Origin of the sequence: Thalassospira sp. MCCC 1A02898, from assembly GCF_001618185.1 — a bacterium.
Lineage (GTDB): Bacteria > Pseudomonadota > Alphaproteobacteria > Rhodospirillales > Thalassospiraceae > Thalassospira > Thalassospira tepidiphila.
In genome coordinates, this window is record NZ_LPXK01000014.1 from 172,464 (window position 1) to 230,134 (window position 57,671).

Consider the following 57,671-nt stretch of genomic DNA (forward strand, 5'->3'; position numbering starts at 1 on the left):
CGACGGGTCGGAAATTTCTGATCCAGCCGATACCGCCGAAAAGCCTTGCTATGACCAACAGGCTGTCATGCGCCGTTATGACGTGATTGCCGAGATTTGCGACTACATGCTTGAACTCGGCTGGGGTGCGTATCAGAACGACCACGAAGACGCCAATGGCCAGTTTGAAATGAACTGGGAATTCGATGACGCACTTAAAACTGCCGACAAGCATTCCTTTTTCAAGTTCATGGTCAAATCAATCGCCGAAAAGCACGGCCTGCGCGCGACCTTTATGCCCAAGCCCTTCCCGGGCCTGACCGGCAATGGCTGCCACTGCCACGTGTCGGTTTGGGATAATGACGGCGCCAATGCCTTTGCCGATAATGACATGCCATTTGGTCTGTCGGCCAAGGGCAAGCATTTCCTTGGCGGCATCATGAAGCATGCCTCTGCCATGGCGGTGATCACCAACCCGACGGTCAATTCCTATAAGCGTATCAATGCGCCGCGCACCATGTCAGGCGCGACCTGGGCCCCGAACACCGTGACCTGGACGGGCAACAACCGCACCCACATGGTCCGCGTTCCGGGGCCGGGGCGCTTTGAACTGCGTCTGCCCGACGGGGCAACCAACCCCTATCTTCTTCAGGCCGTGATCATTGCGGCCGGTCTTGATGGCATGGCAACCAATGCCGATCCGGGACCGCATTACGATATCGACATGTACAAGGAAGGGCATTCGATCAAGGATGCTCCGCGTCTGCCACTGAACCTGCTCGATGCCCTGCGTGAAATGGGCTCTAACGAAGAGCTCCAGCTTGCGATGGGCAAGGAATTCTCAAGTGCCTATCTCAAACTCAAACAAACCGAGTGGAATTCTTACGTTTCTCACTTTTCCCGCTGGGAACGTGAGAACACACTTGATATTTAATGCTTCTGCCCGGCCTTATCTCATTCCCCGATGGACGGGGCCGGGCAATTTTTGATTATTCCAAACGAGAAAGCCAGACGCGATGAAAAGCTACGTTCTGACTGTTTCCTGCGATTCTCAGCGCGGGGTGGTTGCTGCTATTTCGACTTATTTGGCAGATAACGGCTGCAACATTACCGATAGCTCCCAGTTTGACGACCAAGAAACCGGCTTGTTCTTTATGCGGGTTGCCTTCGTCAGCGAAGAAGGTGTTGATCAGGAAACCCTGATTGCAGGCTTTGAGGGTCCGGCAGCAGAACTTGGCATGAAGTACGAAATCCATGACAGCTCCGAGAAGATGAAGGTTCTTCTGATGGTGTCGCGGTTTGGTCACTGCCTGAACGATCTGCTGTATCGTTGGAAAATCGGCGCGCTTCCGATTGATATCGTTGGCGTGGTGTCAAACCACCTTGACTATCAGAAGGTTGTCGTTAATCACGACATTCCCTTCCACCACATCCCGGTCACCAAGGAAAACAAGCCCGAAGCCGAGAAAAAGCTTCTTGATGTTGTTTCTGACTATAACGTCGAACTGATCGTTCTGGCCCGCTACATGCAGGTCCTGTCTGACAGCCTGTGCAAGAAAATGAGTGGCAAGATCATCAATATCCACCATTCCTTCCTGCCAAGCTTCAAGGGGGCCAACCCGTATCAACAGGCCTATGTGCGCGGGGTCAAACTGATTGGCGCAACAGCGCACTATGTCACCGCCGACCTTGATGAAGGTCCGATCATCGAACAGGACATTGCGCGCATTACCCACGCCCAGAACTCGGCCGATTATGTGTCGATTGGCCGCGATGTCGAAAGTCAGGTGCTGGCGCGTGCGGTCCACGCCCATATCCACCACCGTTCGTTCATCAACGGCAACCGCACCATTGTCTTCCCGCCAAGCCCGGGAAGCTACGCATCGGAACGCATGGGCTAAGCCCAAAACACCTGCGACAATCAAAAACGCCCCGGCCAGATATGGCACGGGGCGTTTTGCATTTTGGTGTGTGAAACCCTTGCGGATTAGCGCCAGGATTTAGTTGCGCGACGATCAACAGCCCGGGGCACAATACCGCGTGCGGCATTGCCAATCCCGTCAAGCACGTTGCTTGCGGCGATATCACATTGGCGATCGGCCATGCGTTTGAACCGTGCATCAAAGACCGGCTTGCGATCTGCAATGTCGCGGGGATCGGATGCGACCTCTTCCCCACGTTTGAATGCCTCGGGGTCGAGCCAATCCAGCGTTAACCCGGTCAGATCAAGACGCAGCACATCGCCATCCTTAAGATAGCCGATTGCACCACCTGTAAAGGCCTCCGGCACCATATGACCGATACAGGCGCCCTTGGTCACCCCGGAATAACGTCCATCGGTGATCAACATTGATGATGCTTCGAGAATGCGGTGATGGCGCAAGTTCTGCGACGGCGAAAACATTTCCGGCATGCCATAGGCTTCCGGCCCCTGCCCGCCGATGACAAACGCAAAGGACAGATGGCCCTGTTCGAACATGTCCTTTGGCGCATCCATATCAACACGGTTTCCGCCATTGCGCCGCACGACTGCGGCAATCAATTCTTCATCAACGCCATCGGTTTCAATCAGACGTGTGATCAAATCGGGCGAAGCAAAGTCGGCATTACAGACATGTTCGTTCTCATAATAGCGCACGATGAAGACATGATCATCAAAGTGCGACAATAACCGGTCGCTCATGCCCGATGTCTTGACCGCACAGTTTTCAAAGAAACTGCCGGTAATGACGTCAACGCCTGAACGCTGTCTGACCGGGCTGGCACGAATGACCGACGCATCGCCCAACGACAGATCAACCGGGTTTTCCAGATTGGCGATGCGTTCCGCCCAGGTTTTTCCAAGGATGGTCGGCGCATCAAGATCCATCGCCACGCCAAGGTCGGCCAGAATGCGATAGATGCTTTCCATACCGCGGTTTTTGCCTTCGGCCATTTGCTGGGCCAAAACAAAAGTGTCGCGGTTTTCCGTCAGGCTGTGGGCGAAAATTTCCGGCACCGGGGTTTTGGTGCGCACATCCTGATAATCATCAATCGAGATATCAAAACCGGCATAGCGCATCATGAATGGCAGATGCAAAAGCATGTTGCTGCTCGATCCCGTGGCATTATGAACACGCACGAAATTGGCGAAGTTGGCCTTCAGCAAATTGCCAATCGCATATTCCGGCTTGTTGAAAACGCCAAACAGGGCATCGATCCCGGCTGCCACGGCTTCGAACGGCGGGACATCGGTCAGCAATTCCAGTTCCGGCGGGGTCAGGCCGAAGGCCGCCAACATGGTACGCGATGAATTGCCCGTGCCGTTAAAGGCACAAATGCCACCTTTGGAATCACAGGTTGCCGTTGCAAGTTCGTCCAGAACCCGACGTTCCATCGCCCCGTCGATAATCCCCAGAAGCCGGGCACGTTCGAGCAACCCGGCAAACGCCTCGTCCGACGTGCATTGCAGGATATAGCGCATGTTTTCGCGGATATCGGCACCAAGGTCATCATGGCCCGCGGCATCGGAGTCAGCGGCGATCTTATCCAGCAAACGACGCGTGCCTTCGGGAATTTCACCACCTTTAAGAACATGGGACGGTGCAAACACCGCCCAGACCGGTGCCTGATCGCCGCGCCAGGCGCGTGCATGATCGGCCGCGGCCAGACCGGCCACCACAGCCGCAGGTGACTTGTCACAGCCGGCAATCACATAGGCCGCGTGATAACTGTGGCCTTCAAAGGTGATATTGACCGCCGCCGCCGTATGGTTGCGCGATGCCAGTGAATAGCTTTGCCCGATATTGTTTTGCGCCGTGCCATCACAGATCACCGGCACATGGAACAGGAACGGAACCCCGCCCATTTCCCAAATGCGCAGTGCCGCCATCAGCGCCTGCGGACGATCCAGAAGATGGGCCGGATGATCCGGCGCGCCGGCAATGATCGCGATGCGCGGGCGGTTTTCCACCAGACGCCCGACCACGTCCTTGATTTCGGGAACGGCAAACTTGCGACCACTGGCAACAACCGGGTTTTCGTTCACAGCATCGCGCAGCAACCGGACGACTGTGATCGGCTGGTTGGCGAGACCCTGAATGCAGTCGCGATACGGGTTGGCTTTTTCATCGATGATGATTGGCTGATCAGAGAGATTTGCAAGCGACATAAACTGTTTTTTCCAAGTTCAAGCAGTGGTCTCGGGGCGAGCAGCGGTCTTGGCGCCCGTCGAAACACACGATCAGACGATGCCGCCATCCACGATGAAGTTCTGTGATGAACAGGCCGACGAAACATCAGATGCCAGGAAAAGAACCATCTGTGCAACATCATCCCCCACCAGCCGGCGTTTGACGCATTGCTGCTCCTGAATGCGTTCTTCATCCTCGGGAGAAATCCAAAGATCAAGCTGGCGCTGTGTCATGATGCAGCCCGGCGTCACCGCGTTGACGCGAATGCCATATTCACCCCAGTCCCTGGCAAGCGCGCGCGTCAGTCCGATAATACCGGCCTTTGCGGTCTCGTACGTTACCAGATCCGGCAGGCCCATCATATAACTCACAGAACTGAAATTGATAATACTTCCGCACCGTTTTTCCTTCATCCCCGGTGCGACTGCCTGGGCACAAAAGAAATGATGGTTCAGGTTCACATCCAGGCCATCACGCCACTTGTCAGGACTGATATCTTCGGGCGAATGCCGATCATCGCGCGCTGCATTGTTCACCAGAACGTCAATCGGGCCAATCGCAACCGACATGTCGCGGACCGCATCGGAAATGGATGATTGATTGCGCAAATCAAGCGATTTGTAGACTGGGGTTACGCCGTGCTCTTCCTTTATGGAGGCGATCAGTTTTTGCGCGGCGGCATCATCGATATCGAAGAACCCGACCCGCGCCCCCTGCGCACAGAATGCGCGCACAATCGAGGCGCCAATCCCGGATGCACCGCCGGTTACAAGCACGGATTTACCGTCAATGTCGTGATAACTCGCTGTCATAACGTTCCCTGTCTCTTTTCATATTATTTTAGGTGAACAAATTAATTGCTGCAGCGCACCACACTATAAACACCGCCAATTCAACCCTTAATCGCAAACTGCGATATAAAAATGCGTGAAAAGCGATGAATTTAATTTATTCACTAAAAAATATTTGACAGGACGCCTTCTTCACGTCAACATTTTTTCGATAACAAAAATAAATGTCACCAGAAGACACATTTATTCAGGGAAGAAACCGATGAAAAAACTCCTATCAACGGCCATGTTGGCCGGAACCGTTCTGCTGTCTGCAAATGCCTTTGCTGCTGATCTGACTGTTGGTGTCAGCTGGTCGAACTTCCAGGAAGAACGCTGGAAAACCGATGAAGCCGCAATCAAGGCTGCTCTGGATGCTGCGGGGGCTGAATACATCAGCGCAGATGCCCAAAGCAATCCGTCCAAACAGCTTTCCGATATCGAAAGCCTGATCGCACGTGGTGCCGATGCCCTGATCGTCCTGGCACAGGACTCAGCGTCAATTGGCCCTGCTGTCGAAAAGGCCCTGAACGAAGGCATTCCGGTCGTTGGCTATGACCGCCTGATCGAAGACTCGAACGCCTATTACATTACGTTCAACAACAAGGAAGTCGGCCGCCTTCAGGCCGAGGCCGTTTTTGCCGAGCAACCGAAAGGCAACTACGTCTTCATCAAAGGCGCACCGACCGACCCGAACGCCAACATTCTGCACGAAGGACAGCTTGAAATCCTGCAGAATGCAATTGACGCGGGCGACATCAAAATTGTTGGCGAAGCTTATACCGACAGCTGGCAGCCAGCGATTGCGCAGCGGAACATGGAACAGTTCCTGACGGCTGCGGACAACAAGGTTGATGCCGTTGTCGCATCCAACGATGGCACGGCCGGTGGTGTTGTTGCAGCCCTGTCCGCACAGGGCATGCAGGGCATTCCTGTATCGGGTCAGGACGGCGATCACGCTGCACTGAACCGTGTGGCACTTGGCACCCAGACGGTTTCGGTCTGGAAAGATGCCCGTCTTCTCGGCAAGCGTGCGGCTGAGATCGCCGTTGAACTTGCCAAGGGCACCAAGCTTGGCGAGGTTGACGGTACCGAAGATTGGCAGAGCCCGAATGGTGTGACCATGAAGTCTTACTTCCTTGATCCGGTTGCGATCACCCAGAACAAACTTGATCTGGTGATTGATGCTGGCTGGGTATCGAAAGACGTGGTTTGCCAGGGCGTAACCAACAGCAAGGTTGCGGCCTGCAACTAGGCCAACCTGTTTCCTCCGACCTTGCATAAACCCGGGGCCGACTGCATTCCACATATCGTGCAGATATCGCAGTTCGGCCCCGCTGCTTTACGAGCTTTTTCATGTCACGACTACTTTCGAAAATGGAAGTCGACCGTCGCCTGGTTGGCCTCGCCGTTGTCCTGCTGATTATCTGGGTGGGTTTTGACATTGCCTCGGGCGGTCGCTTTATCACGCCCCGAAACATCTTTAACCTGTCGGTTCAGACTGCCTCCGTGGCGGTGATGGCGTGCGGCATGGTCCTGATCATTGTCACCCGTCATATCGACCTTTCGGTCGGGGCGGTCTTGGGTGTTCTGGCCATGATCATGGGGGTCGTTCAGACCGATGTCCTGCCACAGTTTCTTGATTACAACCATCCCCTGACCTGGGTGCTGACGCTGTTGGTTGGCATTGTTGTCGGCGGCCTGATCGGTTCCATTCAAGGTGTTGCCGTCGGTTATCTTGGCGTCCCGGCATTTATCGTGACACTTGGCGGGCTTTTGGTCTGGCGCGGATCCGCATGGTGGGTCACGCAAGGACGCACGGTTGCCCCGCTTGATCAGAATTACATTCTTCTGGGCGGCGGCATCGAAGGAACGATTGGCGCCACCTGGAGCTGGATCGTCGCCCTGATTGCCATTCTTGCGATCATTTACGCCGCGATCATGGAACGCCGTCGTCGCCTGTCCTTCGAATTTCCGGTCAAACCAATCTGGGCTGAATACACCAACACGATCATCAAGGCCGGTTTGGTCCTGATTGTTGTCGCGACACTGAATGCCTACCACCTGCCAACGCGCGCGGCAGAACGCCTTTTGGAAAACAAGGGCATTCCGGTCACGCCAGAAAACCTTGAAATTTCGCACGGCATTCCGATCCCGCTTCTGATTGTTGCGCTTGTCGCGATCATCCTGACAATTGCGGTTAAACGCACCCGTTTCGGGCGCTATGTCTTTGCGATTGGCGGCAACCCGCAGGCGGCCGAACTGGCCGGGATCAACGTCAAACGCATGACCGTGGCGGTCTTTGCCCTGATGGGTGTGCTTTGCGCGATCAGTGCGGCGATTTCATCCGCCCGCCTGCAATCAGCGGGCAACGATCTGGGCACGCTTGACGAACTTCGCGTGATTGCAGCCGTGGTCATTGGCGGCACGTCACTTGCCGGTGGGCTTGGGACGATATATGGCGCGCTGATCGGTGCGCTGGTGATGCAAAGCCTGCAAAGCGGCATGGCGCTTTTGGGCGTCGATACCTCATTGCAAAGCATCGTCATCGGCCTGGTTCTTGTCGTCGCCGTCTTTAGCGACAAGTATTTCCATCGCCGTTACAGCGACCCGACCGCGTAAGGAGACCCGTGATGACTGATCCAAACATGACCAAAGATCCGCTGATCGAAATGCAAGATATCCATATCAGCTTTGGCGGGGTGAAGGCTGTTGATGGCGTATCCATTGATCTTTATCCCGGCGAAGTGGTTGGCGTTCTGGGCCATAACGGTGCGGGCAAATCAACGCTGATCAAAATTCTTTCCGGTGCCTATCAGGCCGATAGCGGCCAGATCATTGTTGATGGCAAGGAAGCCAAGATCGAGAACGCGCGTGACGCACGCGACAACAATATCGAAACGATCTATCAGAATCTGGCACTTGCCGACAATCTGGATGCCGCCCAGAACCTGTTTCTCGGACGTGAAATCACCGACAAGTTCGGGTTTCTTGATGATGCGGCCATGGAACACAAGGCGCGCGAAGTCCTGCATCGCCTGAACCCGAATTTCAAAAAGTTTACCTCCCCCGTGTCGGCCCTTTCGGGCGGGCAGCGCCAGTCGGTCGCGATTGCACGTGCCTTGTTGTTTGAAGCACGCGTGCTGATCATGGATGAACCCTGTGCGGCCCTTGGCGTTCATGAAACAAAGATGGTCGGCGAACTGATTGACCAATTAAAGCGTGACGGTTTGGGTATTTTGTTGATTAGCCACGATCTTCATGATGTGTTTGACCTTTCTGACCGGTTGCATGTCATGAAGAACGGAAAACTGGTTGGCAGCGTTAGAACCGAAGATGTCACACATGACGACGTACTTGGGATGATCATTCTGGGCAAAATGCCCGAGCACCTTCTGCATCTGGCTGGCCCCGGCGCAACCAATGCAACGGGTGCCGCGAATGGCACCACCCACAGATAAACAAGCGAGACACCGAGATGACCACAGGCTTCCCCATCAACGCCCAAGACATCCTGCCCGATGACGCAAGTAATGCCGTCCTGATCGGGCGCATCTGGGACCCGCGCGTTTCCGGACCAACACCGGTGCTTCTTGATGGTGAAACGCTGCGCGATATCAGCAGTGTCGCACCAACCGTCAGCGAAATCCTTGAACTTGATGACGTTCTGGCAAAGCTTTCAAATCCGGCAAGCTTCCCGACTGTCGCCACACTCAGTGATATTCTGGACCAGTCCCGTCCGGGGGCCGATGAAAACACCCCGCATCTCCTGTCCCCCAATGATCTGCAGGCGATCAAGGCAAGCGGGGTGACGTTTGTTGCAAGCCTTCTTGAACGGGTGATCGAGGAACAGGCGCGCGGCGACTCAAGCAAAGCCGATCAGATCCGCACCGAAATCACCGGCATTATCGGTGATGACCTCTCACAGATCGAACCGGGGTCGCAAAAGGCCGCCGATATCAAAACCGTGCTGCTCGAAAAGGGCGCGTGGTCGCAATATCTTGAAGTCGGCATTGGTCCGGATGCGGAAATCTTTACCAAGGCGCCGGTCATGTCGGCTGTCGGGCATGGCGCGCATGTCGGCCTGCACCCGATTTCAACCTGGAACAACCCGGAACCGGAAGTGGTTCTGACCGTGACATCAAAAGGTAAGATCGTTGGTGCCACACTTGGCAACGACGTCAACCTTCGCGATGTCGAGGGGCGCTCTGCCCTGTTGCTCGGCAAGGCAAAGGACAATAACGCATCCTGCGCCATTGGCCCGTTCATCCGCCTGTTTGACGGCAAGTTCACGCTGGAAACTGTCAAATCGGCCGATATCGCCATGGCCGTCGACGGGCCCGAGGGCTATCACCTTGATGCGGTCAGCTCCATGAGCCAGATCAGCCGCACACCCGAAAGCCTTGTTTCACAGGCGATCGGCAAACATCATCAATATCCGGACGGCATCATGCTGTTTCTGGGAACGATGTTTGCCCCGACCGATGACCGGGGTGGTGCCGGCAAGGGCTTTACCCACGAAATGGGCGACCTTGTCAGCATCTCGACGCCAAGCCTTGGCAAACTGGTCAATCAGGTCGACCGATCAGATGCCATTAAACCCTGGACGTTCGGGATCAGCGCCTTGATGAACAACCTTGCGCGTCGCGGATTGCTCTGACCGCTGGCACATATAAATTGCCCGAACGGGCATGGTAACAAGGATACTGATCAACCACATGATGCGCCGTACAGAAAGCGAAACACCGCGCCAGCCCTCCCAGACGGCGATCTTGCGCTATCTACGCATGCATGGCCCCGCTGCGCGCATTGATATCGGTACGGCAACCGGACTAAGCCCTGCGACTGTCACGTCGCTAACCGCCGACTTGATGGCGCAGGGTTTGGTGAAGGAAAGCGAAGGCAGTAACAATAACGGCACCGCGAACGGAAATGGGAATGGCACCACGCGTGGCCGTCCCAAGGTCTTGCTGGATCTGGTGCCGAATGCGGCCTGCGTCATCGGGGTCAAAATCACCATCAATCTGATCGAAATTGCGCTGGGCAATTTCAAGGGTGAAATTGAACGCAGCATCGAACACTGCATCAATACCCGCGATCTTGGCGCAGACGAGTTGACCAGAACCCTGATTGCGTTGATTGACCGGTTTCTCGAACGCAATCGTGATTTCTGCATCCATCCGCCCGCAGGCATCAGCATCGCCATACAAGGGGTAACCGACAGCAACAGCGGCGAGATCATCTGGTCGCCAGCGCTCCGCCACCGCCATATTCCCCTGGTCAAATCACTCAGCGAACGATATGGCAGCGCTGTTCAGATGTCGAACGATGCAAACTGCATCGCAACGGCGATCTCGCAAAATACCAACCTGCATAATGATGGCGACTTTGCCGTGATCATGCTGGGCTACGGGATCGGTATGGGACTGGTTCTGAATGGCAAGGTCTATAACGGTGATTTCGGGACTGCTGCGGAGTTTGGCCACACCAAATACCAACCTGACGGTCCGCTGTGCAACTGCGGTCGACGTGGGTGTCTTGAGGCCTATATCGGGGACTATGCCATTCTGCGTGATGCACGCGGCGTGATTGACCTGCCCGATACCAACAACCTGCACCCCAGCGAAGAACAGATGATGGATCTGGTTGCCCGGGCCCGCCGCGGCGATACCGGTCTTGCCGAACTGTTCCGCCATGCTGGTAAGGTATTGGGATATGGCATCGCCAACCTGATCGCCCTGCTGGGCCCCAAGCAGATTTTCATTACCGGATCGGGTGCGCGGGCATTCGACATGATGGAACCGGAACTCAGGCGCGGTCTGGACGAGGCACAGGTACCAGAACTCAGCCGAAACCCGACTATCACCTATCTTCCTTGGGACAAGGATCTGGCCCTTCAAGGGGCGATTGGTCAAAGCCTGCTCAGGCATGATGAAAACATGTTTCAGGCCACCGCAACGGTCCGGGACTAACAAATCCGAGACCAACAAATCCGCGACTAACAAAAAAAGCCGCCCAAATGGGCGGCTCTTTCTTCTCAGCAAAACTGTCGCGAAGATATCGCTTATGCGATGTCTTTCGGCAGAACATCGGTCGGAATGTTCTGATAGCAAACCGGACGCAGGAAGCGACGGATCGCCATAGTCCCGACAGAGGTCGCACCGAAGTTGGTCGATGCCGGGTAAGGTCCGCCGTGAACCATGGTGTCGGATACTTCCACACCGGTCGGGAAACCGTTGGCCAGAACGCGGCCTGCCTTGTGTTCAAGGATCGGCAGAAGCGAACGGGCATCTGCCGCATCGGCAGCATCAAGATGCAGCGTGCAGGTCAACTGGCCTTCAAGCGATTTGGCAATCTTGCGCATTTCGGCAACGTCCTTGACGCGAACGACGAGGCCGAGCGGGCCAAAGACTTCTTCGCCAAGCTCATGGTTGGCAAGCCAGTTTTCACCGGTGGTCTCAAACAGATACGGCGTCGCATTGCGCAGATCACAAGACGTGGTCAGAACTTCTTTGACACCCGAAGTCCCCGCCACACGCTTTGCACCGGCGCGATAGGTTTCTGCCATGCCATCGGTCAGCATGGTTTGCGGACCGACACCCGAAAGACCTTCCTTGGCGGCGGCAACGAATGCATCCGCATCAGGACCTTCGATCACAACCGCGATCCCCGGATTGGTGCAGAACTGGCCGGCACCCATGGTCAGCGACCCAGCCCAACCTTTACCGATTTCCGCACCGCGTGCCTTAACTGCAGCCGGCAGCAGGAACATCGGGTTGACCGAACCAAGTTCGCCAAAGAACGGGATCGGCTCCGGACGGGCAGCACACAGATCATAAAGCGCACGGCCACCGCCAAGCGATCCGGTAAAGCCAACCGCCTTGATCAGCGGATGCTGCACCAGGCTTTGGCCGACATCACGTTTGCCGCCCTGGATCAGGCTGAACACACCCGGATGAACACCACATTTCTTGATCGCGGCGTCAATCGCCTGGGCAACGATTTCACCCGTACCCGGATGGGCCGAGTGGCCCTTGACCACGACCGGGCAACCAGCAGCCAGTGCCGATGCGGTATCACCACCCGCGACCGAGAAGGCCAGCGGGAAGTTGGACGCACCAAATACGGCAACCGGACCAATCGGACGCTGCATCAAACGCAGATCCGGACGCGGCAACGGCGCACGATCCGGAAGAGCTTCGTCATAACGACGATCCAGATATTCGCCATCAAGGATGTGGCTGGCAAACAGGCGAAGCTGACCGACGGTACGGCCGCGCTCACCCTGAAGGCGTGCTTCGGGCAGGCCGGTTTCCTGGGTACCGATTTCGGTGATTTCATCGCCACGCGCATCGATTTCATCCGCAATGGTGTTGATGAATTTCGCGCGCTCTTCGCGGGTTGAATAGCCGTAAGTCCAAAAGGCTTCTTCGGCGGCCTTTGCGGCCTGATCAACCAGGGCAGGCGTGCCAACCGGGAAGGTGTTGGCCGGGCCATGGGCCGGCTCGGACTGGAAGGTCGTCTCGCCAGCGACCCATTCACCGGCAATCAGATGTTTTCCTGTCAGGGTATAAGACATTTCAATCGATCCTCTGGAATGCGTGGATAGGGGTAAATTGATTACATGAAGGTCAACGTAACCGCGATTTTACTGACTTGCCAGCCATTCCTCATACTTTTTCTGATTCTCTTCTTTGGTGCAGGGATAAAGTCCGATAATTGACGCCCCGTTGGCCACCTGTTCGATCACAAAGGCCTCGTAACTTTCCATGCCTGCACAGGCATCGGCGATCTCGTCTGCCAGATGTGCGGGGATCACCATGACCCCGTCCGTATCGCCAACAAGAACATCACCCGGGAAGACGGCAACATCGCCACACGCGATCGGCACGTTGATATCAAGTGCTTCGTGCTTGGTCAGGTTGGTCGGCGCTGACGGACCGGCACAATAGGCTGGCATGTCAAGCTCACCAATCCCCTCGGCATCGCGGAAACCGGCGTCTGACACGATCCCGGCACCACCACGAACAGCCAGACGGGTCACTAGGATCGACCCGGCCGATGCCGCAGACGCATCCTTGCGACCATCCATCACCAGAACATGGCCCGGCGGGCAGGTTTCAATCGCAACACGTTGCGGATGGTCTTCGTTGCGGAATACCTCGATCGGGTTGCGGTCTTCACGTGCGGGGATATAGCGCAGCGTAAAGGCCTGCCCGACCATGTTTTTCTTTTTCGGTGCCACCGGTCGGACACCCTGAATGAACTGGTTGCGCAGGCCCCGCTTGTAAAGCTGGGTGGCAACAGACGCCGTCGAGGTGCGCATCAGTTTTTCGCGCGTGGCATCAGACAATACATATTCCGTCATGGTCGGTGTCCTTAGAAAATGTCAGGTTCGCCGGCAGTTTTGCCGAAATCGGTTTCAAGGAAGTCAAAATCGCAGCCCTGATCGGCCTGGGTCACATGGCGCGAGAACATGTAGCCATACCCGCGTTCGAAACGCGGTTCCGGCGGTGTCAGGGCCTTGCGCCGCGCTTCAAGCTCTTCCTCTGGGACAAGCATATCAAGCGAGCGATTTGGCAGATCAAGGCGGACCGTATCACCATTTTTCAGAAGTGCGAGTGGCCCGCCGATATAGCTTTCCGGGCTGACATGCAAAACACACGCGCCGTAAGACGTGCCCGACATGCGGGCATCGGAAATCCGCAACATGTCACGATGGCCCTGTTTGATCAGCGCCTTGGGGATCGGCAGCATGCCCCATTCCGGGAAGCCGGGACCGCCTTGTGGACCAGCATTGCGCAGAACCATCACATGATCAGGCGTGATATCGAGGTTCTCGTCATCAACCGCCTTTTTCATTTCCGGATAGCTGTCAAACACCAGTGCCGGGCCTTCATGCACGTGGTATTTCGGATCACAGGCAGCCGGCTTGATCACCGCACCGTTCGGGCACAGATTGCCTTTCAGAACGGCAAGAGAGCCTTCCTTATAGACCGGATTATCAAGCGGTCGGATGACATCGTCATTATAAACCACCGCGCCTTCAAGGTTTTCACCAAGGGTCTTGCCGGTCACCGTCATACAACTGGTATCGAGACGATCTTCCATCTGCTTCATCAGGGCGCGCAGGCCCCCGGCATAGAAGAAGTCCTCCATCAGGTAATCCTTGCCCGATGGCCGGACATTGGCGATCAGCGGTGTGGTGCGGCCAAGTTCATCAAGGTCTTCAAGCTTAAGTCCCACACCGGCACGTTTGGCCATTGCAATCAGATGGACCACGGCGTTGGTTGAACAACCAGTTGCCATGGCGACAATCGCAGCGTTTCGGCAGGATGCATCGGTGATGATCTGGTCGGGTGTCAGGTCTTCCCAGACCATCTCAACAATGCGGCGTCCGCAATCGGCCGACATGCGCTGATGACCACTATCAACCGCCGGGATCGAAGAGGCACCGGGCAAGGTCAGCCCCATTGAGTCGGCAATCGCCGTCATGGTCGATGCGGTGCCCATGGTCATGCAGGTCCCGGCAGACCGGGCGATCCCGCCCTGAATGCCAAGCCATTCTTCATCGCTGATGTTACCCGCGCGGCGTTCATCCCAATATTTCCAGGCATCAGAGCCCGAACCAAGGATTTTGCCGGCATAGTTACCGCGCAACATCGGACCAGCCGGCAGATAGATCATCGGCACACCGGCCGAAATCGCCCCCATGACCAGACCGGGTGTTGTCTTGTCGCAGCCGCCCATCAGAACAACACCATCAAGCGGGTGGGACCGGATCATTTCCTCGGTCTCCATGGCAAGCAGGTTGCGATACAGCATCGAGGTCGGCTTGGTGAAGCTTTCATCAACGGAAAGCGACGGCAGCTCGACGGCAAAGCCACCCGCCTGTGCAACACCGCGTTTCACATCAACAACACGTTCGCGGAAATGCGAATGACAGGTATTGAGTTCCGACCAGGTATTCAGGACACCGATGATTGGCTTGTCGCGAAAATCGTCTTCGGAATAGCCAAGCTGCATCATCCGTGATCGATGGCCAAATGTCCGCAGATCGTCGGGGGCGAACCAGCGTGCCGATCTCAGGTCCTGAGGCTGTTTCTTACTCATTGTCTTATCCTCGGAATGTAAAACGCGACCATGCTTGCAACGGGCGGCACTCAGAAAGGCGATCTCCGGTCTTGGACGCAAACGCCGTGGCCTGAGGATTTCCGCCGCCGCTGACAGGCACAGAAAGATATTCACTTTTGACTGTTTGATATAGTAATATATTAGTGCATGTCGAGCAAGACGCCTGTATACAAATTGTGTGACCAGAAATGAATTGCGGGAACATCATGGTCGATAACCTGTTGAAAGACGCACCGATCGCCAAAAAGCGCCTGCCCAAACTCAAGCGGGGCTCGGCAAGTACGCAGCTCCATGATTCTTTGCGCAAGCGCATCATCGATCTGGAACTTGCGCCGGGCCAATACCTGTCACGGGCCGAAATCGCCGAAGAATACGGTGTCAGCCAGACACCCGTGCGTGATGCGTTGCTCAAGCTTGAAGAAGAAGGCCTTGTTGACACCTTCCCGCAGTCCAAGACAGAGGTCTCGCGCATTGATGTCGAGCAAGCGCTGGAAACCCAGTTCCTGCGTCTGTCGGTCGAGCTGGAGGTCACCCGCCGTCTTGCCAACGCCAAAGACCCTGCCCTGACTGTCAAAGCGCACTCCATCCTTGCTCAGCAAAATGCGGTCAGTGCCGCGAACGATCTAGATACCTTTGGCAAACTTGATCGCGATTTCCATTACGCGCTCTATGAGGCTGCCGGTGTCGCCCAACTCTATGGCGTGGTTGAAGCCAGGTCAGGCCACATTGACCGCCTGCGTAAGCTTAACCTGCCTGACCCGGGAAAATCGGCATCCATCCTTGATTGTCATGCGCGTATTCTGGCCGCGATTGACAAGGGTGATGCCGATACCGCCTGCGACGTCGTTCGCGAACATCTGATGGGAACCCTTGCCACCGTCGATGCCATCCGCGAACGCCATCCGTCCTTCTTCTAGGACTGCACAGTTACCACCAGGCTACCTAACTGATCAGGCCGTTTCCTTTCATGAAGCTTGAAAGCTTTTTCTGCTGGGCCTCGGTCAACGGCCAGGCAGACGGCGGGCGCGTAGGACCGCAATCATCACCTAGTAATTTCAGGGCTGCCTTCACACCGGTCACGTTGGTGCCGTTCATTTCCTCGGCCCGGACTTCTTCAAAGGCCTTCATTTCTCCGATCAACTGGCGGGCCTTGGCATAGTCGCTGGCCTCAAGGGCGGCGTGAATGGCCATGGAGCGTTCCGGCCAGACATTGACCAGGCCCGAGGTAAATCCACGGGCGCCAACGGCATAGAATGCCGGTGCCCATGTTTCGGCAAGGCCACCCACCCAAACGATATCCGGATCGCAGGCATGGATTGCCTCGGCCAGTTTCATCGGATTTGGCGTTGCCCATTTAACGCCAGCAACACCTTCGACCGCACACAGTTCCGTAATAGCCTTGGTGCCAATGGCGTCGTTACGCAGATACAGCATCATCGGCAAACCACCGGACGCATCGGCAATCCGTTTTATGTAGTCAACAACACCGCGCGGGGCGACAAACGGGTCTGGCGGCTGATGGATCATCAATGCCGCTGCCCCGGCCTCGGCCGATGCCTTGGCCAGCGCACAGGCATCACGCACACCGCGACCAATCCCGGCCAGCATTGGCGCACGACCATCGAGCATTTCGGCAACCGACTTCGCCATCGTGATCGCCTCGTCGGTGGTCAGGGCATAAAATTCGCCGGTATTGCCATTCACAACCGGAAAATGCACCCCTGCGGCCAGCGCACGATCAATCACCGGCACGAGCTTCTTGGGCGCGACATCGCCATTGTCATCATAGGGCGTGACAAGAATGCCCGAAATCCCCGACAAAACGGCGCGCAATTCAGTTTTTGAAAGTGCCATGGTTTCCTTATCCCCGTGCCGTGGCCCGCGTGCCGCGGATCAAATATCCGACTGACCGGCGGGACCATCTTGTAATATTTAATTACATCTTGAATAACAAGTATGCGGGGATATGGCAATTCCAATTATGCACCAAACATGCGGGGATGCGCGCCAGAGGCGTGCTTGCGCAAACAAACCCGTTTTGCAAACAGGCGATCATCAGAAAATTACAAGTTGGAAAAAGCCGCTTACAGGTCAGGCAAAACGGCGAAACAGACCACGCCGTTCGCGACATATCATCGTCAAGCCGGCCTTGCGCGCAAGGTTCACCGCCGTCAATGTCGGGCCCGAAAGGGTTACAAGCCCGCCCACCCCAAATTGCACGGTCTTGGTGACAATTTCATAGGAGCAACGACTGGTCATCAGAATGAACCCACCGGTTGGATCGATCCCCTGTCGCGCCAAAGCACCAAGCACCTTATCAAGCGCGTTGTGGCGGCCGATATCTTCGCGGACCAGAACGATGTTACCGCTACCATCGACAAAGGCGCTGGCATGTAGCAACCCACCGCCTTCGCGATTGCGGGTCTGATATTCCGGAAGCGCATCAATCGCCCGCAAGACAACATCCTGCGTCATGTTGGATGGCGTGACCGTCCCGATCTTGTCCATGGCGACGGCTTCAAGCGACTGGACGCCGCACAATCCGCAACCGGATCGGCCTTCGAGTGTCCGTTGACGATCGGCAAGACGATCAAAGACATCTTCATGCAGATCAGCCTCGATCACATAACCCTGCAGGGTCTTACGCACGTCGCGCAGCGTGATCTGGGAAATGTCATCGGCAATGCCTTCGGACAGGGCAAAGCCGACCATGAAGTCTTCAAGGTCATGGGGGGATACCATCATCACCGCATGGGAATGACCATTAAACGTCAAAGCAGCCGGGACTTCCGGCTGCAACATGATCGGTGCGTCATCATTACCATCATCGCCTGATACGGCCCGCGCAAGATCGACGTCACGCCCGTCCAGAATGCGATTTTCCGATGGCTTGGCCATCATGCGGTTTCCTTGACCTTCCGGATTTTCGGCGCGGCCTTGATCACCAAAGGATGGAAGTCGGCCTTGCCTTCGGCGATCATGTCAAACAGCTGCTTGCGCATGCGCGGTTCCCAGAAATCGCTGATATGGTTGGCAACACCATCAACGCCCTCGCCCTCGGGCTGGGATTTAAAGAAGGTCGCGATCTGATTGGCCATATAGACAAGTTTGTCGGGTGCCATTGCGGTTCACTCTTTGACTGTAAACTTTGTATTCAAGCAGGAGAGCCAGACATCATGCCAAGGGAGTATAGCACAATGTCTGGCTCGCTATCCTATTCGGCGGCATCGACGCGCGGTTTGATCCGGCGGGACTGTTCGGCCTGACGATCATATTCGACCTGCCATTCGGTCGGGCCATTGGATGGCGAAACCTGAACCGCGGTAACCTTGTATTCCGGGCAGTTTGTCGCCCAGTCGGTATAGTCGGTGGTGATCACGTTGGCCTGTGTGCCCGGATGGTGGAAGGTTGTGTAAACCACACCCGGTGCGACACGGTCGGTAATGGTGGCACGAAGGGATGTCTCACCCGACCGGGATGCCAGACGGATCCAGTCGCCTTCGCGAATGCCACGCTGTTCGGCATCGTGCGGATGGATTTCCAGCAAGTCTTCCTTATGCCAGGTGGTGTTTTCCGTGCGGCGGGTTTGTGCCCCGACATTATACTGGCTGAGAATTCGTCCCGTCGTCAGCAGAAGTGGGAAGCGCGGACCGGTACGTTCGTCGGTTGCGACATATTCTGTGACAACAAACTTGCCCTTGCCGCGAACAAAGCCATCGATATGCATGACCGGGGTCCCTTCGGGGGCCTTGTCATTACACGGCCACTGGACCGAGCCCTTTTCTTCCAGCAGGTCATAGCTGACTTTGGCAAAGCTTGGCGTCGTCTTGGCAATTTCGTCCATGACCTGCGACGGATGGGTGTAGTTCCAGTCAAGCCCCATCGCACGGGCCAGGTTCTGGGTAACTTCCCAGTCGGCAAAGCCATTAAGCGGTGTCATCACCTTGCGCACGCGGTTAATGCGGCGTTCGGCATTGGTGAAGGTCCCGTCCTTTTCAAGGAAGGTCGACCCGGGCAGGAACACATGCGCGTAGTTGGCGGTTTCATTAAGGAACAGGTCATGGACGACCACACATTCCATTGCCGCCAGACCGGCCGCGACATGCTTGGTGTCCGGGTCAGATTGAAGGATATCTTCACCCTGAATATAGATGCCCTTGAATGTGCCTTCGACAGCCGCGTCGAGCATATTGGGGATACGAAGACCCGGTTCATCATCCAGTTTGACACCCCAGATATCCTCAAAGATATCGCGGGTGGCACTGTCCTGAATATGGCGATAGCCCGGCAGTTCGTGCGGGAACGATCCCATATCGCACGAGCCCTGCACGTTGTTCTGACCACGCAGCGGGTTCACCCCCACACCCGGACGGCCGATATTGCCGGTCGCCATGGCGAGGTTGGCAATCGCCATCACGGTGGTGGAGCCCTGGCTGTGCTCTGTCACACCAAGACCGTAATAGATCGCGCCATTGCCGCCGGTGGCAAAGGTACGTGCGGCCTTGCGCATGGTTTCGCCATCAACACCGATCATATCGGCGATGGCTTCGGGGCTGTGTTTTGGATCGGAAACAAAGGTTGCCCAATCCTGGAATTCGTCCCAGTCACAGCGTTCACGCACGAATGCCTCGTCAAAGAGGCCTTCGGTGACAATGACATGGGCAAGCGACGTCAGAACCGCAACGTTCGTCCCCGGGCGCAGCGGGATATGGGCGACTGCCTCGATATGCGGGGACCGCACAAGGTCGATCCGGCGCGGATCAATCACGATCAGTTTCGCCCCCTGACGCAGACGTTTTTTCAGGCGCGAGGCAAAGACAGGATGGCCATCCGTCGGATTGGCGCCAATCAGGATGACAACATCGGTATGTTCAACAGAATCAAAATCTTGCGTCCCGGCCGAGGTACCAAACGTGGTCTTGAGGCCATAACCGGTCGGTGAATGGCAAACACGCGCGCAGGTATCGACGTTGTTATTGCCAAACCCGGCACGGATCAGTTTTTGAACAAGGAAGGTTTCCTCGTTCGTGCAACGTGACGAGGTAATCCCGCCCAGTGCACCCTTGCCGTATTTGGCCTGAATGCCCTTGAACTTGTCGGCGGTAAAGCGAAGGGCTTCTTCCCAGCTGACTTCCTGCCAGGGCTCATCAACACTTTCGCGGATCATCGGATTGAGGATACGGTCCTTGTGATTGGCATAGCCATAGGCAAAACGCCCCTTCACACAGGAATGACCGCGATTGGCCTTGCCATCCTTATAGGGGACCATACAGACAAGTTCTTCGCCGCGCATTTCCGCCTTGAACGAGCAACCCACCCCGCAATAAGCACAGGTGGTGACAACGGAGTGTTCCGGCTGGCCGATTTCAATGACCGATTTTTCCTGAAGCGTTGCGGTCGGGCAGGCCTGAACGCAGGCACCGCACGATACGCATTCGGAATCCAGGAAGTTTTCATGCATGCCCGGCGACACGCGGGATTCAAAGCCACGGCCTTCGATGGTCAGTGCAAAGGTGCCCTGCACTTCTTCACAGGCACGGACACAGCGTGAACAGACAATGCATTTCGACGGGTCATAGGTGAAATACGGGTTGGTTTCATCCTTGGCCATATAGCGCGGATTTTCTTCGCCGTTCTGGCGAACCTGAACGTGGTTTTCACCCTCATAGCCATAACGCACATCGCGCAGGCCAACCGCACCGGCCATATCCTGCAATTCGCAGTCGCCATTGGCGGCACAGGTCAGGCAATCAAGCGGATGGTCAGAGATATAAAGCTCCATCACGCCTTTGCGGATTTTCTTAAGCCGTTCGGTCTGGGTATGGACAACCATGCCGTCAGCGGCCGGCGTCGTGCAGGATGCCGGGGTGCCGTTGCGGCCTTCGACCTCCACCAGACACAGGCGGCACGACCCGAACGCATCAACCATATCGGTCGCACACAGTTTCGGGACCTGAATGCCGGCCTCCATCGAGGCGCGCATGACAGAGGTGCCTTCGGGTACGGTAATGTCCTTGCCATCAATGGTCAGGGTTACCGTCTTTTCGGATTTCTTGGCGGGGGTTCCGTAGTCAACTTCTTTGATCAAGGACATCGTTTCACTCCGCAGCTATATCAAGCGCGCGTGGCTTGAAGTCATCAGGGAAATGGGTCAGTGCACTCAGGACCGGGTACGGGGTAAAGCCGCCCAGTGCGCACAGCGACCCGAACTTCATGGTCTCACACAGATCACGCAGCAGTTCGATCTGCAATTCAGGCTGTTCACCGCGTGCAAGCTTGTCGACGACTTCGGTGCCACGGATTGAACCAATGCGGCACGGCGTACATTTGCCGCATGATTCAATTGCACAGAATTCCATGGCAAAGCGGGCCTGCTTCATCATGTCGACCGTGTCATCAAACACAACAACACCGGCATGACCGATCAGGCCATCACGTTTGGCGAATTCTTCGTAGTCAAACGGCGTATCAAACAGTTCCTTGGGGAAATAGGCCCCCAAAGGACCACCGACCTGAACCGCCTTGACCGGACGCCCTGTGGCCGTCCCGCCGCCGATCTGTTCGACAATTTCACCAAGGGTCAGACCAAAGCCGACTTCATAAAGCCCGCCATGCTTGACGTTCCCGGCAATCTGGATCGGGATGGTGCCCCGCGACCGGCCCATGCCATAATCGCGATAATATTCCGCACCCTTTTCCAGAATGACCGGCACAGAGCACAGCGAAATCACGTTATTGACGACAGTTGGTCGACCAAGGAAGCCTTCAAGGGCGGGCAATGGTGGCTTGGCACGGACAACACCGCGCTTGCCTTCCATGCTGTTAAGAAGGGATGTTTCTTCACCACAGACATAGGCGCCGGCACCCATGCGGACTTCGATATCAAACGCCTTGCCGGATCCAAGGACGTTATCGCCCAGAACACCGGCGGCACGGGCGACCTTGATCGCCTCGTTCATGACATCAATCGCGGTCGGGTATTCCGAACGGGTATAGACATAGCCCTTGGTCGCACCAGTGGCGAGACCGGCAATGATCATGCCTTCGATCAGAACAAACGGTTCACCTTCCATGATCATGCGATCGGCAAAGGTCCCGCTGTCGCCTTCGTCGGCATTACAGACGATGTATTTTTGATCGGCTGGCGCTTCGCGGACTGTATTCCATTTGATGCCCGTCGGGAAACCGGCACCACCGCGCCCGCGCAGGCCGCTATCAGTGACGGCCTTGACGATTTGTTCGTCAGTCATCTTAAGCGCGTTTTCAAGCCCCATAAGGCCATCGTTGGCGCGATAATCGTCAAGCGATACCGGATCAACAATGCCACAACGCTGGAACGTCAGGCGCGACTGGCTTTTGAGGAACGGGATATCCTGGGTGCGGCCGAGATACAGCTTGTGTGGGCCGCCAGTCAGGAAGTCGGCTTCAAACAATGCGTCGATATCATCGGCGCTGACCGGGCCATAGGCGACCCGCCCGCGCGGGGTTTCGACCTCGACCATCGGTTCCAGCCAATACATGCCAAACGAGCCGTTGCGCACGATCTTGACATCCGAACCGGCCTTCGATGCCTTGGCGGCAATCGCTGCTGCGACGTCATCGGCACCCAGTGCGACAGAACCGGAATCAAGTGGAACGTAAACCTTGATGCTCATGACCCCACCTTTTGAAGAATGCGATCCGCACTGACGCGACCAACAACCTTGCCATCAATCATCGCGGCTGGTGCGCAGGCACAGAGGCCAAGGCAGAAAACCGGTTCCAGCGTGACTTTACGGTCGGCGGTGGTTTGCGACCAGTCGACTTTCAAATGACGACGTATCTGATCACCAAGGGCATCGGCCCCCATGGCCTGACAGGCTTCGGCCCGGCAGATCTTGATGACATGCTTGCCGGCCTTTTCTTCGCGGAAGTCATGATAGAAACTTGCCACCCCGTGGACTTCCGCCCGGCTGAGGTTCAGCTTCTTTGCAATTGTCTGAAGCGCGCCATCGGGGATATAGCCAAATTCTTCCTGCACCTCGTGCAGAATTGGCAATAACGGTCCTTCCAAAGTGATCAACTGATCACAAATGGCAGCGACGCGGACATTCTGGTCCTCGGTCGTTTCCGACATGCAAGCCTCTCTCTCAAGCATGTTATCAAATTCTTGTTTATTATGAACATTGTCGGGCATTGTCCCGACCTGTTCAATAAAGCCATCCCGTTACGCGATAGCGAAAACCTATCAAGCGGTTTGCAGCTCCGAAATTCGGGCGGCTTCTTTCAAAAGTGCCGAAACCACAGGGGTGGCAGGTTCGCGTTTTGCAGCGATCAAGCCAACCGTGTGGGTCGCATCCGGTTCAATAATCGGGATCGATTTGACCCGGTCGCGCATCCCGAAACTTTCGACCATCTTTTCCGGCATGATGCTGGCCCAGTTGCCGGTTTGCACATGGGTGAACAGCGCAATCATGGAATCACTTTCAAGCGTCGCGCTTACTTTTGCGCCAACAGTATCAAGATGCTGATCAATGATGCGGCGGTTCTGCATATCAGGCGTCAGCAGGCAAAGCGGCAGTTTGGCGGCTTCGCGCCAGGTGATTGTGTCACGCCCGGCCAGATCATCCATGTTGGACGTCACCAGATGATAGCGTTCACGATACAGCGGAATGGCCGTGACACGCCCCAGTGGTTCGTTATCAAGGTAGGTAATCCCGGCATCAATGCGAAGATCATCCAGCAATGCCTGAATTTCGACCGAGGTCCGCGACAGGATGGCAAAGCTGACATCGGGGTGTTTTTCGCGAAACGGTGTGGTCAGTTCATGGACCATCGCAAGGGCGGTCGGTATGACGGCAATCTGTACCTGCCCGGTCAGGCCAAAACGCATGGCGCGCATTTCATCGCGCATGGAACGGGTACTGCCGACGATATGGCGCGCCCATTCCAGAACCCGTTCGCCTTCGGGTGTCAGTCCCTGATAGCGCGACCCGCGTTTGACTAGCACGACGCCAAGATGATCTTCAAGCTGGCGCAAGGCGCTTGAAAGGGTTGGCTGGGTCACGCCGCAATGTTCGGCAGCATGGCCAAAATGCTGCTCGCGGGCGAGAACCATAAACATTTCGAGTTTATCAATCATGGCGTATCCGGCATCGCAAGGCGGATGCTTTTTATGGCGGTGATCGCAGTCCCGTTTTCGGGTCGCGTTATTATTGACTGAACACTCTACGTCGCGGGGAAGTGTTCTGGTTGCAGGATAACCGATTACCCCTTCGGGCATAAAGGTTATTCCTGCAACAGAACGCAGATCCGGGCCGGATGAACAGAGCCCGGATCTGCCCCTGACGCTTTGGCATGATGTCCCACTCATGCCCGGTTTTGCCAGAAAGTGGAACCGGCAAAACGGGCGCTGGCCATGGATATGTTGGCCAGCGCCCTAGTCAGGTTAGGCCTTGGACGGAGCCTCGCTTGCGCCAGCTTGCTGCGTTTCCATGTGATGCTTTTCATGGATCGGGCTGACCAGCTTGTTGGCAATCAGCGCAATCGCAAGCAGTGCTGCCATGGCATACATGGTGGTGTTATAGAGGCTTGAGGTCGGATCAACCGTCCCTGCCGGTGCGATTTCCATCAGACGTCCAATGGTCACCGTTTTGGCCGCAACCAGTTGGTCAAGCTGGGCAATACCGGCACCGAACTTTTCCTGGAAAGCGGCCGGGTCGACCTTTGAGGCCAGATCCTTGATCGAACTTGTGACCGAGGCCTGACGCAACTGGGTGATGGCAAGCGGACCAAGAACACCGGCCGTGCTCCAAGCGGTCAGAAGACGACCATGGATGCCACCGACATATTTGGTACCAAAGATATCGGCAAGATAGGCCGGGATGGTCGCGAAGCCACCGCCATACATCGTGAAGATGATCATGGTTGCGGCATAGAACATGACAAGCCATGTTACAGCCGGGTTGATGCTGACCTGTTCTGCGGCAAACGGGATCGACAGATAAAGCGCGATGCCCAGAATAAAGAAGCAGTAATAGGTGTTCTTGCGCCCGATATAATCCGACATCGACGCCCAGAAGAAACGACCGCACATGTTAAAGACCGAAATCATGAACACATAGGTCGCCGCAAAGGCAGAGTTCACAACCAGCGGCAAGGTCGTGCCAAAGATTTCGGTCATCATGGTTTTGGCAACGCCAATCACCCCGATACCCGCCGTCACGTTAAAGCACAGCACAATCCACAGCAGGTAGAATTGCGGCGTTTTAAGCGCCTGATCGATATGAACGTTGGCATGCGTAATCATGCGTTTGGATGCGGCATCCGCGGTCGGCGGCGTCCAACCAGCCGGAAGCCAACCTTCGCGCGGCACACGATAGGAAAAGGCCGCAATGACCATCACGATGAAATAGGCAACACCAAGCGTAAAGAAGGTCGCAGCCGCACCGGTGTTACCGGTTCCGACAACATAAACACCCTCTTCGATAGGCACCGGAGCCGAGGCAACCTGTGCGGCACCGGCAACCACGACTTCAACCATCTGGCCACCGACTTCGGCCATACGTTTGCCGCCCTCGGTCACAAGGTTTACGGCACTTTCCGGGCCAAGATATTCCGGCACCTTATAGAACGCCGACAGCAGGCCTTCCTTGATCGGGGTTGCGATCATCGCACCACCGCCAAAGCCCATGATCGCCATGCCGGTCGCCATACCACGACGGTCCGGGAACCAGCGAATAAGCGTTGATACCGGCGAAACATAGCCAAGACCAAGACCACAGCCGCCAAGCGCGCCATAGCCGAGATACACCAGCCAAAGCTGATGGGTCATGATGCCAAGGCCACCGATGATGAAACCACCCCCCCAGCAAAAGGCCGCAACGACACCGACCATACGCGGGCCGACTTCTTCAAGCCATTTGCCGCCAAATGCCGCCGCAAGGCCAAGGAAGACGATGGCAACAGAGAAAATCCAGACAACGGATTGCAGGCCCCAGTCGCCGGAGCTTGCACTGACCACGCCAAATTCCTTGATCAGTGGCGGGTTGAAGATGCTCCAGGCGTAGACGGAGCCAATACACAAATGAATAGCAATGGATGCTGGTGGTACTTTCCAGCGATTGAAATCGTCACCAGCGACGATGTGTTCTTTTTTGAGCTTGTCAAACATAGCGATTTTGTCCTCCCGGTCTTTGGATTTTCCTTGCCCTTCCCCGTCGCACAATTGGTCATGGTGCAGGGCAAACACGGTTAAATCCGGAACTCTCAACATCGCAATCGCCATGCCATTGCATAACAAGCGCCGTTTTCTGTCATTCTTGCAAACTGAAATGGACTGCTGCAGCGCACACGCATGGACAAAATGTCCATATCTTTTTTCGCGCATAACGTGCAAATGGACAAAATGTCCACTCGCAACCGCAGCAATTTCAATGCGATACCCCAACGCGCGTTCCGGGTTTGGACAGGATTTTGGGGAATTGAAAGATCACGCTGCGATTACCCTTTTCATTGCGCGTACCGCGTGAGTAAGAAAGGGCGATGAGCCTGTTACCATCCGCTTACCCGCGAAGGACGCATATGAGCGACATCATCACAGACAGATTGATCATCAGACCCTTTGTTGAAGCTGATGCCGCAGAACTGTTCGAGTACATTTCGAACCCGCGCGTAAACTGCTTTATGGATGACAAAGTCACAACGCTGGAACAAGCGAAGGCAAAGGCCCGGAAACGTGCAAAGGATAAGACCTGTCTTGCGGTCTGCCTGAAAGAAACAGGAACCTTAATTGGTGAACTTTTGCTTCATCACGATGGCCCGGAACAAGCCGACACCTATTCCGTCGGCTGGAACTTCAACGAAAAGGTTGAAGGCAAGGGATATGCCAGTGAAAGCGCACAAGCCTTGTTTGAGCATCTGTTCACACAGCGCGACGCAAGAAGGCTTTATGCCTATGTCGAAGACAACAATTTCAAATCGCAGAAGCTGTGCGAGAAACTTGGCATGCGCAAAGAGGCTTGCTTTGAGGAATTTATTTCGTTTGTCAACAACCCCGACGGCACACCGAAATACGAAAACACTTTTGTGTATGCCATTCTGAAAAAGGAATGGCTGCGTGCACCCACACCAAAAAGCCCAATGAACTGACGGCCCCCAGTCTGGCCCTAATCCGCCTCCGGCAGCCAGATCATGAATGTGGTGCCCTCTCCGAGTTTGCTTTCCACTTCAAGCCCGCCACCCTGTCGATCAATCAGGGTCTTGGTAATCGACAGACCAAGCCCCGTCCCTTCGCGCCGCTTTGTGGTATAGAACGGATCAAAAATACGGTTCAGCACGTCGGCATCCATACCCGATCCGGTATCGCGCACCGTGATCAGAATACCCGGCACGCCATCGCGATCCTGATCAATATCGGTCAGGGTCAGTGTCCCGCGCTCCGACATGGCATGCAGGGCATTGACCATCAGATTGACCAGAACCTGCTGCAACTCGGTCCGGTTCATCAAAACAAGCCGGGTTGAATGATGTTCGCGCACGACGTCGATATCCGCCCGGCTAAGCAGATGGGCGACCAGCGGCATGCAGTCGTCTATCACCTCTGCTACACTATGGCGTTCGACATATCCGGCATATTCTTCGGGCTTGGCGAACTGCAGGAGCTTGGTCACGATCAGATTGATACGATTGACCTGTTCATCAATCAGGCGGAATTCCGTATCGCCCAATCTGGCATGTTCGCCCAACAAATCGCGGAGGACATCAAGGTTGCCCTGAAGTACCGCCACCGGATTATTGATTTCATGCGCCACACCGGCGGTAATTTCCCCAATGGCCGCAAGCTTTTCGGACATGATCAATTGCCTGGTGGTGGCTTCGAGCTGGCGATTGGCTTCGCGCAACTCGCTGGTGCGGGCATCAACGCGTTCATTTAGCTGATCGTTCCAGGCGCGCAAACGTTTATCGCGTTCCTGCACCTGATCGAGAAGGTCATCAAGATGGTCGGCCACAAGGGCGATCTCGTCCTGCACCTGATCAATGTTGGTTCTGGCCGACAGATCGCCGTTTTCAACCCGACCAATGGTATTGGCCATGCGTTCAAGCGGTTTGAAAATACCCCGCGCCCAGCGCAGGAAGATTGGCACCGACAGGGCCGCGACAAACAAAAACGCCCCGATCAGGATCAGAAGGCTTTCATACTTTGTCTGGGCAAACGGGGCTTCAAGAAACCCGACATAAAGCATACCAACCCGTTTGCCATAGCTGTCCTTGATCGGCTCATAAGCCGAGATATACCAGTCATTGACCACAAAGGCGCGATCAAGCCAAACTTGGCCGTCTTCAAGAACGGTTTTGCGCACCGCACTTGAAACCCGCGTACCCAAGGCGCGACGATCGGCAAACAGGCGGACATTGGTACTGACCCGCACATCATCAAGGAAAAGGGTCGCCGTTCCCTGACTGCCTTCGGGCAGGCTGCTTTGGCGATAGACAAGATCGTTGATCGTATCGATGAACGCCAAATTCTGGTTGAGCAAAATACCCCCGACCAAGGCGGCGTTTTGTCCGTTTGGCAATTCAACATGACTTGCCGAATGCACAACCATTCCCCGCGTTTCGGCATCGCGTGTCGAGGGCACGGCATTAGGCGTATCAATCAGATCGAGATGGGCGCGTTCGGCCAGATCGGGCGAAATCGCCGCCAGGTCGGTGTTGCTTAGAATATCGATGCTGGTCATCGACTGCCCTCGAAAGGCACTGGCGATCACCGGCCAGTCGGCATCGGGTTGGTCAGAACCTGTGCCACTCGGTGCGGGTGACAGATAGAGGAAATCAAGGCCAAGCTTGCTTTGACGTTCTGCAAGCAGGCGGTCGACCTCTGAGACATCACCTTTGGCGAGCACTTCGCGAAAGGCGACCGATTGGCCAAGTGCCTGGATTTGTTCGCCGGTATTTTCAAGGATATGCGTGAAGTACTGATGGGCAATCGTCAGATCGCCACTGACCTTTGATGTTAACAGTGCATCGAACTTGGTATTCCACCGCACCATCATCACGCCAAGCAACAATGGCAGGATCACAAGCGTCGGCAAAAGCGCAATCGCCAGCAATTTGAAACGAACGGATCGTGTTCTTTTGGCGGGGGGCTTGGTGGCGCCCGACAATGACGCGTCGGTCATTCCTGTTCCCAGCTTGCGCACTTGCGATCAATGGTCTTGCGCGATACCCCCAACCGTCTGGCGGCTTCGTTGCGATTGCCATTGGTCTTGTGCAACATCGCCAGAATGTGACGACGTTCCATCTCATCAAGCGTTTCATCACGGTCAACCGGCGATCCCTGATCGGCAAGTTCATCGCGGAATTCCGCCGGAAACTTGCCAAGAATAAGTGTCCGTTCAATCAGGTTGCGCAATTCACGCACATTGCCCGGCCAGTCATAGCGTGTCAGCCCGGCACGCACAGCCGCATCCATTGGCACGGCACGTACGCCAAGCTGCTTGGACAGTTTGGTCATAAACAGCTCTGCCAGTTCAAGGACATCATCCCCACGGGCCGAAAGCGGTGGCATTTCGATATGCATGACGTTGATGCGGTAAAACAGATCAGCACGGAAACGTCCGGCGTCGACTTCGACCTCAAGATCGGCATTGGTGGCAAAGATAAAGCGCAAATCAACAGGTGCTTCGCGTTCTGAGCCCACCGGGCGAACACGGCGGCTCTCGATTGCGCGCAAAAGCTTGCTTTGGGTCGCCAGCGACAATTCACCGACTTCGTCCAGAAACAGGGTGCCGCCCTGCGCATGCATGAAAAGCCCATCGCGTGCGGATTGTGCGCCGGTAAAGGCCCCTTTGACGTGACCAAACAATTCCGCCTCGATCATCTCAGACGGAATGGCGGCACAGTTGATCGGAACAAACGGCTTTTCGGCGCGATCAGAAAGCGCATGCAACGAACGTGCGGTGACTTCCTTGCCCGTGCCACTTTCCCCGGAAATCAGAATGGATGTCGGAAGGGGTGCCACACGGGCAATGGTTTCACGGATTTCCTGAATTTGCGGCGAATAGCCAATCAGCTTGTCGCGCAGCAACACATGATCAGACGTTGCCCGTAGTTCATGGCGCAGAACATGGTTTTCACGGCGCAACCGCATACGATCCAGACAGCGCGCCACCGCGTTCAAAATCTGGTTGGAGCGAAATGGTTTCAGGACAAAGTCGACCGCACCGGCACGCAGCGCCTTGATCGCGGTATCAAGATCAGCATAGGCCGTCATCAGGATTGCGTCGGAGAAAAAGCCGATTTCACGCTGTTCGGTCAACCATTCCACCCCGCTTTTGCCAGGCATGATGTTATCAAGGATGACCACATCAAAATGATGCTGATCAAGAAGGGCGGTGGCTTCTTCGCAATCGGCGGCTTCTTCGACGCGTTTGGCACGTGGCCCCAGGGTACGGACAAGGAAATTGCGCATGCCCGGTTCGTCATCGACGATCAGGATGGATGCCTTTTCCAGCCACGGACCAAATTCAGGCCCCGGCCCGCCAAGGCTTGCGTCATTGCCGGCAGGCGGCGCTGCCCCATCTGACGCGCCCAGAACGGTCGATCTCATGATGTCCCTCCGATGAAACATGCTTTTTGTTTTTTTAAAAGCTTAGTTCAGCGGAAAGAGAAAAGCAAAACCGTTGGTGAGGGTTAGCTCATTCTAACGCAGAAGTTACCTTCACCAACGGATGTGCAAAATATGGGTCAAGCTTGCTTGCGATGAATGGCAAACGGCGACCAGCTTTGGCTGACCGGCATGACTTCCAGCGAGTTGACATTCACATGTGCTGGCAAGTTCGCCACCCAGAAAATGCTTTCGGCAATGTCTTCGGGCTGGATCGGGTCGGCACCGCTGTAAAGCTTGTCATAGGCTTCCTTGTTGCCGCCAGTACGGACCAGCGTGAATTCGCTTTCACAAAGGCCCGGCTCGATCGAGGTGACGCGAACGCCCGTCCCCGCAAGGTCACAGCGAATACCCAGCGAGAATTGCTGAACGAATGCCTTGGTCGCACCATAGACATTCCCGCCCGGATACGGCCAGTTCGACGCGATGGAGGCCAGATTAACAATCGCCCCTTTTCGTTCGATCAGTTTATCAAGCAGGATGCGGGTGATGGCGACCAGCCCCTTGGTGTTGGTGTCGATCATCGTCATCCAGTCCGACAGATTGCATTCCTGTGCCGGACCAGTGCCAAGCGCCAAACCGGCATTGTTGACCAGAAGGTCGATCTCGGCGAAGTCGGCCGGAAGGCTGTCAATTGCGTTCCGGGTTGCATCGGCATCCTGAATATCAAAGCAAAGCGCATGGGCAACTGATGCCCCACCGAGTTCATCGACAAGGGCGTCAAGCCGTTCGGCACGCCTGCCGGTTACGATGACTTTCCAGCCTTCCTTGACAAAACGCCGGGCCGTTGCCGCGCCAAAGCCAGAAGTTGCGCCGGTAATGAGTGCTGTTTTGGTCATGGGGATCTCCGGTGGTGTGAGTAGATGGTAATTGTCTTACAGACCAAGTGCGATGGTCTGAACGAAGCCGATAATGGCGATAAGAACGAGGCTGATGGCACAAACACGCCGCCAGGTGGTTGCCGACATGCGCCGATAGATCATCTCGCCGGGGAAATAGGCGATCATGGCAATCACGAGTAACGGCAAGACAAGTGCGATGAAATCATCGGGCAACATGCCCGCGGCCGCACGGGTGATAAATCCCAGTACATCGACCGCACCGAAATAGATCGCAAGCGTGTTACGCACCCGGACATCCTGCGTGCCACCGGCCAAAAGCCAGGCCGCAACCAATGGTCCGCCCACGGCAAAGCCCGACATCAGGATACCGACCGAACAGGCCAGAAGTGCCCCGATGACAAAATGTCCCATCCATTTTGGCGGATGGTGCAACATGGCAACCAATGCCGCCACCGCAATCGCAAGATTGGTCGCAATCCGGATGGTCTGATCATCCAGCGCGAAGGCGACATAAGGGCCAAGCACCGCCCCGAAAAGCCCGAAAGTCAGCAGGATCGAACAGGCCCGCCAGTCGACCTTGGCCCGATCAAAATCGCGCAGGATCAAGCCGGTCAGGACAATATCAATGATCAGGATGATCGGCGTTGCCGTTGCCGGGGCAAGCAAGCTTGACAGACCAAGTGCTGCCAGCAGTGCGAAGCCAAATCCGGTAACACCACGAAACAGGGCGGCAACCGCGACGACCATGCCAGACAAGATCAGTTCCATGGAATTCCTCGTTGTTACAGACCTGAATTACGCCACTGATTGCGTCGGCAATAGAGCCACATCGTCCCTTTTGATGGAGCCACATAGCGATCTGGACCTAAATATTATCGAGTTCTGGCACTAACGCCATGCGAGGGGACGGGTTTAGCTAGCAGCATAAGATTTCCGCCCCACACTCTTGCCGACAGGAGCCAGCATGAACGTGTCCGTCAAGCCGAACATGACCAACCATTGGATGCCTTTCACCAACAACCGTCTGTTTCACGAAGAACCGCAGATGTTTGCCAAGGCAGAAGGTGTGAAATACTGGACCCCGGAAGGCCGTGAAATTCTGGATGGTTCATCGGGTCTGTTTTGCTGTGCGGCCGGTCATGGACGCCCGGAAATCGCCGATGCGGTTTATAAGCAACTGAGCACGCTGGATTATTCACCGCATTTTCAGCGCGCCGCCCCCGTTTCGTTTGAATTTGCCGAAAAGCTGGCCGGTATCCTGCCAGACGGGCTTGATCGTGTGTTCTTTGCCGGATCAGGTTCCGAGGCGGTCGATACCGCAATGAAGATGTGTCTCGCCTATCACCGTGCGACCGGCAATGCCCAGCGCACCCGGTTTGTATCGCGTGCATGGGGCTATCACGGGGTGAACCTTGGCGGTACGTCGCTTGCGGGGATGGTCAATAACCGACGTGATTTTTCGGGGATTACCTGTGATGTCGTGCATATGCGTCACACATGGACCGAAGAACAGAAATTCACCCGTGGCCAGCCGGAAACCGATGCCGATCTGGCCAACGATCTTGAAGAAATCTGCAAGACCTATGGCGGCGATACCATTGCCGCGGTCTTTGTCGAACCGATTGCCGGATCGATTGGCACCATCGTGCCACCCAAAGGCTATCTCGAGAAGCTTCGCGCGATTTGCGACAAATACGGCATCCTGCTGGTATTTGACGAAGTGATTACCGGTTTTGGCCGAACAGGTTCTGCTTTCGCCTCCCAGGCATTCGCAGTCAAGCCGGACCTGATCACCATGGCCAAGGCACTGACCAACGGCGCTATTCCCATGAGTGCGGTTGCCACCAGTGCCGAAATTCAGGCAGCTGTCTTTGAGGCTGCCGGCGATGCGGACCGCCCGGAATTCTTCCATGGCTATACCTATTCCGCCCATCCGGTGGCCTGTGCCGCCGGGATCGCAGCCCTTGATATCTACGCCAAGGACAAACTGTTCGAACGTGCCAACGAATTGTCTCCGCACTTCCTTGATGGCGTGTTTGGCCTGCGCAACCTGCCCCATGTCAGCGATCTTCGCGGTTATGGCATGATGTCGGGTATCCAACTGACCCCCGGTGATGCGCCGGGTGCAAAAGGCAGCTGGGCACAGCGTGCATTGTTTGACGAAGGTCTTCACGTCAAGGCAACCGGCGATGCAATCATTTTCGCGCCCGCGTTCGTCAGCACCGAACAGGACATCGACGATATGGTAGCCATCCTGCAGAAGGTTCTAGGCTCACCAATGTAATCTGCCTGCAGGGGACAGATGCCGATCTCAGGGGAGTGGGGTCGGGTTAAAGGGACCGCCATACACACAGCTTACTGTGCGGCGGTCCCTTTCCTGTTTTCAACGATCACCGCCATGATGGCATTGCGCAACTGAGTGATGCCGGGCGCAATCTGATCGCGTTCAATCACGGCAAACCCAAGTCTCAGGCGATCACGCGGTGCGCGGTCGGGATCGCAATAGTGCACATCGCCCGGCTCGACCAAAACCCCGCGTTTGGCGGCTTCGCGATGGACGGCCCATGCATCGATATTGTCGGGCAGTTTAACCCAAACCGCCGACCCGCCCGTAGTCGGGGTGACGTTCAATTCGGGTAGTTGTCGGGAAATTTCGTTTTGCATCAATTGCCACTTTTCCGACAGGCGATCACGCGTCCGGCGCAGGTGTGAGTCCAGATGACCTTCACCGATGAACAAGGCCATGGCGCGCTGATCCTGCGCGGATGGGTGGCGGTAATTCAGGCGACGCAGTGCACGCAATTCCTTGATCAGTTCACTGTCGGCAAGGATGTAACCAATCCGCAATCCCGGAAACATCAGTTTGGTCAGACTGCCGATATAGATGATATGCCCGGAATTATCGTAGCTTTTAAGCGCCGCGCGCTGATGACCAAGGTAATTCAGCTCATGCTCGTAGTCGTCCTCGACCAGAATGAAGTCATCCTTGCGCGCCCGTTCAACAAGCTGAAGACGGCGATCCAGTGACATGGTGACACTGGTGGGGCATTGGTGCGATGGCGTGGTGTAGACCATATCGCACTTCGACAGCACCGGTGAGTTGGCAAGACCTTCGCTATCAATCGGAAGCGGGCAAATATCGGCCCCGGTGGAGGCAAAGATATTGCGCGCATCCACATAGCCCGGATCTTCGACGCCAACTGTCCTGCCCCGCCCTGCCAGAAGCTGCCCAACCAGAAACAGCGCGTTCTGTGCGCCGATGGTGATCAGCAACTGTTCCGGATGGGCGCGCAAACCACGATGGGGCAGAATGCGGGTTATGATCTGTTCAAGAAGTTGCGGGTCATCCATATCGACCTGATCGCCGACCCAACTTTGCGAATGGGCAAGCGACCCGGCCAGCCGCATGGAATCGCGCCAGCGCGAAATGGTGGTTTTGTCGGGTGAAACTTGGCCGTAAATGAACGGATAGGGGAAATCGCGCCAGTTGGCCGGTTTGACGATATTGCGCGCCTCGGTCGGGCGGAACTGCAAATGGCGTCGCCACAAATCGGGATCGCGTTCCTTGGTAAACAACGAAGCGGTCCGCGTATCCACACTTAGGCGCAATTGCTGGCGAATATATTGCTCATTGACGAAATGCCCGCGCCGCCAGACGGCCGTCAGATATCCATCATCGAGCAGGCGTTGATAAACCAGCACCACCGTATTGCGTGACACCTTAAGGGCGGAAGCCAGATCGCGGGTCGACGGCAAGGGTTCATGCGACGGTAACCGACCTTCAAGAATCGCATCGACGAGGCCCTGATGCAGCTGTTGCTGCAGGGTTTGACCGGCAATTGCCGGATCCTCAAGTCGAATGTCGAGCATCGGTTATGCCCCTTTTATTCGGCACTGCAGCACGTTAACCGGCGTGGCACCATAGTTTTTGCCTTGTGGCTCTATTACTAGAGTAACCGGCAGATATACCATTTTGTCAATGCGATAAAGCAGGAACAAGAACCGCGATCATAATGCGGTCGGTTCAGGGAAGTTATGTCCACCAGGGAGGCGCATGGTGCGCCGCACATAAGGGAAAAATCCCGGCTATCAGGAGACATACGGATGACCAAGTTCACTTCCGGCCCGAAACTTAACCGGCGCACACTTCTTAAAGGTTCGCTTGCCGCCGGTTCGGCACTTGCAATGCCTGCAATTATCAGCAGAAAAGCACTCGCATCCTCTGGCGAAATCAACATTCTGATGTGGTCTGATTATCTGCCAGAGACGTTCCTCAAATCGTTTACCGATGCAACGGGCATCAAGGTGAATTACACCGGCATCGGCTCGAACGAGGAAATCATCAACAAGATGAAGGCTTCCAAAGGTCGCGGCTTTGATATCGTATCGCCGACCAACAACCGTGCCCTTCAGTGGAAGGCACTGGAACTGCTTCAGCCGTTCGACATGTCCAAAGTCGCCATCGAGGCCGTCAACCCGGCAATGGCCAAGATCGGCAGCACCGATTGGGCGTTTGAGGCTGGCTCCACCTATTGGTTGCCGCATATCTGGGGCACCGAAGGCATGGCGTGGCGTACCGATATGTTCCAGCCAGAAGGCATGTTCCCGTCCTATGGCGATGTCTGGTCCGAAGCCAACGCCGGCAAAACCATGGGCCGTGCGCATTCCATGATGCTGGGTGCCGGCCTTTACATGGAAACCACGGGCGAACTGGCCCCGGGGTCGGTCTGGAAGGCCTACACCTCCGAAGAAGAAATGCGCCCGGTCTGGGAAAAGATCACCGAATGGTGCATCGCGCGCAAAGGCAATATCAAGCTGATCTGGAACGATGCTGACACCCAGAAGAACGGTCTTCTGAACGAAGGCGTCATCGTTGGTCAGACCTGGGATGGCCCGCCGCTTGCGCTTAAAACGGCTGGCGAACCTGTCATGTACCGTGCGCCGAAAGAAGGTGCGCTGGCATGGGTCGATGGCCTTGCCCTGCCGACCGGTGCCGAGAACATCGAACAGGCTTATGAGTTCATCAAATATGCCTACATGCCGGAACTGGCAGGTGAGGCAATTGACCATCACGGTTACAACTCCCCGGTTCTGGGTGCCGACAAGTTCGCAGGCGAAGCCTATGCCAAGAACTTTGCCGATGCCTATCCGGGCGAAGCGTTGGCCAACCTCAACCCGTGGCCGTCCGAACCGCAGTGGTATGCCGACATGCGTACCGAATATGTGAACCGCTTCGAAAGCGCCTGATTCCGATCTTTGGGGCGGCACGACTTTGCGCGTGTCGCCCTTTTTGGGTTTCTAGGGACATGATCCTAGGGCCGATGCATTTCAAACAACAATAATTCCGGTATCGCCTGTGTTTGCGGGCGAACGGGCTTTGACGTTTTCAGGGGGTTGTCAGTTCTATGACCAAAGAAATTTCGCTTGAGCATGTCTGGGTAGAGTTCGGCGAATTCACCGCTGTCCATAAAGCAAATCTGAACATCGCGGGTGGCGAGTTCTTTTCATTCCTCGGCCCGTCGGGTTGTGGCAAGACAACGCTTTTGCGCTGCATTTCCGGTTTTCAGGAACCGACACGCGGCAAGGTCAAAATCGGTGGTCAGGACATGCGTGGCGTTGGCCCGAACAAACGTCCCACCGCCCTTATTTTCCAGAACCTTGCGCTTTTCCCGTTGCGTTCGGTCGCTGATAACATCGCCTTCCCCCTGGAAGTACGCGGTGTGGACAAGAAAACCCGGCGCAAACGTGCTGATGAGTTGCTTGAACTGATTGCCCTGCCCGGTCAGGGCGACAAGAAAGTCAGCGAACTTTCCGGTGGTCAGAAACAACGTGTGGCGATTGCCCGCGCCCTTGCGGTTGAACCTGACATTCTTCTTCTTGATGAACCGTTATCGGCCCTTGATCTTAAACTGCGGCAACACATGCGCACTGAATTGCGCGCCATTCAAAAGCAGGTCGACCTGACCTTTATCTACATCACCCACGATCAGGGCGAAGCACTGACCATGTCAGACCGCATTGCCGTGATGAACAAGGGCAAGATCGAGCAGATCGGCGATGGCAAGGCGATCTATGATCATCCGACGACAAGCTTTGTCGCGTCATTTGTCGGCGAAAACAATGTGCTTGATGGCACGGTTTTGTCCAATGACGGCAAGACAATGAAAATCGATGCCGGTCTCGGCACCCCCTTTACGGTCGAAAACCATCCGGCGGGCGGCCCGGCGTTGGCGCCCGGGGATGCGTGTCATCTTTTCGTGCGCCCCGAAGCCCTTCGGCTTTCGAAAGACGATAGTGCGATTAATCAGTTCGAAACCAACTTCGTCACCGAAGAGTTCGAAGGCAATATGCGCCATATCGTGATGAATGCGAGTGGCACGGACCTTAAGCTTTCGCTGATCAATGATGGCACCAACGCGATTGACGCCAATGCCCCGGTCAAACTCGATTTCGCACCGGAAATGGGCATTGCGCTCAAACCGGGCGAATTGGCCAGCGCGTAAGGGGGCCCGTATCATGCGTGATCTTTTTTACGACCTTGTCCGACGCAACGGGATGGCGGTCTCGATCTATCTGATGCTTGCGGTCAGTCTTTGGGTGTTCATTCTGATCATCCTGCCGCAACTGACCATGCTGGATTATTCGTTCCGGTTTAACCTGCCACCAGCCAAAATTGGCGGCCCCGAAGACGTTTATACCCTTGAGCAATATCGATATTTCTTCCAGGGAAGTGGTGCGTCCGACGGGTTTAATGCCCTTGATATCGGCATTCTGTTCAAGACACTGCTTGCGGCTGTGTTCGTCACAGTGTTCGATTTGATCATCTGTTACCCGGTTGCCTTTGTGCTGGCGAAATCATCAACCGGTGCAAAGGCGCGGTTGCTGGTTCTTGCCTTGATCGTTCCTTACTGGATCAATGAAATTCTGCGTGCCTTTGCGTTTCGTATTCTGTTTGGCGCCACGGGTGTCATCAATGAAACCGGCATGGGGCTTGGCCTTTGGGATACGCCGATTGACTTTATCCGTCAGGATGTCGCGCTCTATGCCGGGTTGGCTTATGCCTACATCCTTTTGATGATCTTCCCGCTTTATAACGCGATTGAAAGCCTTGATCGCAATCAGATCGAAGCCGCGCGTGACATGGGGGCCAACTGGTGGCAAGTCCATGCCAAAGTTGTCATTCCCTATGCCAAGCCGGGCATTGCATCAGGCATGACCATGGTCTTCATGTTGACATCGGGTGCCCTTGCCGCACCGCAGATTTTGGGTGGCCCGTCGAACCTTTGGTTCACGCAGCTGGTCTATCAATGGTTTAACTCTGGCGGCAACTGGCCGCGTGGATCGGCCTACGCGATGGTTCTGCTGATCGTCTGTATTGCGCTTGTCCTGCTGGTGATGCGCCTGTTCAAGGTATCGATCGGGGAGATCAAACAATGAAGATGAAATCCCCGACTGCATTGATCCCCGGTCTGTATTTGACCCTGTTCTTTGCCTATTTGTTTGGACCGTTGATCATCATGGTGATCACTGCGTTCAACTCATCGACCTTCCCGCGTGTTTCACCGTGGGAGTGCTTTACCACCGACTGGTTTGGCAAGCTTGCCAGCGATGACAAGCTTCTTTCCGGGCTTGGTAATTCGCTTTTGATCGGGGTGGGCGTTGTCTGTGTTGCCATTCCAATCGGACTGGCCGCCGCGATCACGCTGTCACAGGTTGGTCCGAAATTACGCGCAGCGCTTTATACGATCTTCATTGCGCCCATTCTGGTACCCGGCGTTGTCATCGGTCTTTCGACCCTGATTTTCTGGGACAGGATTGGGACCCTTTTCAATGCACCGTATGAGAGCTTCTTTTATGACGGAACGTTCCTGACCATCTTTGGTCAGGTAACCTTTATTGCCGCTTATTCGATGCTGGTGTTCCTGTCACGTATTCAGCGGTTTGACACCACGCTTACCGAGGCGGCCCTTGATATGGGGGCGACGCCAACGCAGGCGTTTGTCAAAGTGCTTTTGCCGTTCATGGCACCGGCGATCGGTTCGGCCACGGTTCTTGCGTTTCTGGCATCGCTTGAAAACTACAACACCACCGTGTTTACGATTGTTTCAAGCAGTACCTTCACCACGGTCCTGTCATCGAAAGTGCGATATGGCCTTGATCCGTCGATCTCAGCCGTTGCGGTGATTATCATCGCCATCACGCTCATCGGCGCGATCATTTATGAATGCCGCAATCGCTATTACACCAAGGGCTGGGCACATGTGATTGCCGAACGTCCGGCTTTGAAGATCGCCACACATCCGGGAACGGTTGCCGTGATTTTGGGTGCTCTGACACTTGCCGCGGTTCTGTTTATCCAGAACCATGATTCCAGTGTCTGCACGGCGCAAGTTCTTGAAGAAAAGCGCGCCCTGCAACAGCAGTTGATGGAACAGCAATCGATCAACACACCACAACAGGCTGTGCCAGCCCCGACCATGCCCAACCTTGGTCCGGTTGGCGGTGATGAGGGCGGTGCATCGGCACCAAGCCCGTTTGGCAACAACATCTTCTCGCCCGAGAACCTCGGAACGAGTGCCCCGGAAGGCAATTAGACATTACCTTTCGGCAAGCTGATCAACAAAAAGGGCAACACGCGATGTGCTGCCCTTTTTTGTTCCGTCATGTCCCGATGCCTGATCAGGACGGAATGGCGGCGGTTGCCTCGATCTCGACCAGTGCTTCGTCTTCGACAAGTTCCTTGACCACAACCATGGTCATCGCCGGGAAATGCTTGCCAAGAACGCGCTGATAGGCCTGACCGACTTCGCGCTGATGGGCGAGATATTCCTTTTTATCCGTGACATACCAGGTCAGGCGGGCAATGTGTTCGGGTTTGCCGCCAGCGGCTTCAAGAACGGCGACAATGTTTTTAAGCGCCTGTTCCATCTGGCCGACAAAATCCTTGGCAACAAAGACCTGATCTTCGTTCCAGCCAATCTGGCCACCGATGTAAAGTCGGGCACCATCGGCCAAGACGCCGTTGGCATATCCCTTGGGCTGTTTCCATCCGTCAGGCTGAATGATTTTATGCATTGTTTTCTACCACTTGATTGATTTCTTTTTCGATTTTGGCACGCAAATCATCTGGCCATGCCACTGACTTTCCGGCCCCGTGTTTAGTAAAGACCAGGGTAACCGTTGTTTTCAGGCGTTGCTCGGCACCTGATCGTGCGGTGATTTCCAGCTCTAAACTGGAACGTCCGATCCGGGTCGGGATCAGACAGAATTCCAAAACATCGCCAAGTTTGCTTGGCGCGGTAAAGGCGACACTGAGTGCCGCTGTCGGAACGGCAACCTTCATCGGGCCATGCATGGTCGGGAACCCGAACCCGATGACCTGATCAAACCATTCCTCGACCGTGGCATTCACCATCTCGAAATAGCGGGGATAGAAAACAATCCCCGCCGGATCGCAATGTTGAAACATGACTTTCTGCGTATAGGTGAATGCCGCCATATCAGACCCCCAGATACCGGTCAGCCAGATCGTCGGTCAGTTCGTTCACCGCCCCACTCCAGGCCGTGATGCCCTTTTCGACAATCACATAGCGATCCGCGACACCCGAAAGCTCCTTAAGCGATTTATCGACCACAAGGATCGTCAGACCCGATTGTTTAAGCTGATTGATTGCCGCCCAGATTTCCTGACGCACGACGGGTGCCAGTCCCTCGGTTGCTTCATCAAGGAGCAGCAAACGCGGATTGGTCATCAGCGCCCGGCCGATCGCCAGCATCTGTTGTTCACCGCCCGAGAGGGTCATGGCCTTTTGATCACGGCGTTCGGCAAGACGCGGGAATAGTCCCGCCACACGATCAAAATCCCATTCGCCCGGACGGGCGGCAGCAATCAGGTTTTCCGTCACGCTAAGCTGAGCAAAGCAGCGGCGTCCTTCGGGCACCAGACCAAGACCAAGGCGGGCCGCCTTGTGCGACGGCATCTTTGCCAGATCCTGTCCGGCAAAGCGGATGGAACCATCACGATGTTCCATCATGCGACAGATGGTTTTGATCGTAGTGGTTTTGCCCATGCCGTTACGGCCCATAAGGGCGACGGCCTCGCCTTCGTTCAGGGACAAATCAATGCCAAACAGGGCCTGCGATGCGCCATAAAACGCGGTGACGCCACTAAGTTCGAGAAGTGCAGTCATATCAGGCTTCCTCCCCGAGATAGGCACGTTTGACATCATCATTGCCGCGGATTTCGTCCACCGTGCCGGTGGCAATGATCCGGCCATAGACCAGAACCGAAATCCGGTCTGCGAGCGCAAAGACCGCATCCATGTCATGTTCGACCAGAAGGATTGGTGCCTGTCCGCGCAAACCATCAAGGAACCCGGTCAAACGTTTGGAACCCTCCGGCCCCATCCCGGCCATCGGTTCATCCAACAGAAACGCCTTGGGTTCCAGGGCAAGGGCGACCGCCATTTCAAGCTGGCGACGTTCCCCGTGCGAGATATCAGCTGCACGCATCTGCGCACGATCTGCCAAGCCAACCCGTTCAAGCTGTGCCATGGCCGGTTCGACCAGCGACTTGTCACCCAGCACCGGCTTAAAGAACCGGAACACTTTGCCGCTGACCGACTGGCGCGCCAGCATGACGTTTTGCAGGACGGAGAATTCCGGCATCAAAGAGGACACCTGAAACGTTCGGGCCAGCCCCATGCGGGATCGCGCCACAGCATCAAGCCCGTTGATGTTCTGACCGTTGAAATGGATATCGCCGCGGTCAGATTTGATCTCGCCCGCGATCTGTTTGATCAGGGTGGATTTGCCCGCCCCGTTCGGACCGATCAGGGCGTGAATTTCGCCCGGCCGCAGATCAAGCGTGACACTGTCACTGGCAAGAAGGGACCCGAACTGCTTGGTGACATCGGAAAGCGAAAGAATGGCATTAGACATGTTTACGCTCCCCCGCCAGAACACCGACAAGTCCACCGCGCGCAAACAGCACGACCAGAAGCAGCAGGACACCCAACGGCAATTGCCAGAATTCCCAAACACCGCCCAGAAGGTGTTCCAGAATGATGTAAAGGGCCGCACCGGCAAGCGGGCCAAACAAACGCCCGACCCCGCCCAGAATGACAAACACCATGATTTCACCTGACATATGCCAGGACAGCATTGTCGGGCTGACAAAACGGTTGAGATCAGCATAAAGCGCGCCGGCAAGGGCGGTGATCATCGCCGAAATCACAAACGCCACCAGACGAATGCGAAACGGCGCAATGCCAACCGCCGTCATACGTTGCGGGTTCTGACGCGCCCCCTGAAGGGCAAGACCGAAACGTGATCGGATCAGAACGGCCGAGAACACCATCGCAATCGCCAGCATCGCGGCACAAAGGGCAAAGAAGCTGATCGGATCAAGGGTGTTGATCCCCGGAAAGCCATTACGCACATAGATCGACAACCCATCTTCCCCACCATAAGCCGGCCAGGAGATCGCGAAGTAATAGATCATCTGCGCGAAGGCCAGCGTGATCATGATGAAATAGACCCCGCTGGTGCGCAGCGTGATCGCACCGATCACGAGCGCAACAAGTGCCGAGACCACAAGTGCAACAATCCAGATTACGATCATCTGGGTCGTCCCTTCGATCAGGAACGGGCTTTCCATGATCGGTTCATAGTTCAGCGCATGACTGGCAAGGATACCGGCTGCGTAACCGCCGATGCCAAAGAACGCCGCATGCCCGAAGGACACAAGCCCGCCATAGCCTAGCACGAGGTTAAGCCCGACACCCGCCATGGCAAAGATCGCAACCTTGGTGGCAAGGGTGATGATGAATGGTTCATCCATGCCAAGTGCGATCAGCGGAACGGCGATGAGCGCAATCGCAAGGATGGAATTAATCAGAAACTCGCGGTTCATGGTCATCAGGAAGTCGCCCCGAACAGACCGCTTGGCCGCAGGAACAGGACCAGCGCCATCACGATATAAATCAACATGGATGCCAGTGCCGAGCCAATCGCCGTGGCACTTGACGGATCAAGGAAGGTCGCAAAAGCATGCGGCAACAGGAAACGCCCCATCGTGTCGGTAAACCCAACCAGCAAGGAGCCGACCAACGCGCCTTTTATGGAGCCGATGCCGCCAATGACGATCACGACAAAGGCCAGAATAAGAACCGGTTCGCCCATGCCAACCTGAACCGACTGGGTCGTGCCGACAAAGGCACCGGCCAGCCCGGCCAACGCAGCGCCAAGGGCAAAGACGATGGTATAAAGGCGATCAATATCGACACCAAGGGCCGCGATCATGCCACGGTCGGCCTCGCCCGCGCGGATGCGGATGCCAAGACGGGTTTTGCCGATCAACAGGAACAAACCGACCGCAACAGCAAGCCCGGCGACAATGATAGCCAAACGGAAAAGCGGATATTGCGATCCGCCCGGCAAGATAACAGTGCCGGTCAGGAAATCAGGCACGCTTAAAAACAGCGGGAAGGATCCGAAAATCCAGCGTGTGCCTTCGGAAAAAATCAAAATAAGCGCAAAAGTCGCCAGAACTTGATCAAGGTGATCACGGTTATAAAGACGGCGGATAATCAACATTTCGACCAGCGCACCGGCAATGGCAGCCGCCATCAGACTGGCGACAAGCCCCAGCCAGAAAGACCCGGTCCATGCAGCCACAGCCGCACAGGCAAACGCACCGATCATATAAAGGGAGCCATGGGCAAGGTTAATCAGCCCCATCACACCGAAAACCAGCGTCAGCCCCGATGCCATCAAAAACAGCATCACCCCGGACTGAAGGCCGTTTAACAGCTGCTCCAGAAAAAGAGAAAACATTATTGGAAACTCCGTCACAAGGTGGTCGGGGGCCGATTACAAAATCGAAACCGGCCCCCGGCCTCTTGTCAGCTCTTTATTACATCGAGCATTCCGACGCATAGGCGTCAGAGTGATCCGTCAGCGCCGTACCAATGATCTTGTTGGTCAGCACGTCGCCTTCTTTGACGACTTCACGGACATACAGATCCTGGATCGGATGCTGGTTCGGACCGAAAGTGAACTTGCCGCGCACGGAATTGAAATCAGCCGCACGCAGGGCTTCACGGAAAGCATCCTTGTCGGAAATGCTTGCCTTATCCATCGCCGACAACAGCAGATTGGCGGTATCGAAGCCAAACGATGCATAGAGCGACGGCAGACGACCGTATTCGGCCTGGAAGGTTTCAACGAAGGCGGCGTTGGTCGGGTTGTCGATGTCTTTCGACCAGTTCGAAGTGTTTTTCACACCAAGTGCTGCGTCACCAACGGCACCGAGAATGCCCTGATCCATCGAGAAGGCCGGACCAATCAGCGGCTTGTCAACGCCAGACTGGGCATACTGCTTCATGAACGCGATACCCATGCCGCCTGGCAGGAAGAAGAATACATGATCCGCATCTGATGCACGAATTTGTGCAATTTCAGCTGCGTAGTCGGTTTGGCCAAGCTTGGTGTAAACTTCGTTGGTGATATCGCCAAAGAAGAAGCGCTTGAAGCCGGTCAGTGAATCTTTACCCGCCGGATAGTTCGGGGCAAGAATGAAAGCCTTTTCATAACCCGCACTCGACGCATAGCCACCAGCGGCTTCATGCAGGTTGTCGTTCTGATAGGAAACGCTGAAATAGTTCTTGTTGCAGCCCTTGCCTGCCAACTGCGACGGTGCCGCGTTAACCGACATGTAGATTTTGTCCTGAGCCACAGCAGACGGCACAACCGCCATCGCAAGGTTCGACCAGATGATACCGGTCAGAACATCAACCTTGTCCTGCTGGATCATTTTATCGGCCAGCTGAACCGCGATATCAGGTTTGCGCTGATCGTCTTCGATAACGACTTCAAGATCGGGATTGTTTGCCTGTTTGACAGCAAGCATGAAGCCGTCACGTGCATCAATACCAAGCCCTGCACCACCGCCAGAAAGTGTGGTGATCATACCCACCTTGACCGGCTCTGCCTGCGCAGCTCCGGCTGCAAGCAAAGCAGCAGCTGCTGCGATGGTTGTCTTAATACCCTTCATTTAAGCCTCCGTGTTTATACAATTTTTCATTTAGCAACACGTTGATCCCGCGACATTTATGTCTTTATGCGTCACGGTTTTAGTGAACCTGATGCCTGCCCCTGATTTTGCAGTATTTGCATCCGGTCCGTCCATCCTCAAAGCGCGGTTCGTACCCGCCAGAGTTCCGGAAACAGTTCTACTTCCAACATTTTCTTCAGGTAACTGACGCCTCCCGTGCCGCCAGTGCCACGCTTGAACCCGATCACGCGTTCGACCGTCGTGACATGGTTAAAGCGCCATCGCCGGAAATAGTCTTCGAAATCGACCAGCTTTTCGGCCAATTCATAAAGCGACCAGTATTTCCCCGGATCGCTGTAAACCTTTTGCCAGGCGGCAATCACCGCATCATCAGCCAAATAGGGTGCCGACACATCACGGTTCAGAACGTGTGCTGGCACATCAATTCCGTCCTCTGCATTCAGCAAGCAAAGGGCTTCGTCATAAAGGCTTGGTGTTGCCAGCTCCGCCTTGAGCATTTCGGTGATGTCTTCGCGATGCGCATGCGGGCGCAACATCGCATGGTTGCGATTGCCCAGCATGAATTCGATCAGGCGATACTGATAGGACTGGAACCCCGATGACGGGCCAAGCGCATCGCGAAACGTCGTATAGTCGCTTGGCGTCATGGTGCGCAGGACATCCCATGCGTTGTTCAGCTGTTCGAAAATGCGCGACACACGCGCCAGCATCTTGAACGCCGGGCGCAGATCACCACCATGGATCGCCTTGCGGGCCGCACTGATTTCGCGAATGGCAAGCTTCATCCAAAGTTCGGACGTCTGGTGCTGAATGATGAAAAGCATCTCATCATGGGCATCGGACTGCGGATGCTGGGCCGTCAGGATCGCATCAAGCGACAGATAATCCCCATAGGACATCTGATCGGAGAAATCCGTGCGCGCACCTTCCGTGCTTGGATCATATGGCGAGGTCTGCTTTGCCATCTCAGGTCACCGCGTTGCGTTTGTGGAATTCCGGCTTGTCCCAAGCGCGGGTTTCCATGATTTCAGCCAAAATTTTCACCGCACCATCAACATCACCCTTGTCGATATAAAGCGGGGTGAAGCCAAAACGGATCACATCCGGTGCGCGGAAATCACCAATCACACCTCGCGCAATCAAGGCCTGCATGACGGCGTAGCCCTGATCAAACCTGAACGACACCTGCGATCCACGTTCTTCGGGATTGCGCGGACTTGCCAGTTCCAGCATCGGGCAATTTGCCTCGACCCCGGCGATAAATTGTTCACACAGCTCAATACTGCGTTTGCGGATATCGGCCATGTCAACGCCGTCCCATGCCTTCATGGCTTCTTCCAGCACGGTCATCTGAATGACCGGCGGTGTGCCGACACGCATGCGCGATACATCCGTTGCCGGGGTGTAATCGGGATCAAAGGCAAAGGGTGCTGCGTGCCCCAACCAGCCCGAAAGTGCGGGGCGGGCAGATTTTGCATGATCCGGGCGGACATAGATAAAGGCCGGCGCACCGGGACCACCATTCAGATACTTGTATGTACAGCCCACAGCGAAATCGGCATTGCATCCCGTCAGATCAACCGGCACAGCCCCGGCCGAATGCGCCAAATCCCAGATCACCAACGCACCAGCAGCATGGGCCAGATCGGTAAGGCGTTTCATGTCGTGCATCCGGCCCGTGCGGTAATCCACCTGGGTCAGCATCAGCACCGCCAGATCTTCGTTGATCAGGCTTTCGACGTCTTCCGGGTTCGGTATTTTCAACACATGACCACGATCAAGCGACTTGATCAGGCCATCTGCCATATAAAGATCGGTCGGGAAGTTTCCATTATCAGAAACGATCACCTTGCGATCCGGGCGCATTTCAAGCGCACTTGCCAAGGCCTGATAAACCTTGATCGACAGGGTATCACCCATCACCACAGTACCGGGTGCCGCCCCGATCAAACGTGCGACAAGATTGCCGACACGTTCGGGTTGCTCCATCCATTTGGCATCGTTCCAGCCACGGATCAGCATTTCCCCCCATTCCTGTTCGATCATCTCCTTGGCGCGGTTGGCCGCCGTTTTCGGCAGCACGCCAAGCGAGTTCCCATCAAGGTAAATCACACCTTCCGGGATATGGAACAGGGATTTGGTGGCGGCAAAGTCGGTCATGCAGACGGTTCCTGTTTCAGTCTGAAGCGCTGGATTTTTCCAGTCGCGGTTTTTGGCAACGCCTCGATAAAGACGACGGAGCGCGGATATTTAAACGGCGCGATGGTCGCTTTTACATGATCCTGAAGCGCTTTGGCCATCTCGGGCGTTGGATCGAAGCCTTCTGCCAGGACAATATGCGCCTGAACGATCGTTCCGCGTTCTTCATCGGGTGCGCCAACAACCGCACATTCCGCCACCGATGCATGTGCTAACAACGCCGCCTCGACCTCTGGCCCGGCGATGTTATAGCCCGACGACACAATCATATCGTCGTTGCGTGCAGCGAAATGATAGTAACCGTCCTCATCAACAAAGAACGCATCCCCGGTCAGGTTCCAGCCGTCGCGGACATAGACGCTCTGACGCACGTCATCCAGATAACGACATCCCGTGGGACCACGCACCGCAAGGCGCCCGACGGTTCCAACCGGCACTTCGTTCATTTTGTCATCGACAATCTTGGCTTCGTATCCGGTTACCGGCCGACCTGTGCAGGCCGGGTGGCTGTCACCAAATCGGTTGGAAATAAAGATATGGAGCATCTCGGTCGCACCGATGCCATCAAGCATCGGCTTACCGGTTTTTGCCATCCACGCTTCATAGACCGGGGCTGGCAGGGTTTCACCGGCCGACACGGCGGCGCGCAGTGATGACAGATCAGCACCATCTTCCATGGCTGATAACATCACCCGGTATGCGGTCGGTGCGGTAAAGCAAACAGTTGCCTTATAGGTTTCGATGATTTCGATCATGTTGGGTGGGGACGCCTTTTCAAGCAAGGTCGCCGTCGCCCCGAACCGCAGCGGAAAGATCGCAAGCCCGCCAAGCCCAAACGTAAAGGCCAGCGGCGGGGAGCCGACAAACACGTCATCAGGGGTGACATTCAGCACTTCCTTGGCATAGCCATCGGCAATGATCAGAAGATCACGGTGGAAATGCATGGTCGCCTTCGGACTGCCCGTGGTGCCAGATGTAAAGCCCAACAAAGCAACATCATCGCGCCCGGTCTTGACCGCTTCGAATTTGACCGATTTGGTCAGCGCAATGCGATCAAGCTCTGCATCATGATTGGCCGTACCGTCAAAGCCGATCACCTTTTTAAGGAACTTGCTGTCCTTGGCGCACGCCACCAGTTCATCCATCAGACGCGTGTCGCACAGGGCAAATTCGATCTCGGCCTTGTCTACAATCTGGCCCAGTTCACCGGCACGGAGCATTGGCATGGTATTGACCACAACCGCCCCGGCCTTGGTCGCGGCCAGCCAGCAGGCCACCATCGCCGGGTTGTTGGCCGAACGGATCAGGATGCGGTTGCCTGGCTTAACACCGTAATCCTCGGCAAGTGCATGGGCGATCCGGTTCGTCCAGTCTGCCAGTTCCTTATAGGTCCGCTGGCGTCCATTGCCGATCAGGGCTGTGTTGTCGCCAAATCCCTGTTCGACCATCTTGTCGGTCAGTTCGACCCCGGCATTCAGATATTCGGGATAATCAAACCCATCCAGATTGATATCCGGCCATTCTGCAAACGGGGGCAATTTATCCCGTGTGAAGCTATCGGTATGTGCGGTTGGTCCGAGCATTGTGAAGTCCCTGATACAGCCATTATTACGCCAGCGTTTGCCGTGCGATGATTATTTTCTGGACGTCGGATGCGCCTTCATAAATACGAAGGGCGCGAATTTCCCGGTAAAGCGATTCAACGATGTGCCCGCTGCGCACACCATCGCCACCATGAATTTGCACCGCCTTATCGATGACGGTTTGTGCATGATCGGTTGAATAAAGTTTGGCCATCGCCGCTTCGCGACTAACCCGCGCAGCACCACTGTCCTTAAGCCAGGCGGCGCGATAAACCAGAAGTGCGGAGGCATCGATATCAAGTGCCATGTCCGCGACATGCCCCTGCACCATCTGCAAATCAAAAAGCGGGGCACCAAACAGTTCGCGTTCCTGAACGCGGGTGATGGTTTCATCAAGTGCCCGTCTGGCAAAGCCAAGGGCGGCTGCGGCAACGGTTGACCGGAAAACATCCAAAACCGACATCGCGATCTTGAACCCATCCCCACCCTTGCCCATCAGGGCGGAGGCCGGAATACGGCAATCGGTAAATTTCAAACGTGCCAACGGATGCGGCGCGATGGTGTGAAGGCGCTCAGCGATTTCAAATCCCGGAATGCCTGCCGGAACGATGAAAGCCGAAAGCCCCTTGGCCCCGGGGGCCTCACCGGTGCGGGCAAAGACACAATAGAAATCGGCAATGCCACCGTTTGAAATCCAGGTTTTTTCACCGTTCAGGACAAAGTCATCGCCATCACGCTTTGCCTCAAGCGCGATATTGGCAACATCCGAACCTGATTGCGGCTCGGTCAGTGCAAAGGCGGCAATCGCCTTGCCGGAACGAACTTTTGGCAACCAGTTATCTTTCTGGTCGTTTGTTCCGAACAAGGAGATTGCGCCACTCCCCAACCCTTGCATCGCAAATGAAAAATCAGCCAGCCCGTCATAACGCGCCAGTGTTTCGCGGATCAGGCAAAGCGATCTGACATCAAGCTTTGATCCCGCATCATCCGGATCAACCGCCGCATGACGCAACCAGTCGCCACTGGCCAGACGTGCGACAAGATCGCGACAGGCCGCATCGACATCCTCGTGATTGATGCCCTTGATGTTGCTTGCAGCCCAATCATCAAGCTTTGCCGCCAGTTCACGATGGCGGTTTTCGAAAAATGGCCAATCAAGATAGGTCTTATCTGCCATCAGTCGCCCTCGAACACCGGTTTTTCCTTGGCAACGAATGCCTTGTAGGCGCGATTGAAATCCTCGGTCTGCATGCAGATCGCCTGCGCCTGTGCTTCGGCCTCAATCGCCTGCTCAATGGACATATTCCATTCCTGGGCCAGCATGGTTTTGGTCATCATGTGACCGAAGTTCGGGCCTTGGGAAATGCGTGTCGCCAGTTCAATGGCTTCTGCTTCAAGAACATCTGCCTCGACAAGGCGGTTATAGAATCCCCAACGCTCGCCTTCCTCTGCCGACATGGATCGGCCGGTATAAAGAAGCTCTGCCGCGCGGCCCTGTCCGATGATGCGCGGCAGGATGGCACATGCCCCCATGTCACATCCGGCAAGCCCGACCCGGGTAAACAGGAAGGCGGTTTTCGATGCCGCCGTCGCCAGTCGTAAATCAGATGCCATTGCAATGATCGCCCCGGCGCCGACACAAACGCCGTCGACCGCGGCAATTATCGGCTTGCCACACCCAATGATCGCCTTGACCAGATCACCGGTCATGCGGGTGAATTCCAGAAGGCCCTTCATGTCCTTGTCGATCAGCGGGCCGATGATGTCGTGCACATCCCCGCCAGAGCAGAAATTGCCCCCGTTCGAGCCAAACACGACCGCCTTGACGTCATCGGCATAGACCAGATCGCGGAACGTATCGCGAAGCTCGGCATAGCTTTCAAAGGTCAACGGGTTCTTGCGATCCGGGCGATCAAGCGAAATGACCGCAACGTCGCCTTCCATGCGCCAGTTGAAATGTTTGGGCGTGATGTTTGCCATCTTAGTCATGGTGGGGCGCCTCGTTATGATGGGAAATGTTGCGCAGGATGCGGATCAGGGCATCGGCATCGCCAGACGACAAATCGGAAAACAGATCCGAAACCCAACCTTCATGCACCAGCGCACGTTCAGCGAAATCTTTTTCACCGGCCTTGGTCAGACGCACAATTGATGCCCGACGATCATTTTCGACCGGCATGCGAACAACCAATCCCTCTGCCACCAGACGATCAACAATACCGGTGACATTGCCGTTTGATACCATCAGCGACTTTGAAAGCTCGCTCATGCGCATGCCATCGCGTTCGCGATAAAGGGCGGCCAGTACGTCAAAGCGCGGCAATGTCGATCCGAACTCAAGGCGCATCTTTTCGCGCAACTCGCCTTCGATCTTGCGCGACACCTTAAGGATCTGCAGCCAGGCGCGTAAACGTGCCTTCGACAGATCAGAGGTTTCATTTCCTGCCCGTTCGGAAAGTGCTTCGGATTTGTTCATGTTCATACTTCTCCTCCCGAAACGGAAATCGTCTGTCCCGTTATCGATGCCGCCTTGCGGCTGCAAAGCCACATGACGGTTTCAGCAACCTCTTCAGGCTGAATAAACCGGTTTTGCGGATTGATTTTGGCAAGGCTTGCGCGCGCGGCGTCCTTGCTCATGCCGGTTTTGGCAACGATGTTTTCCACCGACTGTGCCAACATCGGCGTTTCCATAAAGCCCGGGCAAACCGCATTGATCGTGATCGGGCTGGTCGCAAGCTCGGCTGCCATTCCCTTGACCATGCCCACAACACCATGTTTTGCCGCACAATAAGCCGTAACATAGGCATAGCCCTTGAGCCCGGCGGTCGAGGCGATTGAAATCAGCCGCCCCGGCTTGGTCTTGTCCATCGCGGCCAATCCTTCACGGAACGTCAAAAACGTCCCGGTCAGATTGACATCCATGGTCCGCTGCCAAAGATCGACCGATGTTTTGCCAATCGGTGCACTTTCGGCCATGCCGGCATTGGCGATCACCAGATCGGGGGTGCCGACCACATCGACCATGGTTGTGAACATATCTTGCACTGATGTTTCATCGGTCACGTCCGCCACGATGGCAGTGATGTTTTGATGTTCGGCAACTTCGGCCAGCACATCTGATCGCCGTCCGGATACCACAACCTTCACCCCGGCATCGGCCAGCATCCGGGCCATCACGGCCCCGACACCGGAACCGCCGCCGGTGATCAATGCGTTATGAACGGCAAGATCGGTCATCGGTGCTTATACCTTTCCGGTCATGGTTTCTGCCCGCTCGGCCAGACGGCACATCTGATCACGCCCGGCATAATACGGGGCCGGCCAGTTTTCTGTGCGGTTGCCAAGGTTGGCTGCCTGATGCAGCGTCCAATACGGATTGGCCAGATGCGGTCGCGCCAGACAAACAAGGTCAGCACGCCCGGCCATCAGGATCGAATTGACGTGATCGGCCTCATAGATATTGCCAACCGCCATGGTCGGAATACCGGCCTCATTGCGGATACGGTCGGAAAACGGCGTCTGGAACATACGGCCATAAACCGGCTTGGCATCCGTTGTCGTTTGCCCCGCCGAAACGTCACAAATATCGACGTCATTGGCCTTAAGAATCTTGGCAATCTCGACCGCTTCTTCGGGCGTAATGCCCGCTTCACCGACCCAGTCATTGGCCGAAATACGGACCGACATCGGCTTGTTCTTGGGCCATCCCGCACGGACGGCATTGATGACTTCAAGCGGATAACGCATCCGGTTTTCAAGCGATCCACCATATTCATCGTCGCGGATATTGCTGACCGGACTGATGAAAGATGAAAGCAGATAACCATGCGCGGCATGAACCTCGATCATGTCAAAGCCTGCGCGATCGGCCATTTTGGCAGATGCAACAAACTGATCACGAACCATGTCCATGTCTTCACGCGTCATGGCCTTTGGCAACGCATTGCGGTCCGACCATGCGATGGCAGATGCCGACATCAGCGGCCAGTTGCCATCCTTTAATGGTGCATCCATTTCTTCCCAGCCAAGCTGGGTCGAGCCCTTCCGCCCGGAATGACCGATCTGCATGCAGACCTTGGCATCCGTCTCGGCATGGATGAAATCCGTAATCCGCGCCCAGGCCTTCTCGTGGCTGGCATCATAGGCACCCGGACAGCCCGGTGTGATGCGACCTTCCGGCGAGACACAGGTCATCTCGGTATAAACCAACCCTGCCCCGCCTTTTGCGCGCTCGGCGTAATGCACCAAGTGCCAGTCGGTCGGGCAGCCATCAACCGCCTTGTACTGTGCCATCGGCGAGACAACGATGCGGTTCTTAAGCGACATGTCGCGCAATTGATAAGGTACGAACATCGGATGGCGAACCGGTGCACTTTCCGGAAGACCCGCCTGCGTCTGGAACCATTTTTCCGCACCTTCAAGCCATTTGGCATCGCGCAGGCGCAGGTTTTCGTGACTGATACGCTGCGATCTGGTCAGAAGCGAATAGGTAAACTGGGTTGGATCAAAATCGAAATAGCGTTCGATTTCCTCAAACCACTCCATCGAGTTGCGCGCGGCTGACTGCAGACGCAGGACCTCAAGACGGCGTTCGTCCTCGTATTTACCAAAGGCGGACTTAAGGTCACCTTCGGAATGCAGGTAGTTCGCCAGCGCAATCGCACTTTCAAGTGCAAGCTTGGTTCCTGACCCGATGGAAAAATGCGCTGTCGCCGCTGCATCGCCCATCAAAACGATGTTTTCATGCGACCAGCTTTTGCACAAAACCCGCGGGAAGCTCAGCCAGGCCGAACCACGAATATGGTGCGCATTGCTGATCAGATTGTGACCGCCCAGATGATCCTTGAAGATATCCTCGCAGGTCGCAATCGACTCTTCCTTCGACATCTCGCCAAAACCATAGGCATCCCAGGTTTCCTGAGTGCATTCGACAATGAAGGTCGCGGTTTCGTCATCAAACTGATAGGCGTGCGCCCAGACCCAACCCTTGTCGGTTTCTTCAAAGATAAAGGTAAAGGCGTCATCGAATTTCTGATGCGTACCCAGCCAGACAAACTTGCACTTGCGGGTATCGATATCAGGCTGGAAATGTTCGGCAAATTCCGTGCGGGTTCTGGAATTCAGGCCGTCACTGGCAACGACAAGATCAAATTCCTTGGCGTAATGCGCGGCACTTTCGGCCTCGGTCTCAAACCGAAGCTCAACACCAAGTTCGCGTGCCCGATCTTGCAACAGGATCAGAAGCTTTTTGCGGCCGATGCCGCAGAACCCGTGACCGGTGGAAATTGTCTTTTCGCCCCGATACTGAACCGCAACGTCATCCCAATAGGAAAAGTTGGCGCGAATGGCCTCGGCACTTTTGGTGTCATTCTCGGCCAGATTGTCCAGCGTCTCGTCAGACAGCACCACGCCCCAGCCAAATGTGTCATCAGGCTTGTTGCGTTCAATCACAACAACCTCATGCGCGGGGTCGCGCAATTTCATCGAGATTGCAAAATAAAGCCCCGCAGGACCGCCACCCAGACAAGCTACTCTCACCAGCTTTTCCCTTCCTGATTTGTTTGGTTGTTTCGGGAAACTGATAAAACGGTACGCCTCGTTTTATTTTATTTCAAGCACAAATATTTTAAGTTTGAAATATCTACGGATTTGCCTAGAATTTGATCCATAACCAGAATGCACCAGACAGGTGCTGCACGAAATTTCAGGGAACCGACCATGATTACCGACTGGGATGATGCTTATGCCAATGGCGATTACATTGCCGATGCCGCGACCTATCCGGAACTTTGGGCGACCCAGTCAGCAAAGTTTCTCGACGAGCTGAATGGCGACAATCGCGCCCGGCTTGATATCGCCTATGGCAACGCCCCCCGCGAAAAATATGATCTTTTCCTACCAACCGGCACGCCAAAGGGTCTGGTCGTGTTCGTGCATGGTGGCTACTGGAAGGCGTTTGATAAATCCAGTTGGTCGCATCTGGCGAATGGTGCCGTGACCAGGGGATGGGCTGTCTGCATGCCAAGCTATACACTCGCCCCTGATGCGCGCCTTTCCGACATTACCCGCCAGATCGGGGCTGCGATCACCCATGCCGCAGATCAGATTACCGGTCCGATCCACATCACAGGGCATTCGGCTGGCGGCCATCTGGTCAGCCGCATGGTTAGTCACACGTCGCCGCTTTCGTCCTCCGTTCTGGCACGGATCGAAAACACGGTTTCCATTTCCGGCCTTCATGATCTTCGCCCGCTGCTTCGGACCTCTATGAACGATACCCTCGGACTGGACGCGGCAGAAGCCGAACATGAAAGTGCCGCCCTTCTGAAGCCCGCCTTGCCATGTTCGATCACATGCTGGGTCGGGGCCGATGAACGCCCCGAATTTGTTCGCCAGAATGATCTGCTGGCCAATATCTGGACCGGCCTTGGCGCTCGCACGCGAAGTGTACATGCCCCGGACAAACATCATTTCAATGTGATTGCGGATCTCGCCGACCCGGATTCCGATCTCGTTGCCTGTCTGCTTACCCCTATCAGTGCAGAGGACGCATAAAATGTCGACCGTTACACTGACACTTGAAAACGCCATCGCGGTTATCACCGTCAACAACCCGCCAATTAACGCGACCAGCCACGCTGTGCGCAGCGGGATCGTCGATGCCCTCGATCAGATTGATGCCAATGATGACATCCGCGCCGCGATCCTGATTTGCGACGGCAAGACCTTCATTGCCGGTGCTGATGTCAGCGAGTTTGGCCAACCGCCCAAGACACCGATCCTGCCAGACGTGATCAAACGCATAGAGGCCGCAACCAAACCGGTCATCGCCGCCATTCATGGTCACGCTCTTGGTGGTGGACTGGAAGTGGCCCTTGGCTGTCAGTACCGCATTGCCGATAGCACGGCCAAACTCGGCCTGCCTGAAGTCAACCTCGGCCTGATCCCGGGGGCGGGTGGCACCGTCCGCTTGCCGCGCCTTGTCGCGGTTAGCGAAGCCATCTCGATGATTACCAGCGGCAAACCGGTTTCGGCTGCCAAGGCCAACGAGATAGGCTTGATTGATGCGATTACCCACGGTGCCTTGGGCGATGCCGCACGCGACTTTGCCAAGACCATCCTCAATCGTGAAACACCGGCATCGCTTCTTGCGAGGGATCCCATCGATACGCCGAGCTCTGCGCAATGGGATGACATAACAGCCGCAACGAAGAAGAAGGCCCGTGGTCAGGTCGCCCCGCTTGCCGCCATCTCCGCCATCCGAAACGGCATCGAACACGGCGCGGATGCAGGCCTTGCCTTTGAACGCGAAAAATTCATCGAACTGCGCGACAGCGATCAGTCAAAGGCGCTGCGCCACATCTTCTTTGCCGAACGCTCTGTTGCCAAACTGCCCGAACTCAAGGGTGTCGAAGCCAACCCGATCCGCGAGGTCGGCGTGATTGGCGGCGGCATCATGGGGGCTGGTATTGCAACCGCATCTCTGCTCGCGGGCTTTGATGTCACGATCATCGAACGCGATGAAGCGGCCTGTGACAATGGCCGTGCAACGGTTGAAAAACACCTTTCCGGCAGCCTCAAGCGCGGCCTGATCAATCAGGATCGATTTGATGCGCTGATGGCATCTCTTGCGACCAGCATTGATTACGCTGCCTTGTCCGATGCCGACCTGGTGGTCGAGGCCGTGTTTGAAGATATGGCTGTCAAACATGATGTCTTTGGCAAACTAAGCCTTCATTGCAAAGCCGATGCGGTGCTTGCGTCCAACACATCCTATCTCGACATCAATGAAATTGCCGCCCGCTGCGTCAATCCGCGGCGCGTGATTGGCCTGCATTTCTTCTCGCCCGCCCATATCATGAAGCTGCTTGAGGTTGTCCGAACCGACAAGGCCGACACCAAAAGCCTCGCAACCGCGTTCGAGTTTGCCCGCGCCCTTGGCAAGATTGCGGTACCGTGCGGGGTGTGCGATGGCTTTATTGGCAACCGGATCATGTCGGCATACCGCAAGCATTGTGAATACATGCTCGAAGATGGCGCACTCCCCCATCAGATTGATGCCGCCATGGTCGAATTCGGCTTCCCGATGGGCCTGTTTGCCATGCAGGATATGGCGGGCCTTGAGATTTCCTGGGCCACCCGCAAACGCCTCGCCCCGTTCCGCGATCCGTCCGAACGTTATGTCGCGCTGGGTGATTACCTTTGCGAG

At 55.6% G+C, this 57,671-nt stretch carries 49 protein-coding genes (2 of these 49 cut by a window edge); 16 read left to right on the forward strand and 33 right to left on the reverse strand.

What is annotated here, in order from left to right; genetic code table 11:
- A protein-coding gene (glnT, locus tag AUQ41_RS20230) for a type III glutamate--ammonia ligase (protein ID WP_063090381.1) crosses the window boundary here: on the forward strand, window positions 1–913 show its 3' portion. Its footprint begins 392 nt before the window's first position; the window shows 913 of its 1,305 coding nt (coding positions 393–1,305); the start codon falls outside the window, past its left edge; its stop codon occupies window positions 911–913.
- 82 nt (window positions 914–995) lie between these two features.
- Window positions 996–1,880 carry a formyltetrahydrofolate deformylase gene (gene purU / locus AUQ41_RS20235; RefSeq protein ID WP_008892009.1) on the forward strand — a complete coding sequence of 295 codons (885 nt, stop codon included), beginning with the start codon at window positions 996–998 and terminating at the stop codon, window positions 1,878–1,880.
- 86 nt (window positions 1,881–1,966) lie between these two features.
- Here purU and AUQ41_RS20240 read toward each other — a convergent pair whose 3' ends face one another.
- Both AUQ41_RS20240 and AUQ41_RS20245 read right to left on the reverse strand, forming a co-directional pair.
- On the reverse strand, window positions 1,967–4,129 hold the full coding sequence (locus tag AUQ41_RS20240; protein WP_063090383.1) for a dihydroxy-acid dehydratase: 2,163 nt from the start codon (window positions 4,127–4,129) through the stop codon (window positions 1,967–1,969).
- A 72-nt stretch (window positions 4,130–4,201) separates the two neighbouring features.
- Entirely contained in the window at window positions 4,202–4,963 is a 762-nt protein-coding gene (locus tag AUQ41_RS20245) for an SDR family NAD(P)-dependent oxidoreductase (protein WP_008892007.1), read from the reverse strand.
- Between the two features lie 241 nt (window positions 4,964–5,204).
- Between AUQ41_RS20245 and xylF the strand changes: the two genes are divergently transcribed.
- From xylF to AUQ41_RS20270, 5 genes are all read left to right on the forward strand, one after another.
- Window positions 5,205–6,236 (forward strand): D-xylose ABC transporter substrate-binding protein, encoded by a 1,032-nt coding sequence (gene xylF, locus AUQ41_RS20250; RefSeq protein WP_063090385.1) that lies wholly within the window; start codon window positions 5,205–5,207, stop codon window positions 6,234–6,236.
- A gap of 101 nt (window positions 6,237–6,337) precedes the next feature.
- The gene (locus tag AUQ41_RS20255) at window positions 6,338–7,603 is read left to right on the forward strand and encodes a sugar ABC transporter permease (RefSeq protein ID WP_081579325.1); all 1,266 of its coding nucleotides are present in this window, start codon (window positions 6,338–6,340) and stop codon (window positions 7,601–7,603) included.
- A gap of 11 nt (window positions 7,604–7,614) precedes the next feature.
- Window positions 7,615–8,442, forward strand: a complete 828-nt coding sequence (locus AUQ41_RS20260) for an ATP-binding cassette domain-containing protein (protein WP_063090387.1) — start codon at window positions 7,615–7,617, stop codon at window positions 8,440–8,442.
- 17 nt (window positions 8,443–8,459) lie between these two features.
- A complete protein-coding gene (locus tag AUQ41_RS20265) occupies window positions 8,460–9,641 on the forward strand; it encodes a fumarylacetoacetate hydrolase family protein (RefSeq protein ID WP_008892003.1) in 1,182 nt (393 codons plus the stop codon).
- A 58-nt stretch (window positions 9,642–9,699) separates the two neighbouring features.
- Window positions 9,700–10,953: an ROK family transcriptional regulator gene (locus AUQ41_RS20270; protein WP_063090388.1), complete on the forward strand. Its 1,254-nt coding sequence runs from the start codon at window positions 9,700–9,702 to the stop codon at window positions 10,951–10,953.
- A gap of 92 nt (window positions 10,954–11,045) precedes the next feature.
- Here the strand turns inward: AUQ41_RS20270 and AUQ41_RS20275 are convergent, their stop codons facing one another.
- The 3 genes from AUQ41_RS20275 to araD form a co-directional block, all read right to left on the reverse strand.
- Window positions 11,046–12,560, reverse strand: coding sequence for an aldehyde dehydrogenase (NADP(+)) (locus tag AUQ41_RS20275; RefSeq protein ID WP_063090389.1), 1,515 nt, complete (start codon window positions 12,558–12,560; stop codon window positions 11,046–11,048).
- A 69-nt stretch (window positions 12,561–12,629) separates the two neighbouring features.
- Window positions 12,630–13,349 carry a ribonuclease activity regulator RraA gene (locus AUQ41_RS20280; RefSeq protein ID WP_008892000.1) on the reverse strand — a complete coding sequence of 240 codons (720 nt, stop codon included), beginning with the start codon at window positions 13,347–13,349 and terminating at the stop codon, window positions 12,630–12,632.
- Between the two features lie 11 nt (window positions 13,350–13,360).
- A complete protein-coding gene (gene araD, locus AUQ41_RS20285; RefSeq protein ID WP_008891999.1) occupies window positions 13,361–15,094 on the reverse strand; it encodes an L-arabinonate dehydratase in 1,734 nt (577 codons plus the stop codon).
- A gap of 227 nt (window positions 15,095–15,321) precedes the next feature.
- Between araD and AUQ41_RS20290 the strand changes: the two genes are divergently transcribed.
- Entirely contained in the window at window positions 15,322–16,032 is a 711-nt protein-coding gene (locus tag AUQ41_RS20290; protein ID WP_063090473.1) for a GntR family transcriptional regulator, read from the forward strand.
- A 25-nt stretch (window positions 16,033–16,057) separates the two neighbouring features.
- Here the strand turns inward: AUQ41_RS20290 and AUQ41_RS20295 are convergent, their stop codons facing one another.
- From AUQ41_RS20295 to AUQ41_RS20330, 8 genes are all read right to left on the reverse strand, one after another.
- On the reverse strand, window positions 16,058–16,969 hold the full coding sequence (locus tag AUQ41_RS20295) for a dihydrodipicolinate synthase family protein (protein WP_063090391.1): 912 nt from the start codon (window positions 16,967–16,969) through the stop codon (window positions 16,058–16,060).
- 237 nt (window positions 16,970–17,206) lie between these two features.
- Window positions 17,207–18,016 (reverse strand): formate dehydrogenase accessory sulfurtransferase FdhD, encoded by an 810-nt coding sequence (gene fdhD / locus AUQ41_RS20300; protein ID WP_232308488.1) that lies wholly within the window; start codon window positions 18,014–18,016, stop codon window positions 17,207–17,209.
- Window positions 18,013–18,237 (reverse strand): formate dehydrogenase subunit delta, encoded by a 225-nt coding sequence (locus AUQ41_RS20305; protein WP_063090392.1) that lies wholly within the window; start codon window positions 18,235–18,237, stop codon window positions 18,013–18,015. Before AUQ41_RS20305 ends, fdhD begins: the two co-directional genes overlap by 4 nt.
- Window positions 18,238–18,329: 92 nt before the next feature.
- Window positions 18,330–21,209 (reverse strand): formate dehydrogenase subunit alpha, encoded by a 2,880-nt coding sequence (fdhF, locus tag AUQ41_RS20310; protein ID WP_063090394.1) that lies wholly within the window; start codon window positions 21,207–21,209, stop codon window positions 18,330–18,332.
- A gap of 4 nt (window positions 21,210–21,213) precedes the next feature.
- Window positions 21,214–22,770: an NADH-quinone oxidoreductase subunit NuoF gene (locus AUQ41_RS20315; RefSeq protein ID WP_063090395.1), complete on the reverse strand. Its 1,557-nt coding sequence runs from the start codon at window positions 22,768–22,770 to the stop codon at window positions 21,214–21,216.
- On the reverse strand, window positions 22,767–23,231 hold the full coding sequence (locus AUQ41_RS20320) for a formate dehydrogenase subunit gamma (RefSeq protein ID WP_063090397.1): 465 nt from the start codon (window positions 23,229–23,231) through the stop codon (window positions 22,767–22,769). The genes AUQ41_RS20315 and AUQ41_RS20320 overlap by 4 nt, the downstream gene beginning before the upstream one ends.
- A gap of 111 nt (window positions 23,232–23,342) precedes the next feature.
- On the reverse strand, window positions 23,343–24,236 hold the full coding sequence (locus AUQ41_RS20325) for a LysR family transcriptional regulator (RefSeq protein ID WP_063090400.1): 894 nt from the start codon (window positions 24,234–24,236) through the stop codon (window positions 23,343–23,345).
- A gap of 306 nt (window positions 24,237–24,542) precedes the next feature.
- Window positions 24,543–26,267 carry an OFA family MFS transporter gene (locus AUQ41_RS20330; protein ID WP_063090402.1) on the reverse strand — a complete coding sequence of 575 codons (1,725 nt, stop codon included), beginning with the start codon at window positions 26,265–26,267 and terminating at the stop codon, window positions 24,543–24,545.
- Window positions 26,268–26,677: 410 nt separating this feature from the next.
- On the opposite strand from AUQ41_RS20330, the gene AUQ41_RS20335 reads away from it, so the two are divergent.
- Window positions 26,678–27,244 carry a GNAT family N-acetyltransferase gene (locus AUQ41_RS20335; RefSeq protein ID WP_063090404.1) on the forward strand — a complete coding sequence of 189 codons (567 nt, stop codon included), beginning with the start codon at window positions 26,678–26,680 and terminating at the stop codon, window positions 27,242–27,244.
- 17 nt (window positions 27,245–27,261) lie between these two features.
- On the opposite strand, the gene AUQ41_RS20340 is transcribed toward AUQ41_RS20335, so the two are convergent.
- The 4 genes from AUQ41_RS20340 to AUQ41_RS20355 form a co-directional block, all read right to left on the reverse strand.
- Window positions 27,262–29,274 (reverse strand): cache domain-containing protein, encoded by a 2,013-nt coding sequence (locus AUQ41_RS20340; RefSeq protein ID WP_063090405.1) that lies wholly within the window; start codon window positions 29,272–29,274, stop codon window positions 27,262–27,264.
- Window positions 29,271–30,704 carry a sigma-54 dependent transcriptional regulator gene (locus AUQ41_RS20345; protein WP_063090407.1) on the reverse strand — a complete coding sequence of 478 codons (1,434 nt, stop codon included), beginning with the start codon at window positions 30,702–30,704 and terminating at the stop codon, window positions 29,271–29,273. The genes AUQ41_RS20340 and AUQ41_RS20345 overlap by 4 nt, the downstream gene beginning before the upstream one ends.
- Window positions 30,705–30,841: 137 nt before the next feature.
- Window positions 30,842–31,600, reverse strand: coding sequence for an SDR family oxidoreductase (locus AUQ41_RS20350; protein ID WP_063090409.1), 759 nt, complete (start codon window positions 31,598–31,600; stop codon window positions 30,842–30,844).
- Between the two features lie 36 nt (window positions 31,601–31,636).
- The gene (locus tag AUQ41_RS20355) at window positions 31,637–32,371 is read right to left on the reverse strand and encodes a TSUP family transporter (RefSeq protein WP_063090410.1); all 735 of its coding nucleotides are present in this window, start codon (window positions 32,369–32,371) and stop codon (window positions 31,637–31,639) included.
- A 196-nt stretch (window positions 32,372–32,567) separates the two neighbouring features.
- Here AUQ41_RS20355 and AUQ41_RS20360 point away from each other — a divergent pair, with 196 nt between their 5' ends.
- A complete protein-coding gene (locus tag AUQ41_RS20360; protein ID WP_063090412.1) occupies window positions 32,568–33,887 on the forward strand; it encodes an aminotransferase class III-fold pyridoxal phosphate-dependent enzyme in 1,320 nt (439 codons plus the stop codon).
- A gap of 71 nt (window positions 33,888–33,958) precedes the next feature.
- Here AUQ41_RS20360 and AUQ41_RS20365 read toward each other — a convergent pair whose 3' ends face one another.
- Window positions 33,959–35,473 (reverse strand): PLP-dependent aminotransferase family protein, encoded by a 1,515-nt coding sequence (locus tag AUQ41_RS20365; protein WP_063090413.1) that lies wholly within the window; start codon window positions 35,471–35,473, stop codon window positions 33,959–33,961.
- A 234-nt stretch (window positions 35,474–35,707) separates the two neighbouring features.
- Here AUQ41_RS20365 and AUQ41_RS20370 point away from each other — a divergent pair, with 234 nt between their 5' ends.
- The 4 genes from AUQ41_RS20370 (at window position 35,708) to AUQ41_RS20385 (ending at window position 40,197) form a co-directional block, all read left to right on the forward strand.
- The gene (locus tag AUQ41_RS20370; RefSeq protein WP_008891981.1) at window positions 35,708–36,850 is read left to right on the forward strand and encodes a substrate-binding domain-containing protein; all 1,143 of its coding nucleotides are present in this window, start codon (window positions 35,708–35,710) and stop codon (window positions 36,848–36,850) included.
- 158 nt (window positions 36,851–37,008) lie between these two features.
- A complete protein-coding gene (locus AUQ41_RS20375; protein WP_063090415.1) occupies window positions 37,009–38,106 on the forward strand; it encodes an ABC transporter ATP-binding protein in 1,098 nt (365 codons plus the stop codon).
- Window positions 38,107–38,119: 13 nt separating this feature from the next.
- A complete protein-coding gene (locus tag AUQ41_RS20380; protein ID WP_063090417.1) occupies window positions 38,120–39,040 on the forward strand; it encodes an ABC transporter permease in 921 nt (306 codons plus the stop codon).
- Window positions 39,037–40,197, forward strand: a complete 1,161-nt coding sequence (locus tag AUQ41_RS20385) for an ABC transporter permease (RefSeq protein ID WP_063090418.1) — start codon at window positions 39,037–39,039, stop codon at window positions 40,195–40,197. The genes AUQ41_RS20380 and AUQ41_RS20385 overlap by 4 nt, the downstream gene beginning before the upstream one ends.
- Window positions 40,198–40,282: 85 nt before the next feature.
- On the opposite strand, the gene AUQ41_RS20390 is transcribed toward AUQ41_RS20385, so the two are convergent.
- The 15 genes from AUQ41_RS20390 to AUQ41_RS20460 form a co-directional block, all read right to left on the reverse strand.
- Window positions 40,283–40,678, reverse strand: coding sequence for a RidA family protein (locus tag AUQ41_RS20390; RefSeq protein WP_063090420.1), 396 nt, complete (start codon window positions 40,676–40,678; stop codon window positions 40,283–40,285).
- On the reverse strand, window positions 40,671–41,102 hold the full coding sequence (locus tag AUQ41_RS20395) for a thioesterase family protein (RefSeq protein ID WP_008891976.1): 432 nt from the start codon (window positions 41,100–41,102) through the stop codon (window positions 40,671–40,673). The genes AUQ41_RS20390 and AUQ41_RS20395 overlap by 8 nt, the downstream gene beginning before the upstream one ends.
- A gap of 1 nt (window position 41,103) precedes the next feature.
- A complete protein-coding gene (locus tag AUQ41_RS20400) occupies window positions 41,104–41,793 on the reverse strand; it encodes an ABC transporter ATP-binding protein (protein WP_063090421.1) in 690 nt (229 codons plus the stop codon).
- A 1-nt stretch (window position 41,794) separates the two neighbouring features.
- The gene (locus AUQ41_RS20405) at window positions 41,795–42,544 is read right to left on the reverse strand and encodes an ABC transporter ATP-binding protein (protein ID WP_063090423.1); all 750 of its coding nucleotides are present in this window, start codon (window positions 42,542–42,544) and stop codon (window positions 41,795–41,797) included.
- Window positions 42,537–43,523 (reverse strand): branched-chain amino acid ABC transporter permease, encoded by a 987-nt coding sequence (locus AUQ41_RS20410; protein ID WP_063090424.1) that lies wholly within the window; start codon window positions 43,521–43,523, stop codon window positions 42,537–42,539. Before AUQ41_RS20410 ends, AUQ41_RS20405 begins: the two co-directional genes overlap by 8 nt.
- A complete protein-coding gene (locus AUQ41_RS20415; RefSeq protein WP_008891972.1) occupies window positions 43,523–44,440 on the reverse strand; it encodes a branched-chain amino acid ABC transporter permease in 918 nt (305 codons plus the stop codon). The genes AUQ41_RS20410 and AUQ41_RS20415 overlap by 1 nt, the downstream gene beginning before the upstream one ends.
- Before the next feature lie 79 nt (window positions 44,441–44,519).
- On the reverse strand, window positions 44,520–45,659 hold the full coding sequence (locus tag AUQ41_RS20420; protein WP_008891971.1) for an ABC transporter substrate-binding protein: 1,140 nt from the start codon (window positions 45,657–45,659) through the stop codon (window positions 44,520–44,522).
- Between the two features lie 137 nt (window positions 45,660–45,796).
- Complete coding sequence (gene kynA, locus AUQ41_RS20425) at window positions 45,797–46,645, reverse strand: tryptophan 2,3-dioxygenase (protein ID WP_063090426.1); 849 nt, start codon at window positions 46,643–46,645, stop codon at window positions 45,797–45,799.
- Between the two features lies 1 nt (window position 46,646).
- Entirely contained in the window at window positions 46,647–47,840 is a 1,194-nt protein-coding gene (gene kynU / locus AUQ41_RS20430) for a kynureninase (RefSeq protein WP_063090428.1), read from the reverse strand.
- On the reverse strand, window positions 47,837–49,462 hold the full coding sequence (locus tag AUQ41_RS20435) for an AMP-binding protein (protein ID WP_008891968.1): 1,626 nt from the start codon (window positions 49,460–49,462) through the stop codon (window positions 47,837–47,839). Before AUQ41_RS20435 ends, kynU begins: the two co-directional genes overlap by 4 nt.
- A gap of 25 nt (window positions 49,463–49,487) precedes the next feature.
- Window positions 49,488–50,639: an acyl-CoA dehydrogenase family protein gene (locus AUQ41_RS20440; protein ID WP_063090430.1), complete on the reverse strand. Its 1,152-nt coding sequence runs from the start codon at window positions 50,637–50,639 to the stop codon at window positions 49,488–49,490.
- Window positions 50,639–51,451 (reverse strand): enoyl-CoA hydratase family protein, encoded by an 813-nt coding sequence (locus AUQ41_RS20445; protein WP_063090432.1) that lies wholly within the window; start codon window positions 51,449–51,451, stop codon window positions 50,639–50,641. Before AUQ41_RS20445 ends, AUQ41_RS20440 begins: the two co-directional genes overlap by 1 nt.
- Window positions 51,444–51,944 (reverse strand): MarR family winged helix-turn-helix transcriptional regulator, encoded by a 501-nt coding sequence (locus AUQ41_RS20450; RefSeq protein WP_008891965.1) that lies wholly within the window; start codon window positions 51,942–51,944, stop codon window positions 51,444–51,446. The genes AUQ41_RS20445 and AUQ41_RS20450 overlap by 8 nt, the downstream gene beginning before the upstream one ends.
- Entirely contained in the window at window positions 51,941–52,699 is a 759-nt protein-coding gene (locus AUQ41_RS20455; RefSeq protein WP_063090434.1) for an SDR family NAD(P)-dependent oxidoreductase, read from the reverse strand. Before AUQ41_RS20455 ends, AUQ41_RS20450 begins: the two co-directional genes overlap by 4 nt.
- Window positions 52,700–52,705: 6 nt before the next feature.
- Window positions 52,706–55,000 carry a bifunctional salicylyl-CoA 5-hydroxylase/oxidoreductase gene (locus AUQ41_RS20460; RefSeq protein ID WP_063090436.1) on the reverse strand — a complete coding sequence of 765 codons (2,295 nt, stop codon included), beginning with the start codon at window positions 54,998–55,000 and terminating at the stop codon, window positions 52,706–52,708.
- A gap of 180 nt (window positions 55,001–55,180) precedes the next feature.
- Between AUQ41_RS20460 and AUQ41_RS20465 the strand changes: the two genes are divergently transcribed.
- Entirely contained in the window at window positions 55,181–56,017 is an 837-nt protein-coding gene (locus tag AUQ41_RS20465; RefSeq protein WP_063090437.1) for an alpha/beta hydrolase, read from the forward strand.
- A 1-nt stretch (window position 56,018) separates the two neighbouring features.
- Window positions 56,019–57,671 carry the 5' portion of a 3-hydroxyacyl-CoA dehydrogenase NAD-binding domain-containing protein gene (locus AUQ41_RS20470; protein ID WP_063090439.1) on the forward strand. Its footprint extends 309 nt past the window's final position, so 1,653 of the gene's 1,962 nt are visible here — the first part of the coding sequence; the start codon lies at window positions 56,019–56,021; the stop codon falls past the right edge of the window.

Coding starts and splice junctions, on each gene's coding strand:
- AUQ41_RS20240 (WP_063090383.1), bottom strand. CDS start 4,129: ATGTCGCTTGCAAATCTCTCTGATCAGCCAATCATCATCGATGAAAAA.
- AUQ41_RS20350 (WP_063090409.1), bottom strand. CDS start 31,600: ATGACCAAAACAGCACTCATTACCGGCGCAACTTCTGGCTTTGGCGCG.
- AUQ41_RS20315 (WP_063090395.1), bottom strand. CDS start 22,770: ATGAGCATCAAGGTTTACGTTCCACTTGATTCCGGTTCTGTCGCACTG.
- AUQ41_RS20265 (WP_008892003.1), top strand. CDS start 8,460: ATGACCACAGGCTTCCCCATCAACGCCCAAGACATCCTGCCCGATGAC.
- AUQ41_RS20415 (WP_008891972.1), bottom strand. CDS start 44,440: ATGTTTTCTCTTTTTCTGGAGCAGCTGTTAAACGGCCTTCAGTCCGGG.
- AUQ41_RS20245 (WP_008892007.1), bottom strand. CDS start 4,963: ATGACAGCGAGTTATCACGACATTGACGGTAAATCCGTGCTTGTAACC.
- AUQ41_RS20345 (WP_063090407.1), bottom strand. CDS start 30,704: ATGAGATCGACCGTTCTGGGCGCGTCAGATGGGGCAGCGCCGCCTGCC.
- AUQ41_RS20260 (WP_063090387.1), top strand. CDS start 7,615: ATGACTGATCCAAACATGACCAAAGATCCGCTGATCGAAATGCAAGAT.
- AUQ41_RS20400 (WP_063090421.1), bottom strand. CDS start 41,793: ATGACTGCACTTCTCGAACTTAGTGGCGTCACCGCGTTTTATGGCGCA.
- AUQ41_RS20295 (WP_063090391.1), bottom strand. CDS start 16,969: ATGGCACTTTCAAAAACTGAATTGCGCGCCGTTTTGTCGGGGATTTCG.
- AUQ41_RS20290 (WP_063090473.1), top strand. CDS start 15,322: ATGGTCGATAACCTGTTGAAAGACGCACCGATCGCCAAAAAGCGCCTG.
- AUQ41_RS20380 (WP_063090417.1), top strand. CDS start 38,120: ATGCGTGATCTTTTTTACGACCTTGTCCGACGCAACGGGATGGCGGTC.
- AUQ41_RS20435 (WP_008891968.1), bottom strand. CDS start 49,462: ATGCTCGGACCAACCGCACATACCGATAGCTTCACACGGGATAAATTG.
- AUQ41_RS20370 (WP_008891981.1), top strand. CDS start 35,708: ATGACCAAGTTCACTTCCGGCCCGAAACTTAACCGGCGCACACTTCTT.
- AUQ41_RS20330 (WP_063090402.1), bottom strand. CDS start 26,267: ATGTTTGACAAGCTCAAAAAAGAACACATCGTCGCTGGTGACGATTTC.
- AUQ41_RS20450 (WP_008891965.1), bottom strand. CDS start 51,944: ATGAACATGAACAAATCCGAAGCACTTTCCGAACGGGCAGGAAATGAA.
- AUQ41_RS20405 (WP_063090423.1), bottom strand. CDS start 42,544: ATGTCTAATGCCATTCTTTCGCTTTCCGATGTCACCAAGCAGTTCGGG.
- fdhD (WP_232308488.1), bottom strand. CDS start 18,016: ATGATGGCCAAGCCATCGGAAAATCGCATTCTGGACGGGCGTGACGTC.
- AUQ41_RS20320 (WP_063090397.1), bottom strand. CDS start 23,231: ATGTCGGAAACGACCGAGGACCAGAATGTCCGCGTCGCTGCCATTTGT.
- xylF (WP_063090385.1), top strand. CDS start 5,205: ATGAAAAAACTCCTATCAACGGCCATGTTGGCCGGAACCGTTCTGCTG.
- AUQ41_RS20390 (WP_063090420.1), bottom strand. CDS start 40,678: ATGCATAAAATCATTCAGCCTGACGGATGGAAACAGCCCAAGGGATAT.
- AUQ41_RS20360 (WP_063090412.1), top strand. CDS start 32,568: ATGAACGTGTCCGTCAAGCCGAACATGACCAACCATTGGATGCCTTTC.
- AUQ41_RS20445 (WP_063090432.1), bottom strand. CDS start 51,451: ATGACTAAGATGGCAAACATCACGCCCAAACATTTCAACTGGCGCATG.
- AUQ41_RS20385 (WP_063090418.1), top strand. CDS start 39,037: ATGAAGATGAAATCCCCGACTGCATTGATCCCCGGTCTGTATTTGACC.
- AUQ41_RS20455 (WP_063090434.1), bottom strand. CDS start 52,699: ATGACCGATCTTGCCGTTCATAACGCATTGATCACCGGCGGCGGTTCC.
- AUQ41_RS20375 (WP_063090415.1), top strand. CDS start 37,009: ATGACCAAAGAAATTTCGCTTGAGCATGTCTGGGTAGAGTTCGGCGAA.
- AUQ41_RS20325 (WP_063090400.1), bottom strand. CDS start 24,236: ATGATTGATAAACTCGAAATGTTTATGGTTCTCGCCCGCGAGCAGCAT.
- AUQ41_RS20305 (WP_063090392.1), bottom strand. CDS start 18,237: ATGGCACCCGACAAACTTGTCTATATGGCCAATCAGATCGCGACCTTC.
- AUQ41_RS20420 (WP_008891971.1), bottom strand. CDS start 45,659: ATGAAGGGTATTAAGACAACCATCGCAGCAGCTGCTGCTTTGCTTGCA.
- AUQ41_RS20465 (WP_063090437.1), top strand. CDS start 55,181: ATGATTACCGACTGGGATGATGCTTATGCCAATGGCGATTACATTGCC.
- AUQ41_RS20365 (WP_063090413.1), bottom strand. CDS start 35,473: ATGCTCGACATTCGACTTGAGGATCCGGCAATTGCCGGTCAAACCCTG.
- AUQ41_RS20340 (WP_063090405.1), bottom strand. CDS start 29,274: ATGACCGACGCGTCATTGTCGGGCGCCACCAAGCCCCCCGCCAAAAGA.
- AUQ41_RS20255 (WP_081579325.1), top strand. CDS start 6,338: ATGTCACGACTACTTTCGAAAATGGAAGTCGACCGTCGCCTGGTTGGC.
- fdhF (WP_063090394.1), bottom strand. CDS start 21,209: ATGTCCTTGATCAAAGAAGTTGACTACGGAACCCCCGCCAAGAAATCC.
- AUQ41_RS20395 (WP_008891976.1), bottom strand. CDS start 41,102: ATGGCGGCATTCACCTATACGCAGAAAGTCATGTTTCAACATTGCGAT.
- AUQ41_RS20270 (WP_063090388.1), top strand. CDS start 9,700: ATGATGCGCCGTACAGAAAGCGAAACACCGCGCCAGCCCTCCCAGACG.
- AUQ41_RS20355 (WP_063090410.1), bottom strand. CDS start 32,371: ATGGAACTGATCTTGTCTGGCATGGTCGTCGCGGTTGCCGCCCTGTTT.
- purU (WP_008892009.1), top strand. CDS start 996: ATGAAAAGCTACGTTCTGACTGTTTCCTGCGATTCTCAGCGCGGGGTG.
- AUQ41_RS20410 (WP_063090424.1), bottom strand. CDS start 43,523: ATGACCATGAACCGCGAGTTTCTGATTAATTCCATCCTTGCGATTGCG.
- AUQ41_RS20335 (WP_063090404.1), top strand. CDS start 26,678: ATGAGCGACATCATCACAGACAGATTGATCATCAGACCCTTTGTTGAA.
- kynA (WP_063090426.1), bottom strand. CDS start 46,645: ATGGCAAAGCAGACCTCGCCATATGATCCAAGCACGGAAGGTGCGCGC.
- AUQ41_RS20440 (WP_063090430.1), bottom strand. CDS start 50,639: ATGGCAGATAAGACCTATCTTGATTGGCCATTTTTCGAAAACCGCCAT.
- AUQ41_RS20275 (WP_063090389.1), bottom strand. CDS start 12,560: ATGTCTTATACCCTGACAGGAAAACATCTGATTGCCGGTGAATGGGTC.
- AUQ41_RS20280 (WP_008892000.1), bottom strand. CDS start 13,349: ATGACGGAATATGTATTGTCTGATGCCACGCGCGAAAAACTGATGCGC.
- kynU (WP_063090428.1), bottom strand. CDS start 47,840: ATGACCGACTTTGCCGCCACCAAATCCCTGTTCCATATCCCGGAAGGT.
- araD (WP_008891999.1), bottom strand. CDS start 15,094: ATGAGTAAGAAACAGCCTCAGGACCTGAGATCGGCACGCTGGTTCGCC.